The following is a 57671-nucleotide window of genomic DNA, read 5'->3' as shown; positions in this document are numbered from 1 at the left end:
CCCCGCGAAGCCCGACCGGCGCACCCGCGACACCAGCTTCGCCGCGTACGCCAGCGCGGGCAGCCCGGCCGGCACGCCGTCCAGCACCGACTCGCGGTCCGCCTTCTCCGCGGCCTTCAGCTGCTCCCAGTTCGCCTCCACCTCGGCGGCGCCCCCGGCCTCGACGTCCCCGAACACGTGCGGGTGCCGGTACATCAGCTTCTCGACGATGTCCCCCGCCACGTCGTCGATCGAGAAGGCCCCGGTCGGGTGCTCCTCGGCGATCCGGGAGTGGAAGAACACCTGGAGCAGGACGTCCCCCAGCTCCTCGCGCAGCGTGTCGCGGTCCCCCTCCTCGATCGCCTCGACCAGCTCGTACGCCTCCTCGACCAGGTACTTCACCAGGCTCTCGTGCGTCTGCTCGGCATCCCACGGGCAACCGCCCGGCGAGCGGAGCCGGTCCATCACCGTCACCAGGTCCAGCAGCCGCGCCCCCGGCAGGTCGTACGAACCCGGCAGCACCTCGATCTCCGGCACCTCACCGGCCCGCTCCACCGCGAGCCGCGCGAGCGCGTCCGTCAGCCCCGGATCCCCGTCCGGACTGCCCAGCCACACCGTCGCCCCGGCCCCGGCGGGCTGCTCGGTCAACAGCCGCGCCAACGCGGGCGCCGAACCGGGCGCCACCACCTCCACCACGACCCCGGCCTGCCGGACCGCCGCCACCTGCGGATGCCCCTCGTCCGCCACCAACACCCGCCCCGCCGCCCGCAACGCCTCCCACGCCGGCCACGCCAGCAACCCGGGGGCCACCCGGTGGGTCGTGGTCAGCAGAATCAACTTGGCACCGGGAACATTCGTCGTCACACCCCGAACCTACCCGCCCACCGCGGCCACCTGCGGCCCTCGCCCCACCCACCCCACCCCACCCGGTGGCCCGGGTGGGCGCGGGACGACACACCCCGCCCACCGGACGTCGACCAGCCCGGCGGTCGAACGGCGGAGCCGGCCTCATCCCCCACGCAGCCCTCGGCGGTCCAGAACCGCGGGACGGTCGAAGCTGCCCGCAGCGAGACCCTGCCCCAGAAGTCGGACCCGCCGACTTCCCACTCCGGCCAGTCGGCGACGGGGAGCGGGATTGGCGGAGGCAGCGCACGAGCGGAACAACGAAGTCCCTGCGCCGCATCAGAGATCGGCCCAGCCCACTTCCCACTCCCCGCCCGCGGAGGGCCATCGGGTGAGGTGGGGGGTGGAGCGGTGAGCGGTCCGCGAGGCCGCGAGGCCGCGAGGCCGCGAGGGCCAAGACTCCGAGCCCCATAGGGGCGCCACAGGAAGTCGGTCCCACCGACTTCCCACTCCCCGCCCCGGTCGCAGGCCAAGGGGTGAGGGTTGAGGGCGGAGAAGGAATTGCCCCGGCTGCGGTCGGGGCCACGGAGTGAGGTGAGGGGGTGAGGGTGGAGGGGGAACCGTCCCGCTGGCGTCCTATGACCGGCCTGTGGGTGGGGGCCAGGGGGTGGGGTGGGGGTTGAGGGTGGAGAGGGACTGGCGGAGGCGGCGGACGGCGGGGTGGTGGGGGCCGTCGCGGCGTTCGCGGTCGAGGAGGAGGGGGAGCAGCCACTGCCAGGCGTTCTGCGGGTCGCCGGTGGCCGCGAGGTGGAGGCCGATGCGTTCGCGCAGGTCGTAGGTCCGCTCGGGGTCGGTGTCGAGGCCGGATTCGAGGCGGGCGGTGTGGGCGGTGAGGAGGGCCTGGTACTCGGCGAGGGCTTCGGCGCCGTGGCCGAGGTGTTCGAGGCAGATCGCTGCGCGGTAGCGGTGGTCGAGGCCCTGGGGGCCGTGCGGGCCGCCGTCGGCGGTGGCGGCCAGGCGGCGGTACTCGGGGAGGGCCTGCCGGGAGTGGCCCTCGTGGAGGAGGGTGCGGGCGTAGATGGTGCGGATGGTGCGGACCAGGGGTGCGGCGTCACCGAGTTCGGCCTCGGCCCGGGGCAGCAGGCCGACGGCGAGGTCGAGGACCTCGGTGTGACGGCCGGCGTCGACGAGGTCGGAGAGACGGGCGCACTGGGCACCCAGGTCGGGGAGCGACGGCGGCGGAGTGGCGGGAGCGGGCGGAACCACCGGAGCCGCCGGTGCGGACGGTCCGGACAGGACGGACGGACGGGACGGGACGGGCGTGCGCAGGAACGGGCTCGGTTCCGGGCGGACCGGCGGGGCCGGGGCGACGACGGCGGGTTGCGGTTGGTGCGGGAACCGGTACGGCCGTACGGGGTCGGGCAGCGGCGTGTAGCGGGGCTGCGGGGTGCCCGTGGCCGGGGGCAGCAGCGGGAGCAGCCGCCCGTACACCGTCTGGGCGTCGGCGGGGCGGTCGGCGGGCTGTTTGGCGAGGAGGTCGAGGACCAGCCGCTCCAGTCCGTGCGGCACCTCGGGGCGCAACTCCCGCAGCGGGACGGGCGGTTCGTCGACGTGTCGGCGCAGGACGCCGAGCGCGGTGGGCGCCCGGAACGGCTCCTCGCCGGCGAGCATCTCGTGCAGCAGGCAGCCCAGCGCGTAGAGGTCGCTGCGCGGGTCGGTGGTGGCGGCGAGGGCCTGTTCGGGGGCCATGTAGGAGGGGCTGCCGACCGGCACGCCGGTGAGGGTGAGGCGGGTGGCCTCGGTGTCGAGGGCGGTGGCGATGCCGAGGTCGAGCAGGACGGTGCGGCCGTCCTCGCGGACCATGACGTTGCTGGGCTTGAGGTCCCGGTGGACCACCGGGATGGCGTGGACGGCAGCCAGCGCGGTGCAGACCTGGGCGGCAACGGCCACGGCGCGCTCGATGGGGAAGGGTGCGTCCTCGGCGATGATGTCGGCCAGGCTGACGCCCGGGATGCGCTGCATGACGAGGTAGAGCTCGCCCTCGTCCTCGCCCGCGTCGAAGACGGTGACCAGTCCGGGGTGGTCGAGCGCCGCCGTGACCCGGCACTCGCGCAGGAACCGGCGGCGCAACTCGTCCCCGTGGCTGCCGCGTTCGCCTCCGGTACGGCCGGTGCCGCCGGGGAGCAGGTGCTCGGGGCGGAGCAGCTTGACCGCGACCGCGCGGTGCAGGCGTTCGTCCCGACCGGCCCAGACCTGGCCCATGCCGCCGTGGCCGATCTTCTCGGTGAGCCGGTAGCGATCGGCGATCAGCCGGGTGGTGGTCACGGCTGGTCCTTGCGGGCCTGCCGGCGCAGCAACTCGCCGAGTTCGCGCAGGTCGTGGGCGGTCCCGGGGGCCGGGGCGGCGGGCGCGGAGGGAGCCCCCGGCGCGGTGGGAGCGGCAGGTGCGGGACCGGCGGCCGGCGCGGGTGCGCCGTACCCGGGCACGGTCGCCGCGTACGGCGTGGCGGGCGGCGAGCCGTACGCGGGGTAGGGCGCAGCGGCCGGTGCCGCGTAGGGTGCCGCGTACGGTGCTGCCGCCTGCGGTGCGGGCCGGCCGGACTCCCACACCGCGCGGCGGTCCATCAGCAGGAAGTGCGCCGTGGGCACCAGCCACAGCACGACCAGGGTGATCTGGCCGGTGGTGTCGGCGGTCGGGTCCTGGAGGCTGCCGGCGATTCCGGCGGAGACCATCAGGGTCAGCAGCAGCGCGCAGAACACCACCGCGCCGACGATGTCGTACGCCCGTCTGCGCCGGACCGCCAGCACCAGCGAGGGGACGACGCCGAGCAGGCCGACCGTCAGCAGCGGGGCCAGCGCGCACGCGACCCGCACGGGCGTCCCGAATCGGCCGGGCACCGGAGCCCGGCCGGTACCCGGCGCCGCGCCCGCCGGCGGAACCGCGCCCGTCGCCGGAGCCGCGCCCGGCCCGTACGGCGTGCCGCCGGGCGGCGGTCCGAACTGCCCCGGGTACTGCCCTGACATGCGCGCTCCTGAGCTGGTGAGGACCGGTGGCGGTGCGAACGGTTCAGCACACCGTACCGTCCGGCCCGGTCGGCCCGGAGGCCTTCCGTCCGCTCGGTGCCGCATCGGTATCGCGCCGGTACCGCCCCGCTACTGGGCCGCCACCCGGCCGACGGCGGACCGCCACTGAGCCTGCGTCACCTCATTCGGTCGGCGGCGCCAGGGTGCCCGTCGCCAGTGCGTCCGTCGCGCCCTGGACCAGGGTGCGTCCGAGGGCGGCGGCCTGGCCGAGCGCGGTGTCGAAGGCGGCGAGGCCGGCGAAGGCGGCGCCGAGCCGCCGCTGGGCGGGGAGCGGGAGGCGGGGCAGCTCGACCCGGCGGATGTCGAGGCGGGCGGTGGTGGTGGCGTGGCTGGCGGCGCGCCGGGTGCCGGCGGTGGAACGGAAGTGGCCGGCCAGGAACTCGGGGTCGAGGGCGCCCGGGTCGGGCCGCAGCAGGTGGAGTTGGCGTCCGAGGGCGGCGCCGACCAGCGGGCCCTCGGCGGGGACGACGCGGGCGGTGCCGCCGCCGAGGGCGGGGACGAGGACGTCGCCGGGCCGGGTGCGGACGTCCCCGGCGGGGCCGGTTCCGGTGGCGAGGACGGTGCTGGGCGCGGCGCCGGTGGCGAGGTCCTGGTCGGTGACGACGAGGGTGCCGCCCGCTGCCTCACCGGCCGCTCCCGTACGGCCCGCTCCCGCCCCCGCCGAGCCGGTGCCGGTGCCGGTGCCGGTGCCGGAGGAGTACACCTCCAGCGCACCGCTGCGGACCAGTTCGCCGACGGTGACCACGCCGACGGACCCGGCACCGGACTCGGCCCCCGCCGCAAAGGCCGGTGCGACGCCCGCCGCGACGCCCGCTTGCCCACCCGGCTGCGGCAGCAGCGCGACCGGGTCGGCCAGGCCGGCCAGGAGCTCGGCCAACCGGCCGGCGACGTGGGAGAGTTCGGCCGCGCCGCCGAGCGGGGCGGCGGGCGGGACGTGCCGCGCCGGGGAGAGGTCGGTCTCGTCGTCGAGCAGGTCGATGGCGGCCACGGCCCGGTGGACGCCGGGGCGGTCGGCCGGGACCGGCAGGCCCTCACGGGCTGCCAGGTCGAAGCCGCGCCAGGCGCCCAGGACGGTGCGGCGCAGCTCTGGCCAGTCGACCTTGTCCCGCCCGCCCTCGGCGGCGGGCGCCGCCGCGGCCCCGCTGGCCAGCGCCGCCCGGGTGGAGTGCGCCGCCCCGGCGTCGAGCAGCAGCACCTGGCGGAAGTCGTCGCCCGGCCGGGGCGCGCGCAGCACCCACAGGTGCAGCGGGACGCCGTACGGCGGGGCGGCTCCGGCGGGCAGCGCGATGACGGCGCGCAGCGCGCCGGAGCGGAGCAGTTCGGCGCGGACGCGGCGGCCGGAGCGGCGGGTGGCGACGGTCGGCGGGAGCAGGAGCGCGGCCAGACCGCCGGGGCGGGTGTGGGCGAGGCAGTGCAGCACCCAGGCGAGTTCGGACTCGCCGCGCGGCGGCACGAGCCCGCCGGGCCAGCGGGCGTCGAACTGCAACTCGTCGTGGCCCCAGTCGCGTTCGTTGTACGGCGGCTGGCAGAGCACGGCCTCGAAGGTGTCGCCGGGGTAGCCGTCGGCCCGCAGGGCGTCGCCGGTGCGCAGTTCCAGCGGGAGCGGGCCGGGCTCGTCGCCGGGGGTGTGCAGGGCGAGCCGGAGTCGGGTGAGGGCCGCGGCGACCGGGTCGGCGTCCTGGCCGTAGCGGGCGGTGGTCGGCGGGTGTGCGAGGAGGACGGCACCGAGGCCGACGGCCGGGTCGAGCACCGTGGCGGGAACGCCGGCGACGGCGGCGAGCAGTTCGGCGGCCTCCGGCGGGGTGGGGCTGAGCTGCCGGGTGTTGGCCTCGGCGTGGCGGGTGAGCAGCTGCTCGTACGCGCCGGCCGGGCCGGCGTCGGCGGCGAGCGCGGCGAGCCGTCGGGCGAGGTCCAGTTGGGTGCTGCCGAGCAGGCCGGGGAGGCCCAGGAGGCGGGCGCCCGCCGGGCCGAAGGTGTGAACGGAGGTGTCGGCCACGGCCCGGGGCAGCGCGAGGGCGAGCCGGGTGTCGGGCTGGTCGGCGAGCTCCGCCCAGCGCGTGGGCGCCCGGTGCAGCAGCAGGAGCAGTGCGCCCGCCTCGACCAGCGGGGCGGCGGGGTGGCCGGCCGGGTCGCGGAGGGTGTCGACGAGCTGCCACACCTGCTCCAGCAGGGGGAGTTCGGCGATCTTGCCCTGGGCGCGCAGCCAGGAGTCCACGTCGGCGAGCGCGAAGGTCGGGCTGGCGTCGGTGCCGCCGACCGGGCGGGGGAAGTCGGGGTGGCGCCTCCGCCAGTTGCTGACCGCGGCCCGGCCGACGCCGGCCAGCCGGGCGATCTCGACGGCGGTGACTTCGGGGCGGTCCGGCACGGGGGCCTCCTTCGATGGGGGCTGTGGCCACACAGCGGGGCACTGTGACCACACAGCATAGCGATGCTCCTCACGATCAGAGTTCACATGTGAACAGAGCTCTTTCTCGAATCATCGTTGACAGGGTTCACAGCCGGGTGATGTGATTTCTCCGTCGCCACCGACCGGGGGCGACACGGGGAAGACCACCGATCACCGGGAGACACCCATGTCCACGACCGCCCGCCGCACCGCCGTCCGCCGCTCCACCACCCGCCGCGCCGCCGCTCTGCTGCTGGGCGCCGCACTGGTGACGCTCTCCGCGACGGCATGCAACTCCACCGGCGGCTCCTCCGTCTCGACCGAGGCGAAGCAGACCGCAGCCGCCCCCGCCGCCGGCACCGACGCCGCGAAGCCGGCCGAGAGCAAGCCGGCCGAGAGCAAGCCGGCCGACACCGCCAAGGCCCCCGCCAAGGTCGGCGACACCATCGCGCTCAAGGGCAACGACCCGGCCGACACCGCCGACGTGACGCTGGTGAAGGTGGTCGACAACGCCGAGGGGGCGGACGAGTTCACCCACCCGGCCGACGGCAAGCGCTTCGTGGCGATCCAGTTCCGGATCAAGGCGAGCGGCAAGAAGGCCTACAGCGACGCGCCGGGCAACAGCGCCAAGGTGGTGGACGCCCAGGGCCAGGCCTTCGGCACGACGATCGCGGACACCAAGGCCGGCCCGAGCTTCCAGGTCCCCGCGAACATCGCTCCCGGCGAGAGCGCCCTCGGCTTCGTCACCTTCGAGGTGCCGAAGGACGCCAAGCTCGACAAGGCCCAGTTCGGCCTGGACAGCGGCTTCGCCCCGCAGACCGGCCAGTGGAAGCTCGGCTGACGGCCCCGTTCACAGCCGTCGGGGCCGCAGAACGCGCAACGGCGGCCCCGGGCCGAAGCCCGAGACCGCCGTCGTGGACACCCCTGAGGGCGGTGCTACTTCTTCGCCCCCGCCAGGTCGTCGAACATGGCCGACAGGAACTCCCGGCACCAGCCCAGCAGTTCCCGGCCGACCAGCGGCTTGCCGCCGATCCGCCCGGTGCTCGGCCGGGGCACCAGGAGCTGCTGGGCCGCCGCCTTGACCTGGCTGCGCGGGTAGAGCCGGTTCAGCCGCAGCTGCTGGGACTCCCGCAGCTCCACCGGCCCGAAGCGGACGTTGGAGCCCTGCAGGGTGATGTCCGAGATGCCGCACCGCCGGGCGTACAGCCGCAGCGCCGCGACCAGCAGCAGGTTCTCCACCGGCTCGGGCAGCTTGCCGTAGCGGTCCACGAGTTCGTCCCGGACCTGCTTGATGTCGTCCTCGGAGTTGACCGCCGCGATCGAGCGGTACGCCTGCAGCCGCAGCCGCTCGCCGGGCGCGTAGTCGTGCGGCACGTGCGCGTCGACCGGCAGCTCGATCTTCACCTCCAGCGGCTCCTCCTCCGGCTCGCCGCCGCTCGCCAGCGACTCGCGGAACTCGGCCACCGCCTCGCCGACCATCCGCATGTAGAGGTCGAAGCCGACGCCCGCGATGTGCCCGGACTGCTCGCCGCCGAGCAGGTTCCCGGCGCCGCGGATCTCCAGGTCCTTCATCGCGACGTACATGCCGGCGCCCATCTCGGTGTGCTGGGCGATGGTGGCCAGGCGCTCGTGCGCGGTCTCGGTGAGCGGCTTCTCCGGCGGGTACAGCATGTACGCGTAGCCGCGCTCGCGACCGCGCCCCACCCGGCCGCGCAGCTGGTGCAGCTGGGAGAGACCGAAGGTGTCGCCGCGCTCGACGATCAGGGTGTTGGCGTTGGAGATGTCGATGCCGGACTCCACGATCGTGGTCGACACCAGGACGTCGAACTCCTTCTCCCAGAAGTCGACGACGACCTTCTCCAGCGCGGTCTCCCCCATCTGTCCGTGCGCGGTGGCGATCCGCGCCTCGGGCACCAGGTCCTTCAGCCGGGCGGCCGCCTTGTCGATCGACTCCACCCGGTTGTGGATGTAGAACACCTGGCCCTCGCGCAGGAGTTCACGCCGGATCGCGGCCGAGATCTGCTTCTCGTCGTACGGTCCGACGAAGGTCAGCACCGGGTGCCGTTCCTCCGGCGGGGTGGTGATGGTGGACATCTCGCGGATGCCGGTGACCGCCATCTCCAGGGTGCGCGGGATCGGGGTCGCCGACATGGTGAGCACGTCCACGTTGGCCCGCAGCTTCTTCAGCTGCTCCTTGTGCTCGACGCCGAAGCGCTGCTCCTCGTCGACGATGACCAGGCCGAGGTCCTTGAACCTGGTCTCGGAGGAGAACAGCCGGTGGGTGCCGATGACGACGTCCACCGAGCCCTCGAACAGCCCCTCCAGCACGGCCTTGGCCTCGCTGTCGGTCTGGAAGCGGGACAGCGCCTTCACCGTCACCGGGAAGTTGGCGTACCGCTCGGCGAAGGTCGAGAAGTGCTGCTGCACCAGCAGCGTGGTCGGCACCAGCACCGCCACCTGCTTGCCGTCCTGGACCGCCTTGAACGCTGCCCGCACGGCGATCTCGGTCTTGCCGTAGCCGACGTCGCCGCAGATCAGCCGGTCCATCGGGACGGACTTCTCCATGTCGGACTTGACCTCGGCGATGGTGGTCAGCTGGTCCGGGGTCTCCGCGTACGGGAACGCGTCCTCCAGCTCCCGCTGCCACGGGGTGTCCGGGCCAAAGGTGTGGCCGGGGGCGGCCATCCGCGCCGAGTACAGCTTGATCAGGTCGGCGGCGATCTCCTTGACCGCCTTCTTGGCCCGCTGCTTGGTCTTCGCCCAGTCCGCGCCGCCGAGCCGGTGCAGCGTCGGGGCCTCGCCGCCGACGTACTTGGTGACCTGGTCGAGCTGGTCGGTCGGCACGAACAGCCGGTCGCCGGGGTGGCCGCGCTTGGCCGGGGCGTACTCCAGCACCAGGTACTCGCGGGTGGCGCCCTGGACGGTGCGCTGCACCATCTCGACGTACTTGCCGACGCCGTGCGCCTCGTGGACGACGTAGTCGCCGGCGGCGAGCGCCAGCGGGTCGATCGCGTTGCGGCGGCGCGAGGGCATCCGGCGCATGTCCTTGGTGGAGGACTTCTGGCCGGACAGGTCGGTCTCGGTGATGACGGTGAGCTTCAGCTCCTCGTCCACGAAGCCGTGTTCGATCGAGCCGCAGGACACGTGGACGACGTCCCGGGTGGGCGCCTCGGCGAGGTCGGCGACCAGCCGGGCCGGGATGCCCTCGTTGCCCAGCACCTCGGCGAGGCGGGAGGCGGGCCCGTGCCCCTCGGTCACCATGACGACCCGCCAGTCGGCGGCCAGCCGCTCCTTGGCGTCGGCGATCGCCCGCGCGGTGTCGCCCCGGTAGGCCTCGACGGCGTGCATGCCGAGGGTCAGCGTGTTGGCGTCGAACTCCAGGATGCCGTCGACGGCCGACTCGCTGGTCGCGAACGGGCTGACGGACCACCAGGGCAGCCCGATCTCGGCGGCGTGCTCGCGCACCTCGGAGAGCGAGCGCAGCGAGGCGGCGGAGACGTCGATCGCCTCCAGGTCGATCGGCCGGTCGCCGCCCGCCGCGGCCGCGACCCAGGAGGCGTGCAGGAACTCCTGGCTGGTCGCCACCAGGTCGGCGGCCCGGGTGCGGACCCGCTCGGGGTCGCAGACCACCGCGACCGAGCCGAGCGGCAACACGTCGACCAGCAGCTCCATGTCGTCCACCAGCACCGGCGCCAGCGACTCCATGCCCTCGACCGCGATGCCCTCGGCGATCTTGTCCAGGATCTCGGCAAGTCCGGGGTGCTCGGCGGACAGCTCGGCGGCCCGCGCGCGCACCTCGTCGGTGAGCAGCAGCTCACGGCAGGGCGGCGCCCACAGGCCGTGCTCGGCGATCTCCAGCGAGCGCTGGTCGGCGACCTTGAAGTACCGGATCTCCTCGACCTCGTCGCCCCAGAACTCCACCCGCAGGGGGTGTTCCTCGGTCGGCGGGAAGACGTCCAGGATGCCGCCGCGGACGGCGAACTCACCGCGCTTCTCGACCAGTTCGACGCGGGCGTAGGCGGCTGCGGCGAGGCGGCGGGCCACCTCCTCCAGGTCGTGCGACTCCCCCCGCCGGACGGCCACCGGCTCCAGCTCGGCCAGGCCCTTGACCTGCGGCTGCAGGACCGAGCGGACCGGGGCGACGATCACCTGCACCGGCCCGGCCGCCGGGTCGTCCGCCCGCGGGTGGACGATGCGGCGCAGCACGGCCAGCCGGCGGCCCACGGTGTCCGAGCGGGGCGACAGCCGCTCGTGCGGCAGCGTCTCCCAGGCGGGGAACTCGGCGACCGCGTCGGCGGGCAGCAGCGAACGCAACGAGGCGGCCAGGTCCTCGGCCTCCCGGCCGGTGGCGGTGACGGCCAGCACCGGACGGCCCCGGTCCCCGGCGGCCTGCCCGGCGAGCGCCCGGGCCAGTGCGGCGATGGCGAACGGCCGGGCGGCGGGCGGTCCGACCAGGTCCAGGTGGCGGCGTCCGCCGGCCGCGGCTCCGGTGGCGGTGGCCGCCTCGATCGCCTCGGCGAGCGCCGCGTCCCGCGCGACGACATCGAGCAGTCCGGTCAGGCTCATCTGGGGTCTCTTCTTCGTCCCGTGGCTGGAGCTGCCCCCGGGCGACGAGGGCCCGCCAGGGCAACACGAACGGCCCGGCACGCCGAGCGGCCGGGGGTCTCCAGACTACGCCGCGGCAGGGACACGCACGCGGCGTACCGCCCCGGCGGGGCCGGGCGGGGACGAACCGCCGCCCGGTCCCCTTCCTCCGGCCCGGGCGCCGCCCTCCCCCGACCGGCCGCGGCCCACCCCCGGCGGGGGCGCGTCCGGGGACGAACCACTGGACGGCGCACCGGCAGGAACGCCGACCGGAACGCCGGACCGGCGGGTGGACGAACCAGCCGGACACCGCGCCCCACCCGCCACGGCCATCCGCCACGAACTGGACATACTCCGGTCACTGGCCGTCCATGGAGATCGCGCACCATGGTGAACGTGCCCGCCGCACCCAACCGTGGGGGATGGCTGTGGCGGCACTGTCGCACCCCCGATGGGGGTCGGAGGTGCGAGGCCGGGCGACCCTGGGTGGGGGCGCCCGCCCAAGCGCCGGGAACCGTGGCGCCCTTTCCTGGAGGGCGCCACGGGTCTCGGCCTACTTCGTTTCCCCGGCCGGCGCGCGGTTCGCCGCACCGGCCGGCCACCGATGCGGGCCACCGATGCGGGCCACCGATGCCAGCCACCGTTGCGGGCCACCACTGCCGATCACCGATGCGGGCCGACTGCACAGCGAGGCCCCGACCGCCCGACAGGAGGCGGTCGGGGCCCGGGACGGGACACTCACCCGGCCGCTCGCGGGCGGGGCGGCCGGGCGGCGCCGTGGCGCGCAGCCGCCGGAGGACCCGGCGCGCCGTCAACGGCGACGGTAGCTCACGGTGTTGGGGGTCGCGTAGCCGCTGCCGTCGTCGACGATGATGATCTTCGGGACGATCCGGGTCTCCTCCTCCGACTGCCACGGGGCACCGGCTCCGGCCTTCCCTTCCGTACCGCCGTCCCCGTCGACCGCCGCGTCAGCCGTCGCTTCGGAGGGCGAGGCGGACGGCGACGCGGCCTGCGGGGACGGCGGCGACGCGGGCTTCGGCGGGACGGCGGCCGGAGTGACCGGACCGGTCACCACGGCCTCGACGGACGCCTTGGCGGCGCCCCCGCCGACGACCGGCGAGCGCAGCGCCGTCGTCGCCTTCTCCGCCGCCGTGCCCGTGCCCGTGCCCGCACCCGCGGCCCGCAGGGCGGTCGGCGCCTGCCCGGAGGTCGAGGCCTTCCGCAGGTTCGTCACCGGGATCTCCCCGGTGTCCGCCTCCGAGTCCACCGGCCCGGCATCGGCGACCGCGTCCGTCGGAGCCGGAGCGGAGTCCGGTGCCGACGCCGGCGCCGGGGCCACAGCCGGGACAGGCGCCGCGGGAGCCGCGGGAGCCGCGGGAGCAGCCGCCGCGTCGGCCACCGCCTCGGGCTCGATCTGGCCGACCGCCGCCCCGGTGAGCGAGGCCAGCGTGGCCTTGATGTGGTCCAGGTGCTGCTGCACCGTGTCCAGCCGGGTGTCGAACTCGCGCTGCTCGCGCTCGCTCGCCGCGTTGATCTTCTCGGCCTCCCGGCGGGCCTGCTCGATCAGCTGGTCGGCCTTGGCCTGGGCGTCCGTCTCCTGCTGCTTGATCCGGTTCAGCACGGTCTCCCGGTGCTGCTCCGCCTCCTTGACCCGGCGCTCGGCGGTCGAGGAGACCTCCGCCTCCTCGGCGTCGGCCTCGGCCTGGGCGGCGGCGAAGGTCTCGTCGGCCTTGCGGCGCCGGGCGGCCAGCTCGGCCTCGGCCTGCTCGCTGGCCTCGGCGGCGGCGACCCGCACCTTGGCGGCGTAGGCGGTGGCGGAGTCCCGGGCGGCGCGGCTCTCACGGTCGGACTCCGAGCGGATGCCCTCGGCCTCGGCGCGGGTGCGCTCGTCGGTGCGGCGGGCGGCCGCGTCGGCCTCGGTGCGGGTGGTGGTGGCGTACTCCTTGGCCTCCCGGTCGAGCGTCTGCCCGGCCTCGTAGACCTCGTCGCGCAGGTCCTCCGCGAAGCGCTCCGCCTTCTCCCGGACGGCGCGCGCCTCGTTCCCGGCCATCACGGCCAGTCCGGCGGCCTGCTCGCTGAGCACCTGGTAGTCGGGCTCCGGAGCCTCCTCGGCGGTCCGGCGGATGTCCTCCAGCCGGGCCTCCATCTGCCGGATCCCGGCACCCAGGACGCTGAGCCGTTCCCACGCCTCGTCGCGCTGCGCGGTGAGCGCGACGAGCGCTCGCTCGACCTGCTCGGGCGCGTAGCCGCGCCGTGCCTGGGTGAAGCCGTACTGGGGGACGGCGTCGCTCATGGGCTCTTCCCCTCGTTCGCGGGCTGCGGAGCCCATGATCGGACGGAACGGCCGGATCCGGAACCGGTTCGGTGCCCGGGGCCGGATTCGGTCGTCGTGCGGACCGGAATACGTCGAGGACCGGACGAATAGACCCATCCTCTTGACCTATTTTGCGCAGATCTGGGCGAAACCCCAACGAGGCACAGCCACGGCGGCACGCCGGAGGGGCCGTCCCGGACACCGGAACGACCCCTCCCCACCTGCGAGGATCCGCGACGGTCCGCTACAGCAGACCGTCCCAGAACTGCTCCAGCAGCACGGCCCACCACGTGTCCGCGTTCTGCAGGGCCGCCGGGTCGATCGCGGCGAGCTGGGCCTGGAAGTCGGTCGTCCAGCGACCGGCCTGGTCCGGCGTCAGCCCGTACCGCAGCCGCCACATCCGGCCCAGCAGGGCCAGCGCGCGGACGAACTCCGGTACACCGCTGTTGACGAACCGGGGCGGCTGGCCGGTTCCATCGACGTCCACCGCGACCACGTTCGCGGTGCCGTACTGGACACAGAGCTGGCGGCCGTAGTCGTTGCCGAGCACCAGGTAGCCGCCGAAGTCCGGGCCCCCGGCCAGGCCGCGCTCGGCGGCCAGCTCGGCGAGCGTCGGGATCGGACGGCCCTCCTGCGCCTGCGCCCAGAAGAACGGCCCGAAGTCGCGCGGCAGCCCGGCCCACATCAGGGTCTGGGACACCGGCTCGGGCACGCCCTGGCGGGAGACGGCCCGCTGCTCGTAGCGGAACACGTTCTGCCCGAAGGCGGCGCCGACCTCCTGGGCCAGCTGCTGCGGCGGGAGCGGCGGCAGCGCCTGGACCGTCCCGGGCGCGGGCGGCGGCACCCGGAACGGGCGGACCCGCTGGGCGCCGGAGGCCAGTTGGTGCAGCTCGTCCAGGTGGTCGAGCAGCTCGGCCATCCCCGCCTGCCGGGACGCGTGGTCGCGGCCGTACGGGGCGGTGTGGGTGAGCCGGACGTTCGGCCAGGACGCGGCGATCATGCGGTTGCAGTACCCGCCGGGCAGGTCGCACGACTCCAGCTCGGTGTAGAGCTCCAGCACCTGCTCCGGCGGCACGTTGAGCCGGCGCAGGTCCTGCAGGATCTTCCACTCCGGGTGCGGGGTGCCGGGCTCGCTGCGGTGCAGCAGCTTCTGCTCCGAACCGTCCGGGCCCCGGTAGCTGAGCGCGGCGAAGTAGCCCGGGCCGACCGCGGGCACCCCGGGGGGCACCGGCGCGGCCTGCGGCGAGCCGGTCACCGCCGCCGGGGGGACGACCCCGGCGGCGCCGCCCGCGTTCGGGTAGCCGTAGCCGGCCGCGGGCGTGGCCGGGGCCGCCGGACCGCCGGGCGGCGGCGGGACGGCGGGGCCGCCGGACGGCGGGGTGCCCGGGTCCGCCGGGCCGGCGCCCAGCAGGGCCGGGTCGATCGCGCTCGCCAGCTGGGTCGCCTCGTACGCCACCCCGGCCGAGGGCGTGCCACCGGCCGGAGTGCCCTGGGGCGCCGGGGCGCCGCCGCGCAGCCCCGCCGGGGGCGGGGGCGGCGGGGCGGAACCGGCCCCGCGACCGCCGGGGGCGCCGGCGGGCGTGCCGGAGCCCGCGGTGTGCTTCAGCTCGGCGGGCGGGGGCGGCGGCGGGGCGGAGGCGGCCCCGCGACCGCCGGGGGCGGCGCCCGCACCGGGCGAACCGGCGGGGCCGCCGCGCAGCGCGGCCGGCGGGGGCGGCGGCGGGGCCGAGCCCGGGGCGCGGCCGAGCCCGCCCTGCGGCGCGCCGGCGGCGGGCGTTCCGGTGGGCGGGGTGCCCGGGGCGCCGGGCAGGCCGGCGAGGCCGGGGGCTCCCCCGGGCGGGGCCAGCATCGTCGGCGCGTGCTCCACCGGCGCACCCGGCGGGGTCGCCGGCGCGCCGGGCAGGCCCATCAGCCCGGGCATGGCGTCCGGCGGCGCGAGCAGCGTCGGCGCCGGTTCGGCAGCCGGGGCCGGGGCGGGTGCCTGGGTCGGCGGTGCGGCCGGGGGCTGGGCCGCTGGCGGCTGGGCGCCGGACGGCGGGACCGGGGGCATGCCGTAGCCGCCGCTCGCCGGCGGCATCAGCACGGTCGCGGCCTCGGCACCCGGCGCGGGCGCGTCGGGCAGGTCCGAGCCGGTGGTCCGCAGTCCGTCGGGCATCAGGACGGTCGCCGCCTCGGCACCGGCCGGAGGCGCGGGCGGTCCGGCGGGCGGTCCGGCGGGCGGTCCGGCCGGAGCGGCGGTCGGCGGGACGGGCATGGCGGCCTGCGGCTGCGGCGCGGCGCCCGGCCCGTCGAAGCCCGGCGGCGGGGCGAGCATGGTCGGCGCGTCCCCGGCGGGCCGGTCGGAGACCGGCGGCTCGGTCAGGACGGCGGGCGCGGGCGGCACCGGCGGGGCGAACGGCTCCTCGACCGGCACCGGAGCGGGCGCAGGCGTCGGCGTCGGCGTCGGCGCAGCAGCGGGCGCAGGCGCAGGCGCGCCGGCCTGCGGGGCGGCCGGACCGCCCGCCAGCCGCTCCGCCTCCGCCGCGATCGCCGCGGCCCCCGCCTCCTGCAGCCACTGCGGCGGGCTGAGCAGGAAGGACGTCGCCTCCACCGGCCCCGGCGCGGGCTTCGCCGCCCCCGCCGGGTTGGCCGCGACCGGCCGCCCGTAGATCTCCTCGTACTGCCGGACCACCTCGTTGACCGGCAGCGCCGGCCAGAGCGTGCTGGCGCCCGTGTCCCGGGCGATCACCAGCCGCGCCTCGCCCGAGCCACCGCCCGGAGCGACCGAGCCGTCCGGCCCCACGGCCCCGGCCGCGTTCCCGGTGCCGTCCCCGGGCGGCATCGCCCAGCAGACGAAGCCCAGGTCGAACTCCCGGACCCGCACCTCACGCTGTTGCGAGCGCGGCACCCCGCCGTTGATCCACTCCTCGGCGAGCTCCTGCGCCTGCGCGTACGTCACCACGCCCGGTTCACCCCTGTCCGCATCCTCGTCGTCCCCCGTTCCACCAGCACCACCACGTCCACCGCGATCCCGCGCATCAGCCCACCGGGACGGCCCGGGCGAACCCGCCGTCCACCATCAGCTCGGCAACCGTCTCCAGCTCCGGCGGGCTGCCCGCCAACCGCAGCAGGAAGGCGTCGAAATCCTCGCCGCAGGGCAGCAGCAGTCGGGCGCAGCGGTCCTCCGGGGTCTCCGGGCCACCGGTGTCGCGGGCGTCGTCGTACAGGTGGAACCAGACCGAGCCGGTCCGCTCGCCACGCACCTTGAGCGCGACGAGGCCGCCCTGCGCGTAGGCGACCGCCAGGTAGTCCTTGGTGAGGTGGTCGCGCAGGCACTTGTTGGCGTACACGACGTCATCGGTGCCGTACTCCTCGGTCAGCGTCAGGAACGGCTGGTCGAGCAGCAGGCCGAGGTCGGTGTCCAGCGCCACGCCGACGGGGGCGCGGCCGCCGCCCAGCTTGAGGAAGGTGCGGTAGGCGCCGGGCAGCCGGTAGCCGAGGCGCTCCTCGGCGCGCTGCACCAGGTCCTCGGGGACGCCGATCGGGTCGCCGCCGTCCTTGGCCAGCGAGAAGTGGACCGGACGGCGCTCCTGCAGCGGGCGGGTGCCGCGCCGGGTGTGGTCGGCGGCGGAGGTGGCCAGGCCGCCGTGGTGCCGCAGCAGTGCCTTGACCTCGACCGGGACGAGCTCCATCCGCCGCCAGCCGGGGGCGGCGCGGCCGACCGCGTGGTGCCAGGTCCAGCCGGGCGGGGTGGCCACGGCGGTCTCCAGGTCGGCCCAGAGCGGGTGGCCCTGGGTGTAGAGCGCGGCATTGGCCGAGACGTAGTCGGTCAGCCGCAGTTCGTCCACGCCGAAGCCCTCCGGCGGGTCGGCGACCTCGGCCGCGGCGGCGGCGTACGGGCCGAAGTCCGGGTAGCCGTACTCGTCCACGCTGACCCCGGCGGGGTGCCGCTCGGCACGGACCGGATCCGGGAACTGCACCACCTGACCTGCGTACGCCGCGTTCGGTGCGGCGGCGACGCCGGGCCGACCTGTCGTCATCTGGGAGCCCCCACTGGCTGCTGCAAATACTCGGTGCTTGCTGGCACCAGCCTAGGGGGTCCCCTCAAGGCCCGGACCCCCGCCTTTGGACAACCCGCGCCCCCGGGGACCGCCCCGCCGACCGCTCGCGTCGGCCGCCCCGGCCGCGCCCGGCGGGGTGCGGCCGGGGCACGCCGAGCAGTTCGGGGACGTCCCGTCCGACCGGCCGGGAACGGCCCGGCACGGTGACCGGGATGACGGAACGCGGGCTGTCGGCACACCGGCCCGGGGCGGAGCGTCACGGACGCGCCGCCGATACCGCCGACGCCGGTTCCCTGCGCCCGGCCCCGACACCCGACCCCGACGCCCGGCCCCGCGACCCGGCCTCAACACCTGCTGCGGGCAACGGACTCGGCCCCGTCGGAAGCCTCCCTGATCGCCGGCCGCACCCGCCCGGCTCGCCGCCGGAACGGTACCGGCCGCCGCCCCGGCCGGTGACCTTTTCGGTGAATCGGCGGACAAGTCATGACGAGGGGGTGCGCATTCGGCCAGCATCGGGGAACGGCCCGCCCGGTCCACCCGGTATCCGCCACGCCCGCACCCCGGTTGTAAGGATGTCGGTGTCGTTTGACAGGCTTGCCCAGGACCGGCCGGGCCACCCCGGCCGACGGCCGGGTAACGAGGAGGAGGACGACGGATGACCACCGGTGAGCCGGCGGACCCGCCCGTGCTGCGCCACCACCGCGACAGCCTGCTGCCCGCCGTCGCCGCCGCGCTGTCGCTCAAGGGCGGCGAGGTGCACACCCTGGCGGGCGGCAAGGACGACCGCCGCCCGGTCCTGCACCACCTGGTCACCGGCTTCCTGGACACGCTGCCGCTGGAGGCCCGCGAGCGGTTCACCGGCCGCTGCCCCGAGGCCGTCCTGCTCTCCCAGTACCTGACCGCGGTCGACGGCCGGCGCTCCAAGCGCGCCGCCCGCAAGCCGATGAGCCTGAACGAGGCCCGCAAGGCGCTCAGGGGCTCCCGGATGACGACCCTGCGGATCCGCGAGGAGGGCGATCCGGCGCACGGCACCCACGCCCCGCCGTGCCGCTCCTGCACACCGATGCTGGAGCACTTCACCGTGCAGAGCGTCGCCGTCGGACCGACCGTGCGCTGACCGGTCGAACGCCGGTCCGTCCGTCCCCCCGTCCCCGAGCCCTGGAGGCCACCCTGAATCCGCCCAGCCCGCCCCCGCCGCCGCCGGCGACCCTCTCCGCCCCCGGCGGTGGAGCCCCCGGCGACTCCGCCACCGGCACCGTCGGGCGGACCCGCCCGCGTTTCCCCGCCGACGTCGCCGCCGAGCTGAAGGCGGCCGGCTGGCACCCCGGCCGCTGGGAGATGGGGCAGGCCGAGGAGTGGGCCGACACCCTCGTCGGGTACGGCGCGCCCAACGGCGTGGCGCACACGGTCTTCCCGGCGGCGGTGGAGGCCTGGGCCGAGTTCGGCGGCCTCGCCTTCGACCTGTCCGGCCCGGGCCGCCAGCTGGCCCGCACCCCGTTCCTGGTCGACCCGCTGTGCGGCCTGCACCAGCCGCGCACCTTGCTGGACCTCGGCCGGGCGCTGGGCACCCAGGTCGCGCCGCTCGGCGAGGAGGCGTACGGGCAGGCGCTGCTCGCCGTCGACGAGGAGGGCCGGGTCTACAGCCTGGACCACACCGGCGAGTGGTTCCTCGGCCACGGCATCGACCAGGCGATCACCGCGCTGGTGCTGGGCACCTCCCCGGAACGGCTGCGCACCGCCGACGACCGCTGAGCAGGGCGGGAGCGGCGGCGGTTCACCGCAGCCGCTCGGCCCGCACCGCCAGCCGGGAGGGCAGCACCGCCTCGACGCGGAACCCGCCGTCCGCCTCCGGCCCGGACGAGAAGGTGCCGCCGAGCGCGATCACCCGTTCCCGCATCCCGACCAGCCCGTTGCCTCCGCTGGGCAGCTTGGCCGCCCCCCGCTCCCCGCCCGGGCAGGCGTTCACCACGCTCACCCGCACCCCGTTGGGCGCGTACGCCAGCAGGACGGACACCTGGGCACCGCCCGCGTGCTTGTGCGCATTGGTCAGCCCCTCCTGGACGACCCGGTAGGCGGTCTGCTCGGCCTCGCCGGTGAACTCCTGGCGGCTGCCGCTGACCGTCAGCGTCACCGCCATCCCGGCCGCCCGGGACTGGTCCACCAGCCGCGGCAGCCCGGCCAGCGAGTCCGGCTCCGGCTGCCGCTCGTCGTCCATCCGCAGCACACCGAGGATCTCGCGCAGCTCGTTCAGCGCCTGCCGGCCCACCTCGCCCATCAGCTTGGCGCTCTGCGCGGCCTTCTCCGGGTCCTTGACGACGATCCGCTCCAGCGCCCCGGCGTGCACCACCATCAGCGAGACCCGGTGCGCCACCACGTCGTGCATCTCCCGGGCGATCCGGGTGCGCTCCTCCAGCCGGGCCCGGCGGGCGCGCTCCTGCGCCTGCTCGGCCAGCAGGTCCAGCTCGGCCTCCAGGCCGTGCGCGCGGTCCTTGAGCGACTCGATCAGCCGCCGCCGCGCGCCCACGTACAGGCCCGTCACCACCGGGGGGACGGTCAGCCCGACCGCCACCAGCACCGCTATCAGGACCTGGCCCCACAGCGGCGGCGGCTCCGCGGCCGAGTCGCCGGGGGTCAGCATCGACACCATCATCACGGCGACCGCCTCGGCGAAGGCCAGCGCGGACAGCGCCACCACCCGCCATCGCCGCGAGGGCCACTCCCAGGTCTCCGCCAGCGTGTACAGCGCCACGACCAGCAGCAGGACGCCGAGCATCCCCGGCATCGCGAGCAGGGTGACCAGCACCGGAACGGCCGGCCAGCGCCGGCGCAGCACCAGCGAGCCGCCGGCCAGCGAGCCCAGCACCGCGACGCCGATCACGCCGGCGGTCGACAGGTCGACCCGGGCGGAGAGGAAGGCGATCGTGCTGACCGAGCACTCCAGGGCGGCGAGCACGGCCAGCCCGATGTCCAGGAAGGCGCTGCGCGGCCGCTTCCACCACCAGAACGACCGGTCCTGCGCGCGCTCCCCCGGCGACAAGCTCATGCCCGACAGACTATGCGGCAATCCCCACCCCTCCCCACCGGGATTGTCCGGCACACCTTCCGAGTCCGCCAAGTGGTCCAGACCACCGCTGCTCTTCGGCAGCTCTGTCCGCCATCCGGCCACCTCGCGGACAGCGAACGCCCCGACACCTATGCTGGTCGCGTCGGACAGCGCGGTCCGCACGCGTCACAACCGCCACACGCGTGTGGACCTGTGACGATGAGCCGTTGCCGAACCCCACCACCACAGGGAGCCAGCCGTGACCGCTCCGGTCCCCGCCCCGGCGGACAGCCCCACTCCCGGCGTCGCAGCCGGCGCAGTCGCCGATAACTCAGCCCTGCGTGCGGACATCCGCCGCCTCGGCGACCTGCTCGGCGAGACGCTGGTCCGCCAGGAGGGCCCCCAGCTGCTGGGCCTGGTCGAACAGGTCCGCCTGCTCAGCCGCACCGACGGCGAGGCCACCGCCGAACTCCTCTCCGACATCGACCTGGACACCGCCGCCAAGCTGGTCCGGGCGTTCTCCACCTACTTCCACCTCGCCAACGTCACCGAGCAGGTGCACCGCGGCCGGGAGTTCGCCACCCGCCGGGCCCGGGAGGGCTCGCTGCTCGCGCAGACCGCCGACCAGCTCGCCGAGGCCGACCCCAAGCACCTCGCGGACACCCTGGCCCACCTCGCGGTCCGCCCGGTCTTCACCGCGCACCCCACCGAGGCCGCCCGCCGCAGCGTCCTCAACAAGCTGCGCCGGATCGGCGAACTCCTCGACCGCATCCACCGCGAGGAGCTCGCCTCCGGCCTCGTCGCCGCCGACCCGGCCCGCACCAGCAGCGCCAAGCGCTCCGCCGACCGCCGCCTCGCCGAGGTCATCGACCTGCTCTGGCAGACCGACGAGCTGCGCATCGCTCGCCCCGAGCCCACCGACGAGGCCCGCAACGCCGTCTACTACCTGGACGAGCTCTACCGCGAGGCCGTCCCCGAGGTCCTGGAGGAGCTGCAGGAGGAGCTCGCCCGGGTCGGCCTCAACCTGCCCGACGGCGTCCGCCCGCTCACCTTCGGCACCTGGATCGGCGGCGACCGCGACGGCAACCCCAACGTCACCCCGCAGGTCACCTGGGACGTCCTCAACCTCCAGCACGAGTACGGCATCAAGGACGCCCTCGACGCCATCGACGACCTGCGCAACACCCTCTCCACCTCCGAGCGGCTGGCCGGGGCCTCGGTCGAACTGCTCGCCTCGCTCAACAACGACCTGCACCTGCTCCCCGAACTGAGCCCGCGCTACAAGCGGATGAACGCCGAGGAGCCCTACCGCCTCAAGGCCACCTGCATCCGGCTCAAGCTGGAGAACACCCGCGAGCGCCTGGCCGGCGGCACCCCGCACATCGACGGCCGCGACTACCGCGGTACCCGCGAACTCGTCGCCGACCTGCGGCTGATCCAGGACTCGCTGCGCGCCCACCGCGGCGAACTCATCGCCGACGGCCGCCTCGCCCGCGCCATCCGCACCATCGAGGCCTTCGGCCTCCAGCTCGCCACCATGGACGTGCGCGAGCACGCCGAGGCCCACCACCACGCCCTCGGCCAGCTCTTCGACCGCCTCGGCGAGGAGGCCTGGCGCTACGCCGACATGCCCCGCGAGTACCGGCAGAAGCTCCTCGCCAAGGAACTCCGCTCCCGCCGCCCGCTCGCCCCCACCCCGGCCCCGCTGGACGAGGCCGGGACCAAGACCCTCGGCGTCTTCAACACCATCCGCGAGGGCTTCGAGCGCTTCGGCGACGAGATCGTCGAGAGCTACATCATCTCGATGTGCCAGGGCGCCGACGACGTCTTCGCCGCCACCGTGCTGGCCCGCGAGGCGGGCCTGATCGACCTGCACGCCGGCGTCGCCAAGATCGGCATCGTGCCGCTGCTGGAGACCACCGACGAGCTCCAGCAGGCCGACCGCATCCTCGACGAGATGCTCTCCGACCCCTCCTACCGCCTGCTCGTCTCCCTGCGCGGCGACGTCCAGGAAGTCATGCTCGGCTACTCGGACTCCTCCAAGTTCGGCGGCATCACCACCTCCCAGTGGGAGATCCACCGCGCCCAGCGCCGGCTGCGCGACGTCGCCCACCGCTACGGCATCCGGCTGCGCCTCTTCCACGGCCGCGGCGGCACCGTCGGCCGCGGTGGCGGCCCCTCGCACGAGGCCATCCTGGCCCAGCCCTGGGGCACCCTGGAGGGCGAGATCAAGGTCACCGAGCAGGGCGAGGTCATCTCCGACAAGTACCTGCTCCCCTCCCTCGCCCGGGAGAACCTGGAGCTGACCCTCTCCGCGACCCTGGCCGCCTCCGCGCTGCACACCGCCCCGCGCCAGGCCCCCGAGGAGCTGGCCCGCTGGGACGCCGCGATGGACCGCGTCTCCGAGGCCGCCCACACCGCCTACCGCGGCCTGGTCGAGCAGGAGGACCTGCCGAAGTACTTCTTCGCCTCCACCCCGGTCGACCAGCTCGCCTCGCTGCACCTGGGCTCCCGCCCGTCCCGCCGCCCCGACTCCGGCGCGGGCCTGGACGGCCTGCGGGCCATCCCGTGGGTCTTCGGCTGGACCCAGTCCCGCCAGATCGTCCCCGGCTGGTACGGCGTCGGCTCCGGCCTCGCCGCCGCCCGCGCGGCCGGCCTGGGCGACGTGCTGGACGAGATGTACGGCGAGTGGCACTTCTTCCGCAACTTCCTGTCCAACGTCGCGATGACGCTGGCCAAGACCGACCTGCGGATCGCCCGCCACTACGTCGAGCAGCTGGTGCCCGGCGAGCTGCGCCACGTCTTCGACCAGATCAAGGACGAGCACGCCCTCACCCTGCGCGAGGTGCTCCGGCTCACCGGCGAGCGCGAACTGCTGGAGCACAACCCGGTGCTGAAGCAGACCTTCGCCGTCCGCGACGCCTACCTCGACCCGATCTCCTACCTCCAGGTCGCGCTGCTGCGCCGCCAGCGCGAGGAGGTCTCGGCCGGCCGCCACGACGACCCGCTGCGCGCCCGCGCGCTGCTGCTCACCGTCAACGGCATCGCCGCCGGCCTGCGCAACACCGGCTGACCCCGGGAACGCGAAGGGGCCGACGGCGCGCGCCGTCGGCCCCTTCGCGTTCCGGTCAGCGCGGCCGCACCTCGATCACCTCCGACCCGTAGCGGGCCAGGACGTCGGCCCTGACGGCCGCGAACTGCGGGGTCTGCACGAGCACCCCGGTGCCGTCCTCGGAGATCGTCACCCCGGAGATGGTCACCCCCCGCGCCGCCCAGTAGCCACCGTCGTCGACCGTGATCCGCCGCGCCAGCGCCAGGTAGTGCCGACGCGACCCCGGCACGTCCACGAAGTTGATCGTGACCCCGCGGTGGCTCACGGCGGCCGGCACGACGGCGTCGAGGTCGGAACCCGGCACGCGCATGACGTACACCTGGCGGTCCAGGGTCTCGCAGACGCCGAACCAGTGGTCCGGGTACTTGTCGGCCCCCACCCTCCTGATGTCGGCGGCCACCCGGACCGGGTCGAGGTCGAGGGCATCCGGCCCCCCGCTCGTGCTCGCCCCCGCGGACGGCACGTACGGGGGCGTCGTCGACGACGACACGGGCGGCGGCCCCGAAGGCGGCCGCGAGGACGTCGTCCCCGAAGCCGTCACCTGGTCCCACGTCGGCAGCCGCAACGAGGCCGGCCCGCCCTGGCAGAGCAGCAGCGGCCCCCCGGTGTCCGCCGCCGACGACGACGGCGCCCCCGGTGACGCCTGCGGGACGGGCGGCCGGCTCCCCGTCCCCGGGGACGGGGACGGGGACGGGGAACCCCCGCCCACGACCTGGGCCGACCCCCGTACGGCCCCGGTCGTGCTCCCGCCCCACTGCGCCAGCGCGCCCACTCCCAGGGCGAACACGGCCGCCCCCGCCACCGACCGCACCACCAGACGCGACCGCGCCCGGCGCCGACCGGCCTCCCGCAGTCGGGGCAGCGGCGGACTGCCGGCCACCGACCCCGCCCGCGCGCCGAGCCGGACGACCAGTTCCTCCTCGAACCCGTCCGGGTGTTCAGCCGCCATGCCCCACCATCTCCCTCGCCGGTGCCAGCTCCTGCCGGAGCGTCTTCATCGCCCGCGCCAGATGCGTCTTCGCCGTGGTCTCCGAGCAACCGAGCTCCTGCGCGACCCGGGCCACCGGCAGGTCGACGTAGTAGCGCAGCACCACCGCCGCCCGCTGCCGGGGCGGCAGGGCCCGCATCGCCGCCGCCAGCTGCTCGTCGTGCTCGGCCACCGTCGCCTCCGGGGAGTCCGGCAGCACGGGCGTGAGCACCTCCCGCCGGGTGCGCCGCCAGCGCGAGACGTGCGTGCGGACCATCGTCGTCCGGACGTACCCCTCGGCGGCCGCCACGTCCCGGATCGCCGTCCGCTTCGGGTACACCCGGGCCAACGCGTCGTGCAGCAGGTCCCGGGCGTCGTGGACGTCCCCGGTGATCAGGTACGCCCCCCGCAGGAGGGCCTGGTAGCGAGCCGCGACGAACTCGTCGAACGGATCGGCCCCCGAGCCCCCCGGGCGCAATGATTCGCGCTTCATACCCCCATGACGCCCGGCGCGGCGAAAACGGATGACACCCCCGGGAAGGTACGACGAAGGGCCGGTGCCCACCGTCGTGGACACCGGCCCCTGAGGACTCGTGACTACTCCGCGGGCTCGCCCGCGCGCCGGCGCTTCAACCACAGCGCCGCTCCGCCGCCCGCCACCAGCAGGCCGCCGCCGACCGCCAACAGCCCCGCGTCGGGGCCCATCGACTCGCCGAGCACCGGCTGGGCGGCCGGCTCCGGGGCGATCAGCGGATCCGGCTCCGCCACCGGGTCGGCGTGCGCCAGCGCACCGCTCGACAGCAGCACTCCGGCCGCCCCCAGCGCGCCGGCCGTACCGATCCGCCGTCCGAACTGCTTCAGCCGGACCACCCGGATCCGCCGCAGCGGGCGGACCGGACCCAATCCCCGCATCGAGAACTCCCCAGGACTCGTTCGCGTACCCGGGCCGACGCTATCCGATCCCGCACAGGCTTCTCACGCGGATTCAGGTTTGACCGGTCAAGCGTTGTACGACTGTTGCGTACCCGCCACGCCTGTTGACGGTCGATCAGGAGTTGTACGTGCCCTGGGCCCGCTCCAGACCCTCGGACAGCAGCGCCTCCACCGCGTCCGCCGAGCGGTCCACGAACCACTCCAGCTCCTTGCGCTCGGTCGAGGAGAAGTCCTTCAGCACGAAGTCCGCGACCTCCATCCGGCCCGGCGGGCGGCCGATCCCGCAGCGCACCCGGTGGTACTCCGGGCCCAGCGACTTGGTGATCGACTTCAGCCCGTTGTGGCCGTTGTCCCCGCCGCCCAGCTTCAGCCGCAGCGCCGCGTAGTCGATGTCCAGCTCGTCGTGGACCGCGATCAGCGCGGCGGCCGGCACCTTGTAGAAGTCGCGCAGCGCCGTCACCGGCCCGCCGGAGAGGTTCATGAAGGACATCGGCTTGGCCAGCACGACCCGCTTGCCCGCCAGCCGACCTTCGGCCACCTGCGCCCGGCTCTTGTGCGCCTTGAACCTGGCACCCATCCGCTGCGCCAGCAGGTCCACCACCATGAACCCGATATTGTGCCGGTTCCGGGCGTACTGCTCGCCCGGGTTGCCCAGCCCCACCACCAGCCAGGGGCCCTCGTACTCGTCCGCCATCGCGCCCTCACTCCTCGCCTTCACGCTCGACGCCATCATCCCCGGAGACACCGCGTCCCGGACACACCGCTGCCCCGGCCGCTCCAGCGGGAGCGACCGGGGCAGCGGTCAAAGCTTTCGGGGCGAGGCTCAGGCCTCGGCGCCCTCGGTCTCCTCGGTCTCCGCCTCGGCCGGGGCGGCCTGGGCGGCGATGACCTGCAGGACGACGGCGTCGGCCTCGACGGCCAGGGCGACACCGGCCGGCAGGACGATGTCCTTGGCGTGGATCGAGGCGCCGGCCTCCAGGCCCTCGACCGAGACGGTGACGGCCTCGGGCAGGTGGGTGGCCTCGGCCTCGATCGGCAGGGCCTGCAGGACGTGCTCCAGCAGGTTGCCGCCCGGGGCCAGCTCGCCCTCGGTGTGGACCGGAACCTCGACGTTGACCTTCTCGCCACGCTTGACCAGCAGCAGGTCGACGTGCTCGATGGTGCGCTTGATGGCCTCGCGCTGGACGGCCTTCGGCAGGACGTACTCGTCCTTGCCCTCGATCGGGACGACCAGCAGGGCGTTCGGGGTCTTCAGGGCCATCATCAGGTCGTGGCCGGGCAGGTTCAGGTGAACCGGGGCGTGGCCGTGGCCGTAGACGACACCGGGGACGAAGCCGGCACGGCGGGCGCGACGGGCGGCACCCTTGCCGAACTCGGTACGGGTCTCAGCGGCAATACGGATCTCGGACACGACTGCACTCCTCGTGGAAAATGGCGCGGGGGTGCAGGCAACGCGAAAAACCGCCGGGACCACACCCTCAGTACGTTCGGGGGTCACTCGGCGGCAACGGCCTGCCGGCGGACGGGAATCCGGCACCGGCAGCGCGTCGATCACGGAGCGGGCGCCCGTCGAGCAGGCACACGGCATCCCTCGCCGAGCAGTTTCACGAGTCTAACCGCACCTACCGCCTCCCGCGAAATCGGCGGCGGCCCCGGCCCGCTGGGGACCGGGGCCGCCTGCGCGGGCTTCGTCAGTGCACGCCCTCGAAGAGGCTCGTGACCGAGCCCTCCTCGAACACCTCGCGGATCGCGGCGGCGATCGACGGGGCGATGGACAGCGTGGTGATCTTGTCCAGCTGGAGCTGCGCCGGGGTGGGCAGCGTGTTGGTGAACACGAACTCGCTGACCCGCGAGTTCTTCAGCCGGTCCGCGGCCGGGCCGGAGAGCACACCGTGGGTGGCCGCCACCAGGACGTCCGCGGCGCCGTTCTCGAACAGCGCGTCGGCCGCGGCACAGATGGTGCCGGCGGTGTCGATCATGTCGTCGACCAGGACGCAGACCCGGTCCTTCACGTCACCGACGACGTCGGCCGACAGGATGGTGTTGGCCTGGGTGATGTCGCGGCGCTTGTGGATGATCGCCAGCGGGGCGTCCAGCCGGTCGCACCACTGGTCGGCCACCTTCACGCGGCCGGCGTCCGGGGAGACGACGGTCAGCTTGGAGCGGTCGACCTTCTCGCCGATGTAGTCGGCCAGCAGCGGCAGCGCGAACAGGTGGTCCACCGGGCCGTCGAAGAAGCCCTGGATCTGCGCGGTGTGCAGGTCGACGGCCATCAGGCGGTCGGCGCCGGCCTGGCGCAGCAGGTCGGCGACCAGCCGGGCCGAGATGGGCTCGCGGCCGAGGTGCTTCTTGTCCTGGCGGGCGTACCCGTAGAACGGCAGGATCGCGGTGATGCTCCGGGCGGAGGCCCGCTTCAGAGCATCGATCATGATCAACTGCTCCATGATCCACTGGTTGATGGGAGCCGTGTGGCTCTGCATCACGAAGCAGTCCGCGCCGCGGGCGGACTCCAGGAAACGGACGTAGATCTCGCCGTTGGCGAAGTCCAGGGCCTTGGTGGGGACCAACTCGGTCCCGAGCGCCGCGGCCACCTCCTTCGCCAGCTCCGGGTGGGCACGGCCGGAGAAGAGCTTCAGCTTCTTCTCACCCGACGTCGTGATCCCGCTCACTGCACCGTCTCCTCGCGTTTGCGGACGCTGAACCCGCGACCCGGTGCCGGGCAGGCGAGGCCCACGCGCGGTACGGGGTCGGGGAATTGTCGGTACGCCTGGACACGGGCGGTAAGCCCAGTGGCGCACGTATGTCCCCAAGGTTACGCGCCCGCGCAGAAACCGTCCGCCCCGGGACCGCCCCGCGGTCCCCCGCCCGCCGCGTCAGGCCTCCGCGGCGGCGTCCGTCGCGGCCTTCGCGGCCTGCGCCGACACGGTGCCGGGGCGCTTGCGCTCGACCCAGCCCTCGATGTTGCGCTGGTACGCGCGGTTCACGCCGAGCGCGCCCGGCGGGACGTCGCTGGTGATCACCGAACCGGCGCCGGTGTAGGCGCCGTCACCGATGGTCACCGGGGCGATGAACATGTTGTCCGAGCCGGTGCGGCAGTGCGCGCCGATGACGGTGCGGTGCTTGTTCACGCCGTCGTAGTTCACGGTGACCGAGGCCGCGCCGACGTTGGTGCCCTCACCGATCGTGGCGTCGCCGATGTACGAGAGGTGCGGGACCTTCGCGCCCTCGCCCAGCTCGGAGTTCTTGATCTCGACGTAGGTGCCGACCTTCGCCTTGCGGGCCAGCTTCGCACCCGGCCGCAGGTAGGCGTACGGGCCCGCGACGGCCAGCTCGCCCACCTCGGCGCGGTCGGCCGTGGTGTTGCTCACACGGGCGCCGGCGCCGATCAGGGTGTCCTTCAGGGTGGAGTTCGGGCCGACCTCGCAGCCCTCGGCCAGGTGGGTGGCGCCCTGCAGCTGGGTGTTGGGCAGCACCACGGCGTCCGGCTCGTAGGTCACCTGGACGTCGAACCAGGTGGTCGCCGGGTCCACCACGGTGACGCCCGCGCGCATCGCCCGCTCCAGCAGGCGGTCGTTCAGCAGCCGGCGGGCCTGCGCCAGCTGGACCCGGTCGTTGATGCCCAGGATGTCCCGGTGGTCCTCGGCGACCACGGCGCCGACCCGGTGGCCCGCCTTGCGCAGGATCTCCAGGGTGTCGGTCAGGTACTCCTCGCCCTGCGAGTTGTCCGTGGTGAGCGCGGCCAGCGCCTCGACCAGCAGCTTGGCGTCGAAGGCGAAGACGCCCGAGTTGATCTCGGCGATGGTGCGCTGTGTGTCGGTGGCGTCCCGCTCCTCGACGATCGAGGCGACCGTGCCGTCCTCGTCGCGCAGGATCCGGCCGTAGCCGAAGGGCTCGGGGACGACGGCGGTCAGCACGGTGACGCCGTTCTGCTGGGCGGTGTGCGCGTCCGCCAGCCGGCGCAGGGTCGCCCCGGTCAGCAGCGGCGAGTCGCCGGCGGTGACGATCACCGTGCCGTCCAGGACCACGTCGTCCGCGGCCAGCGCCTCCAGCGCCGTCCGCACCGCGTGCCCGGTGCCGTTCTGCTCCTCCTGCACCGCGGTCCGCACGGCCGGGTAGTGCTCCACCAGGTGCCCCTGGACCTGCTCGCGCTGGTGGCCGACGACCACCACGAGCTGCTCCGGCGCCAGTTCCCCGGCCGCCGCCACCGCGTGCCCCACCAACGACCGTCCGCACACCTCGTGCAGCACCTTGGGCAGCTTGTTCGACTTCATCCGGGTCCCGCCTCCGGCGGCGAGCACGACAACGGCGGCAAGCGAATTGGCACCCATGCGGGGAGGCTCCTCGGTAGGTTCACAGAGAGGGCAGAGCGGACCCGGCCGGGACCCAGGCCGGTCGCCATATGCACAGTCCGCCGAGCAGCACCGACAATACCGGCGTGATGGGAGGCGCCCGAACCGGAGGCGTGCAGAGGCTCCGCCGCTAGGATTCGAACCCAGACAAAGGCCTCCAAAGGGCCCTGTGCTGCCATTACACCACGGCGGACAGACGTGTCAGACCCTACCCGAGCGGACCCCACCGTGGGTATCGACTTGCACCAATCCGAGGCCCGGATTCGAGCCTCCCGACCGAACTCCGCGGGCCACGGGTTCATCCATCCAGTCGGGTGAATTCACTCAAGCGCCGCGCGGTGGAGTGTTCCCCTGGACACGGAGTGCAACCTACGATGCCGTAAGTTACGCCGACGTAGGCTCCGCTTCTCTCCCGTTCCGGGACGCCGCAAAGGGACGCCCATGACCATCCAGGCAGGCGAGGCGCGCGCGGGGACCGCAGCGTCCCGCACTCCGACTCCCGAACCCGATCCCGACACCGCAGCCACGCAGCTGTCCGCCACCCGTGGCGGGGAGAAGCAGGGCGTGGCCGAGCGGCTCGCGCTCGGCCTGTTCATCCTCGTGCCGTTCACCGCGCTGGCGGCCGCCGTACCGGTGGCCTGGGGCTGGGGGCTGGGGTGGACGGACGTCGCGATCACCGTCTCCATGTACTTCCTCACCTGCCACGGCATCACCGTCGGCTACCACCGCTACTTCACCCACAGCGCGTTCAAGGCCGGCCGGCCGATGCGCCTGGCCCTGGCCATCGCCGGGAGCCTCGCCGTCGAGGGCCCGCTGGTGCGCTGGGTCGCCGACCACCGCAAGCACCACCGGTACAGCGACAAGGACGGGGACCCGCACTCGCCCTGGCGCTACGGGGAGAGCGTCCCGGCCCTGCTGAAGGGCCTGTGGTGGGCGCACATGGGCTGGATGTTCGACGAGGAGCAGACCCCGCAGCTCAAGTACGCCCCGGACCTCGTCCGCGACCCGGCCATAAGGCGGATCTCCCGACTGTTCTGGCTCTGGACCACGATCTCGCTGCTGGTGCCCCCGCTGGTCGGCGGCCTGGTGACGCTGACCTGGACGGGCGCGCTGTCCGCCTTCTTCTGGGGTTCGCTGGTCCGGGTGGCGCTGCTGCACCACGTCACCTGGTCGATCAACTCGATCTGCCACGCCGTCGGCCGGCGCCCGTTCCGCTCCCGGGACCGCTCCGGCAACGTCTGGTGGCTCGCGGTGCTCTCCTGCGGCGAGTCCTGGCACAACCTGCACCACGCCGATCCGACCGCGGCCCGGCACGGGGTGCTCCGCGGGCAGATCGACTCCTCGGCCCGGCTGATCCGCTGGTTCGAGCTGGCCGGCTGGGTCCGGGACGTCCGCTGGCCGGACGCACAGCGGATCGCCGCCCGCCGCACCGCATGAGGCGGCGCTTCCAGCATGATGTAGGGGTGAACGGGAGCAGCGCAGACACCACAGGCGGTCACCACGGCACGCGGACGGACGCGGCGCCCGCCCGTTCGCGGGCCGCTGCACCGGCGGGCGGGCCGGCCGACGGGGCCGACGCCCCGGCCGCCCCGCGCCGCCGGGGCGGCCGGGTCCGGATGACCGGCAAGCAACGGCGCGAGCAGCTGCTGGAGATCGGCCGGACGGTCTTCGCCGAGCGCGGCTACGACGGCACCTCGGTGGAGGAGATCGCCGAGCGCGCCGGGGTGTCGAAGCCCGTCGTGTACGAGCACTTCGGCGGCAAGGAGGGCCTGTACGCGGTGGTGGTGGACCGCGAGATGCAGCTGCTGCTCGACATGGTGACCGGGGCGCTGACCGGCGGGCACTCGCGCGAGCTGCTGGAACAGGCCGCCTTCGCGCTGATGGATTACATCGACACCTCGACGGACGGCTTCCGGATCCTGGTCCGGGACTCGCCGGTGGCCCAGTCGACCGGCACCTTCGCCTCGCTGATCAGCGACATCGCGACCCAGGTGGAGGACATCCTGGGCCTGGAGTTCAAGTCGCGCGGCTTCGACGCGCGGCTGGCCCCGATGTACTCGCAGATGCTGGTCGGCATGGTCGCGCTGACCGGCCAGTGGTGGCTGGAGGTCCGCAAGCCGGACAAGGCGACGGTGGCGGCGCACCTGGTGAACCTCGCCTGGCACGGCCTGGAGGGCCTGGAGCGGCACCCGAAGCTGGTCGGCGACCGCAAGGGCTGAGCCCCGGCTACCGCTTGACCCCCACCGCGAAGATCCGCCGGAACGGGAAGACCGTCCCGGACGGCCCGGCCGGGTAGGCCTCGCGCAGCAGCCGCCCGTACTCGGCGAGGAAGGCGGCCCGGTCGGCCGGATCGGTGAGCCGGGTCAGGACGGGGCGCAGCGCGGTGCCCTTGACCCACTCCAGGACCGGGTCCGGCCCCGGCAGGGCGGTGAGGTAGGTGGTCTCCCAGACGTCCGGGTCGCAGCCGGCGGCGGCGAGGGCTTCGAGGTAGCGCGCGGGCGGGTGGACCCCGGCCCGGACGGCGTCCTCGCCGAGCAGGGCGCGCCAGCGGGTGCTGCGGCGCAGGTCGGCGAGCAGGGTGTGGCTGGGGGCGTCGAAGTTGCCGGGGACCTGGAACGCGACGACGCCGCCCGGGCGCAGGGCGGCGGCCCAGCGCGGGACGATGTCGAGGTGGCCGTCCACCGGTCCCTCCTCGCCCGACTTCGGCGAGGAGGGTCCCTGTCGGGGCCGGCGATCGCTCCGGTTCATCCACTGGAGGGCTGCGTTGGAGACGACGAGGTCGGGCCGGGCCGGGGCCGGGTCGTAGTCGCGGGCGTCGGCGAGCAGGTAGTCGGCGTCGGGTTCGCCCTCGGCACGGGCGGTGGCGAGCATCGGTGCGGAGTTGTCGACGCCGGTGATGCGGGCGTGCGGCCAGCGTTCGCGCAGGACGGCGGTGGAGTTGCCGGGGCCGCAGCCGATGTCGAGGACGGTCTCCTCGCCGGGGTGCGGAAGGGTGGGGACGCGGGCGAGCAGGTCGCGCAGCGGGCGGGTGCGTTCGTCGGCGAAGCGCAGGTACTGCGCAGGGTCCCAGGCGGTGGTGCTCATGGTTCACCTCACAGGTATCTCGACATCAAGATATCTCGGTGAAGCCTCGTCGGCACATTTCTCGATGTCAAGAGACTTCACATCGACACATCCACCGATACACTGATCGCCATGGAGGACGAGGTCGACAGGCTGGTCGCAGCATGGCGCCGGGAGCGCCCCGACCTCGACGTGGAGCCGCTGGAGGTGCTCAGCCGGGTCAGCCGGCTCGCCCGGCACCTGGACCGCGCCCGCCGCACCGCCTTCGCCGAGCACGGCCTGGAGCCCTGGGAGTTCGACGTCCTGACCGCCCTGCGGCGGGCCGGCACCCCGTACCAGCTCTCCCCCGGTCAGCTGCTCACCCAGACGCTCGTCACCTCCGGCACCATGACCAACCGGATCGACCGGCTCACCGGCAAGGGCCTGGTCAAGCGGCTGCCCGACCCGGACGACCGGCGCGGCGTCCTGGTGCGGCTCACCGACGACGGCCGCGACCGCGCCGACCAGGCACTCGCCGGGCTGCTCGCGCACGAGCGCGAACTCCTCGCCCAGCTCACCTCCGGCCAGCAGACCGAACTCGCCGCACTGCTGCGGCTGCTGATCGCCCCGTTCGACAACATCCCGGGCTGAGCCGCGACCGGCCTACGCCCGCTCGACGGTCGCCGCCACGGACGGCGGCGGTACGGCCGGTGGCGGCACGGCCGGCTCGGCGGGGCTGACCCCGGCCCGGCGGGCGACCGCGACGGCGGCCAGTGTGGAGTGCACCCCGAGCTTGCCGAGCACGTTCTGCATGTGCGTCCGGACGGTGTGCGGCGACAGGTAGAGCCGTTCCGCGACGGCCTGCCGCCCCAGGCCGGCGACCATGCAGCGCAGGATCTGCTTCTCCCGCGGGGTGAGGGTGTCCACCAGGCGCTCGCTCTCGGTGCGGTCCCGCCGCGCGGTGGTGAGTTCGCGGATCACCCCGGTGAGCAGCGCGGGCGGCAGGTGCGTCTCGTCCCGCAGCACGCCCCGGACCACCGCGAGCAGCCGGGCCAGTGAACTCTCCTTGGCCACCCAGCCGGTGGCGCCCGCGTGCAGGGCACGGGCAGCGCGGTGCGGGTCGTCCGCGGTGGCCAGCACGACGGCGCGCAGGCCGGGGTGGGCGCGGCGGAGGCGGGCGAGCAGGATGATGCCGTCGGGCGGCGGGGCGCCGGGTCTGAGCTGGTCCGCCCGGAGCGGGTCGGCCGCCGACCTGGCCCCGCCGGGCGGCGCGCCCGGCACCGGGGCGGGCGACAGCGGGGAGGGCGCCCCGGGCGGTACGGCCGGCCGCCGCGGCGGCGGTACGGGCGGGGCCGCCCGGCGCCGGGCCTCCTCGGCGGGGTCCGTACCGGGCCGTCTGCGGGCCGTCGGCGGAGCCGCCCCGGGCGGCCCGACCGCTCCGGCCACACCGACCGCTCCGGCCCCCGCGCCCCCGCCGGCCCCGAGATCGGCGTCGATCAGCGCCACGTCGTAGGCCCGGCCCTCGGCGGCGGCGCGCTCCAGCGCCCGCTCGGCGGCGGCCGCACTGCCGGCCGCGCCCACCTCCACGTCGGGCTCGGCGGCGAGCGCCGCGGCCAGTGCTTCGGCGAAGATCCGGTGGTCGTCGACCACCAGGACGCGAATCCGCCCCATCGTCCCTCCCCCTGCTCAGACCGCCCGAGCCCGGGAGCGGGGACCGGCCCGGCGTCCGCGTTCCGGACCCGCCGTTCCGCCCGCCCACCGGTGGCCGGTGAGATCGAAAGGGCGCCGGCCCCCACCGGTACCGCACTCAGCGTACGGGGTCGGGAAACGCCCTCGTGGCGATTTGGTGAAGTTTCGTCAGAAGGTGCGTGAGCGTCCGGACTTGATTCCCGGGCCGTGCCGCGCCACCGTCGCGGCCGCCGTTCCCGGACGTTCCGGGTGCGGCGGCCGCGGCGGACGGCGGCCGTGCCTGGCCCGCCTGCAAGGCCGAGAGGGCCTACAAGGCCTACAGGGCCTACAGGCCGTTCTTCTCCAGGGTGAACTTCCAGGCGTCGGCGACGATGTCGTCCAGGTTCGGGCGGCGCGGGGCCCAGCCCAGCGCCTCGTGGGCGCGGGCGGCCGAGGCCACCAGCACCGCCGGGTCGCCGGCCCGGCGGCCCTCGACCTGCACCGGGATCTCCCGGCCGGTGACGCGCTTGACCGACTCGATCACCTCGCGCACCGAGAAGCCGCTGCCGTTGCCCAGGTTGCAGATCAGGTGCTCGCCCGACGTGGCCGCGTCCAGGGCCAGCAGGTGGGCGTCGGCCAGGTCCGCGACGTGGATGTAGTCGCGGATGCAGGTGCCGTCCGGGGTCGGGTAGTCGTCGCCGTACACCGCGATGTGCGGGCGCTGCCCGAGCGCGGCCTGGAAGACCAGCGGGATCAGGTGCGACTCGGGGTCGTGGCGCTCGCCGTACGCACCGTACGCGCCGGCCACGTTGAAGTAGCGCAGCGAGACGGCGGCCAGGCCGTGGGCGACGGCCTCGCTGGTGATCAGGTGGTCCACGGCGAGCTTGGTGGCGCCATAGGTGTTGGTCGGCGCGGTGCGGGCGGTCTCGGCGATCGGCACGGCCTCCGGCTCGCCGTAGGTGGCGGCGGTGGAGGAGAACACGAGCTTGCGCACGCCCGCCGCGCGCATCGCGCTGATCAGCTCCAGCGAGCCGGCCACGTTGTTGCGCCAGTACTTCTCCGGGTCCACGACGGACTCGCCGACCTGCGAGGAGGCGGCGAAGTGCAGTACGCCCTCGAAGGAGCCGTCCAGGACCTCGCCGGCCTCCTGGATCCGGCCCTCGACGAACTCGGCACCGGCCGGAACGCCCTCGCGGAAGCCCGTCGAGAGGTCGTCCAGGACGGTCACCTGGTGCCCCGCCTCCAGCAGGTGGGCGGCCACCACGCTGCCGACGTAGCCGGCGCCACCCGTGACCAGGTACTTACTCATGTTGCGACCTCCAGCGGGCGATGGTCCGCGCGGTGGGCGTGGCCATCGACGGAATCCGTACGACTGGGGCCATTCTCCCAACCCGTCGGGGTGCTCCGGACCACCCGGGCAGCTGCTCGCAGGCTCTTCACCAAGTCATCAGCCCCCGGACATCCGCTCCAGCAGCCCGGTGCGCGCCGCCACCGCGGCCGCCTCCAGGCGGGTCCGCGCGCCGAGCTTCATCAGCACCCGCTGGACGTGCGTCCGGGCGGTGCTGGCGGCGATCCGCATCCCGGCGGCGATCGCGGCGGTGTCCTCGCCGTCCGCGATCCGGGCCAGCACCTGCACCTCACGCCGGGTCAGCAGCCGCAGCAGCCGGACGGCCTCGTCGTCCGGCTCGGCCGCCGGGCGCAGCAGCTGGTCGAACGCGCCGCGCAGGACGTCCACCGCGACCGCGGCCTCACCCGCCCGGGCCCGCCCGATGGCCCGCTCGACGACCTCGATCCGCTCGTCGCTGGGCACGTACCCGGCCGCGCCGGCCGCGAACGCCCCGGCCACACCGCGTAGTTCGCCCACCGGCCCGAGCACGATCACCGCCACTTCGGGGCGCTCCCGGCGGATCCGGCGCAGCCCGTCGAAGGCGCCCGGCTCCCCCGGCGCGGCCACCCCCAGCAGGCACACCTCGGGCCGCCGGCCGGCCACCAGGTCAGCGGCGACACCGGCCGGGGAGCCCACCGCGAGCACCCGGTGTCCGCGCAGCTGGAGCGCGGTGGCCAGCGCCTCGGCCAACAGCCGGTGGTCGTCCACCACCACGAGTCGAACGCCCATGACGCCCTCCCGGTCAGGGTTCGGCTCGCGCCCGCGCCCTTCGGGCGGGCGGCCGATGACGCACCATCACAGCGCATTCCGTACCCGACCCGCCAGCCGTCGCGCGTCGACTGCGGCCGGAAACGCGAAAGACCCCCGCCAGAGGCGGGGGTCTTCCAGTTGAGCCCCCATGCGGAATCGAACCGCAGACCTTCTCCTTACCATGGAGACGCTCTACCGACTGAGCTATAGGGGCTTGCCGGGTTTTTGTTTTCCCGGGCCGGTCGAACAAGGAAGACATTACACGGCCGTCGGCCCGGAAGGGAAATCGGCTCCGCTCCGGGCATCCGGGCTTCCCGATCGCTCCGCGGCCTCGATCACCGGCGGGCGCCGTGGACCGCGCGCGTGCTCCGCGGCGTCAGCCCTCGGTGTGCGCGGCGTCAGCCCTCGGCGTGCGCGGCGTCGAACTCCTCGCGGGCCGCCATCATCTGCCCGGCGCGGTGCTCGGTCCACTGCCCGACCGGCGTGACCAGCTCGGCCAGCTCGCGCCCGAGCGGCAGGAGGTCGTAGACCACGCGCGGCGGCGTCTCCGGGAACACCGTGCGGAGCACCAGGCCGCTGCGCTCCAGGTTGCGCAGGGACTGGGTGAGCATCTTGCGGCTGACCCCGCCGACCCCGCGCTGGAGCTCGGAGAAGCGCTGCGGCCCGCAGGCGGCGAGGCTCATCAGGATCAGCAGCGACCACTTGTCGGCCAGCTCGGCGAACACCTCGCGGCTGGGGCAGAGCCGGGCGAAGAGGTCGAACCCCTGCTCCGCCGCGCCTTCCGACCCTTCCGGCACCTGCTGCTCCTCGCTCTGCCCCGCCCGGGCCCGGGTCGCTTCCTCCGTCGTCATGCCCTCCAGGGTAGCCCTCCGGTCTCCAATCCGCCCCTGGTAACTAATAGAGACCTGGTCTATATTGGAGACCGCCAACGGATCGGGGCCGGGCCGGGCCGCGTCAGTGCGTCCTGCCCCGGCGCCGTGCCCCGTCCTCTGCCGTCTGCTTTCCGCTTTCTGCTGCCGCCTCTGCCATCGCACCGGCTTCCGCCGGTCCACGCCGTCCCCCTGGAGCGCCCACATGACCGCCATCCGCCCGACCGTCGTCCTCGCCTACCACTCCGGCTACGGCCACACCGCCGTGATCGCCGAGGCCGTCGCCCGCGGCGCCGCCGCCGCAGGTGCCGAGGTCGTCCAGATCGCCGTCGACAGCATCACCGAGGAGCAGTGGGCCCAGCTGGACGCCGCCGACGCGATCGTCTTCGGCTCCCCCACCTACATGGGCACCGCCTCCGGCGCCTTCCACGTCTTCGCCGAGGCCTCCAGCAAGCGCTGGTTCACCGACGCCTGGAAGGACAAGGTCGCGGCCGGCTTCACCAACTCCGCCTCCAAGAGCGGCGACAAGGCCGGCACCCTCGGCTTCTTCCAGACCCTCGCCGCCCAGCACGGCATGAACTGGGTCAACCTCGGCCTCAAGCCGGGCTGGAACGCCACCACCGCGTCCGAGAACGACCTCAACCGCCTCGGCTTCTTCAGCGGCGCCGCCGCCTCCTCCCCCTCCGACGCCGGCCCGGAGGCCGTCCACAAGGCCGACATCGCGACCGCCGAGCACCTCGGCGCCCGCGTCGCCCAGCACACCGCCGTGGTGCTGGCCGGCCGCGCCGCCCTGGCCGGCTGACCGCTCCGCCCGACCCGGTCCGACCGACCCGCTCGGCCCGACCCGCCCGCCCCTCGCGCGCGCCTACGCCGCCGGATCCGCCCCCAGCAGGGGCGCCCGGCGGCGTCCGCCGTCCACCGCCCCGAGCTCGGCGCCGGTGGTCTCCGGCAGCAGCCGCAGGCAGCCCAGGGCCAGCACGCCCAACCCCGCCAGGTACCAACCCACCGGCTGCGCCGTCCCGTACGCCTCGGTCAACCGCGTCGCCACCAGCGGGGTCGTCGCCCCGCCGATCACGCCGCCCAGGTTGTACGTCAGCGCGGCACCCGTGTAGCGCACCCGCGTCGGGAACAGCTCCGGCAGGAACGCCGCCACCGGCCCGAACACGCACCCCAGCACCACCATCGCGCCCGCCAGCGCGACGAACATCAGCGACCGGCTCGCCGTCTCCAGCAGCGGGAACAGCACCAGCGACCAACCCGCGGCGAGCACCGTCGCCCACCACAGCGTCCGCCGCCGCCCCCACCGGTCGCTGCGCGCGGCACTCAGCCACACCGTCGCGGCCATCCCCACCGCGCCGATCAACAGCATCGTCAGGACCAGCGTGCTCGCCACCCCGAGCCCCGAGGTCGCGTACGCCAGCGCGTACGTCGTGGTCAGGTAGAACAGCGCGTACCCCACCGTGATCGCCCCGCCGCCCGCCAACACCGGGCGCCAGTGCTCACGCAGCACCTCCAGCGACGGCGCCCGCTCCCCGCGCCCGGCCGAGCGGAACAGCGGCGACTCCTCGATCCGCAGCCGTACGAACAACCCCACCGCGACCAGCGCGAACGAGGCCAGGAACGGCACCCGCCAACCCCACGCGCGGAACGCCCCCTCGTCCAGCCCGAGTTGGAGCGCCAGGAACACCCCGTTCGCCAACACGAACCCGCAGGTCGGCCCCAGCTGCAGGAACCCGCCGTACCGCCCCCGCCGTTCGGCCGGCGCGTTCTCCGCGATCAGCAGCGCCGCCCCGCCCCACTCCCCGCCCAGCCCGACGCCCTGGCACACCCGCAGCGCCACCAGTACGGCGGGCGCCCACCACCCCCACGCCGCGAACCCCGGCAACACCCCCACCGCCGCCGTCGCCAACCCCATCAGCAGCAGCGACACCACCAAGGTCGCCTTCCGCCCCACCCGGTCCCCGAAGTGCCCGAACACCACCGCCCCCAACGGCCGGGCCAGGAACGCCACCGCGTACACCGAGAACGCCGCCAACAGCGCCCCCACCGTGCCCAGTCCGGGGAAGAACACCGGCCCGAACACCAATGCGGCCGCCGTCCCGTAGATGAAGAAGTCGTAGAACTCGATCGCCGTCCCGATCAGCGCCGCGGCCGCGGCCCGACGCAACTGGCCCGCCTGCCCCGGCTGTTCCGCCCGCTTCGACCGCTCCGCCTGCCCCGACTGCTCCAACTGCACTGCCTGCCAGGCATCCTCCGCATCCATACCACCACCCTCACCACCCCGCCCCACCCCCACCAGCCCCCACCCGGGTGACCACGGCGCACCCCCGCGGACCCGCGCCCGGCCCGCACCCCACGCGCTCCCCGCAGCCCGCCGAACCCGGCGCCACCGCACGTATGCTGACCGTCCGTAGACCATCTCGACATACGGGGGAAACCGTGCCGGGCCCCTATTCGCGCGCCGCTCTCGCCGTCAATCCGGCCGTACTGGAAAACTGCGGGCAGACCGCCCAGCACCTCGGCAGCCGGATCCCGTCCGAGACGACGAAGATCACCGCCCCCGGCGACCAGGCCGCGGCCGCCCTCCGGGGCTGGCTCACCGGGCCCGCCATCCACGACTGCGCCGCCGGCTGGAAGACCCTGCTGGACAAGCTCGCCGCCGACATGGCCGGCAGCGGCACCAAGCTCTCGACCGCCGCAGCCGACTACCGCCGGAACGAACAGAGCCTGTCCACGGCCCTGACCGGCAGCGCGGCAACCACCCCGTGCGACCACCGGCCCCCGGCCGCCGACCCGTTCGGAACCGTCCTCACCAAGGACCTGTCCCCGACCGCCGAAGCCGCCCGGACCAACGGCGCCGGCAAGGCCCGGTGAGGCCGATGGACATCGCCACCCTCCGGAACGCCGACATCAACGGCATCACCACGGCCGGAGCCGCCTACGACGCCCTCGTCACCGCGCTGGGACGGCACGCCGAGTCCTGGCAGCACGAGGTCGCCGACCGGCTCGGCGCGGCACAGTGGACCGGGACCGCCGCCGAGAACGCCAGCGCCGAGATCCAGGCGATCGGCACCGAACTCCGACTCGCCGCGCAGGAACTCTCCTTCGTCAGCCGGGCCCTCGCCGAGGCCGCCGAAGGCTTCGCCGCCGCCCAGGCGCACCTGATCAACGCCCTGGACGACGCCGAGAAGCAGAAGTTCACCGTCGCCCCCGACGGGCGCATCACCTGGGATGACGAACCCACCTCCGCGAACCACCCCGGCGACCGGGCCGAAGAGACCGCCAAGGAACTCGGCCGCCGCATCACCGCCGCCCTCAACGAGGCCGCCCACGCCGACTCGGAGATCGCACAGCGGCTCAACCACCTCGCCCGCAACGCGAGCAGCGGCACCGGCCTGGACGCCGCCACCGTGCGGAAGGACCGGGAAGCGTTCGCCGCCCGCGAGGCCGTACCCCCCGCCGGAACCGACCCGGAGGCCGTGAAGCGCTGGTGGGACAGCCTCACCGAAGCCCAGCAGCAGCGCTTCGTCCTCAACCACCCCGACCGGATCGGCAACCTCGACGGCGTCCCCGCCGTCGCCCGCGACCAGGCCAACCGGATCAACCTCGCGCGGAGCAAGCAGGACCTGCAGGCCCGGCTCGACCGGCTCGGCCCCGAGCCGGAGCAGTTCCTCGGCTGGGCCAAGGGCGAGCCCATCCCGAACCCCGACTACGTCGCATGGCACCGCCGGCAGCAGGACCTGCGGGAGAAGCTGACGGCGATCGCGGCCATCGAGGGCCGCCTGACCGGCGACGGTGCGGAGTCCCACGACGGCACCCCGGCCTACCTGCTCGGCTACGACACCGGGGGCAACGGACGCGCGATCGTCTCCGTCAACAACCCCGACACGGCGGACAACGTGGTCACCCTGGTCCCCGGCACCACCTCCCGGCTCGCCACCGCCATCGGAGACGTCGACAAGGCCGACGAGATGGTCAGGGCCGCCGACCGGACCGACCCCGGCAGCCCCAGGACGACCGCCGCCATCGCCTGGGTCGGCTACGACGCCCCGCAGAACATCTTCCCGGAGGCGTCCACCGACGCGTACGCCGAGAACGCCGAGGAGGACCTGGCCCGCTTCCAGCACGCCCTGCGCACGACCCACGAGGGCACCCCCTCGCACAACACCCTCATGGGGCACAGCTACGGCAGCGTCGTCGTCGGCTTCACCATGCGCGACCACACCCCGCCGGTGGACGACGTCGTCCTCGTCGGCAGCCCCGGCGTCGGCGTCGACCACGCCGAGGACCTGAACATCGACCCCTCCCGCGTCCACGTCGCCCGGGGAAGCCAGGACACGATGATCAAGACCGCCGCCGGCACCGGCCTCCTGTTCGGACGCGACCCCATGGACACCGACTTCGGCGCCCGACACCTCCAGGCCGGCACCACCGACCACTCCCACTACTGGCTGCCCGGCACCGAATCCGTCAGGTCCTTCGGCGCCGTGATCACCGGCAACGGGGACCACCGGTGAGGCCGCACCGTGCGATCGCGGCAACGGTGACCGCCGGACTGCTGTGGACGGTCCCGGCGTGCACCGGGGACTCCGACGCCCCCACGATGACGCGGGCCCAGGCGAAGCAGCAGACCGCGGACTACGCGGGGCAGGCCATCGCCGACCTGCCCCAACCGGCCACCACAGCGAGCGGGCGGGAGAACGGCACCAACTGCTTCAAGAACGACGCCCCCTCGGAGTACGACGGCCGAGTCGTGGAGGTCACCGAAAAACGCCTCTCCGGCATCCCGGCGGACCGCCAGGCCGAATACGTCGAACGGCTCCGGGCCCGGATCGAATCCATGGGCTTCCACCGCGACGACTCCGAAGCCCTGCGCACCTCCATCCACTTCACGAACGCCGCCAACCGGTTCACCGGCTCCATCGACGGCGTCGGCAGCACGCACGGGACGCTCGTGATCGGCTTCACCTCCCCCTGCGTGTGGCCCGACGGCACCGCACCACCCCGCTGACCACCGACCCGGGCCACCGCCACCACCCCGGCCACCACCCCACCACGACCGGCACCAGAGTCGCCGGGCGCAGATCCAGCGACTCACCGCCTACCCCCAACGGCTTGAACTACGTCCTGTACGGGTTGTCCTCCGGCGCCACCGGCGGCTGGTGCGACGGCGGCGGCACCGCCCCCATCGGCTGCTGCTGCGGCATCGGCGGCATCTGGACCTCAGGCTGCACAACCGACTTCCGCCGCCGCACCACCACGACCACCACCCCGGCCACCAACACCAACCCGGCCACCACCCCACCCACGATCGGCACCACGCTGCCCGACCCCGACGACGCACCAACCTTCGGCTGCGCCGACGGCGCGCCTGCCGCCACACCCGTCGGGCTCGGCGCCGACGACGCGGGAGCCGACGCACCCGCCGAAGCAGAAGCCGACGGAACCGCCGACGGCGAAACCGCGTCAGCCGGAAGCGGCGACACATCCGCCGGCCCGGGATCGCCCGGATCCGTCAACGCAATACGCGGACGAACCGCACCCCACCCGGCACCATCCGTACGCTTGTCCTCGCCATTGGCCCGGCCAGCGGTGTTGATGAGCACCCGCAGAACCTGATTCGCCGTCCACTCCTTGTGAACCGCCCAGATCAGCGCCGCCGAAGCAGAAGCCAAAGCAGTCGCATCGGACGTGCCATGGCCGTTGCAATAGCCGGACGGAGCGGTGCAAGCCGCAATCGTGTCCTTGCCTGGAGCCGTGAGAGCAACCTGCGGCCCATACTCGGACTCGTCCGTCACGGTCCCGTTCCGATCGACCGCCCCGACACCCACGACATTGGGAAGCGCGCCCGGATATTCGATCGGATTTCCTGACTGAGCCTCATTTCCCACAGCAGCAAGGACCAGCACCCCCCTTGCTCGCGCTGCAGCAAGAATCTTGTTCAGCTTTGCCACATCTGCTGGGACGGCAGTCACCGAGTTGATTCCCTGCGAAATGCTGACGACCTTGGCTCCTTGGTCGACTGCGTACTGGACAGCCTGCCCGGTCTGGTCCAGGAAGTCGGTCGAGACGAGAGGACCGACAGAGCCATTGTCGATCTTCAAAGGGAGGATCTTGACCCCGGGCGCCAATCCATAGGCCCCCTTGCCTCCGTTGGCCTTCCCCGTTCCGGCGATGAGCCCGACCATCTGGGTGCCATGCCCGTCAGCATAGGAGCCAACCCCACCAGGGCTGCCACTGAAGTCCTTGCCTGGGAGGAACTGCCCCACGAGATCCGGATGGTCGAGCTTGAACCCATCGTCGATGACGGCGACCGTGATGCCCTGCCCCTGGGACACCTTCCACATCTCTGCGGCGTGCATGGCATCCAGATGCCACTGATCAGCGCGAATCGAGTCGGCTGCGTCCGCCGATAGTACGGCTGGGCCCGTCAGAATTCCCGCAGCCAGGAGCACCGCCGCAAGCCCCCGCCCACGTACTCGCGACTTCGTCCGCCCCATCACAGCTCCTCATCAGTGTCCCACCAGTGAGACCGGTGCCCCGAACAAGCCTGCCCGGCCACTGGGGAAGCCCAATGGCCGGGCAGTCGTTGCCGTCCTACTCAATCACGTCCGGGTTGCTGTGCGGCGTACCACTGGTCCAGGTTTCCTCGTCCTCGTGCAGGTAGTCCGCGCGGTTGCGGCGGTCGCGTTCCTTCCGGTTGCCGTGACCCGCCATACCCGGGGCCATCATGCCGTTCTGCCCGGACCGGGCACCGCCCTCGGCGACGCCCGCTGCGGCCGCGCGGTTGCGCAGGCCCGAACCGCCCGGCGTGAACTCCCCGCCGGCGGTCGGGCCCTTGCGGCCGCCGACCGTGCCACCCGTGGTCGAGGACAGGCCTCGGCCACGCGAGCTGCCGCTCCCCCCGACGACACCGTGGCCGCCACCCATGCCGGGGTGCATGCCCATGCCGTTCATGCCGTTCTGCCCACCGACGCGGCCGCCGCCGGGCCCCGCTTCACGAGAGCCGAAGACCGTACCGGAAGGGATGCCCGGGGTGCCGTTCTTCCCGGCGGTCTGGCCGCCGAACGGCGTTCGGGGGTTGACACTGCCGCCCTTGCCGGGAACGTAGTCGGTGCCACCGCCCTTGGTCTGGACGGAACCGCCACCGGGCCCGACAGGGAACCCGGGAATCGGGCCCCCGCCGGGTCCGCTGGGCCCACCGCCCGGTCCGGTGGGGACGGTCGGGTAGGTCGGAGTGCTGGTCGGTCCGCCCGTCGACACGGGGCCACCGCCGGGACCGGTCTGGGTCGGCGGAGCGGTCGGCAGACCGTCCAGCCCGGTACCCGGACGGTTCACCGGGTCCGACGGGTGGGACGGCGGGATCGAGGTTCCCGGGTCCTGCGGGTTCGAGGGCAACTGGCCACCGTTGTACGGAGGAGTCGGGGTGGTGTGGCCACCGCCGGACGGTCCGGTGGAACCCGTTCCCGGGCTGTACGGCGTCACCGAACCGCCGCCGTAGCTGCCTCCGCCGGACGGGCTGTAGCTGCCTCCGCCGCTTCCGACGTACGAGCGCGGGCTGCGCATGGAGCCGCCAGACCCGCCGCCATAGCCACCGCCCCCTGAGTACTCTGGGATGCCGCCCTTGCTTGCGCTATCCCCAGGCGTCCCCGGCAACTTCACGTCCTCGGGAATCCCGTTGAGCGTCGTCGTTGCCGCACTGTACGCCTGCGCCAGGTTGACCACCTGCCGGCTGGCCTCCTGGTGCTCCGCCACGACCTTCGCCTTGGCCTCGTTGTACGCGGCCTCGGTCACCCAGGCGTCACCCGCCGGCGTGTTGCTGCTCTTCATGTACTGGTCGATCGTCTGACCGACCGCGAGTTTGGCTGCCACACCGGCGGGAGCCTGCTGTCGCTCGTACTTGGCGACCAGGTCGATCGCATCCTGGGGAACCGGAGGCATCGCGACCTTGGCCGTGCTCAGTGCTTCACCGGCCTGGGTCATCGCACCGCCGGCGGTCGCCGAGTGCTGGCCGATGATCGCCGCGGACTTGTACAGGTTCCCGACCCAGGTCTTGAAGTTCTCAGCCGCCGGCCCCTCCCACTGGACCTGGCCGAGGTGCCCCTGGAGAGCCGTACTGAGCTCCGTCAGAACGCGACCGGCGTCCTGGAGCTTGGCGGCCCGCTTCAACACCATGTCCGGCTGCGTCGAGTCGACGAACCCCTTGAGTTCGACGTGCTCCATCGCGTGGTACTTCGATTCTCCTGCCATGACCTGCTCCCCGTCTCCCCGTTTCCCCGTGAGCCTCTCTCCCGCAGCGCCGTCAGAGGCTCGTGTTCCCGTTCTTCGCGGGCGAGTTGACACCCGCGTTCTTCGCGACCGCGTTCTGGGCGGCCGTGGTGTGTTCCTCGTTGGTCGAGTAGCTGCCGCCGGTCTTCGTGACCGCGTTCTGCATCGCCTCGATCTGGGACCTGATTTCCTTGTGGAACCGCACGAGCTGCGCGTGGACCTTGCCGTACGCGGTAGTCAGGGCCACCGCCTCGGTGAACGATCCCGGGCTGCCCCCGCTGACGAAGCTCGCCTGGGTCAGCTTCTGCTCTTCGAGCTTGTACGGCGCGGCCGCCGAGCCCTCCATCGCGGCGAGCAGTGCCTCGACCTTCGCGGCGAAGTTGGAGAGCGTCTGCAGCTCCACCTTGACGTCCTGCTTGCCGAACGCCGACACCAGGTCGTTGGCACTGAAGTTCGTCTGCACGGTGCTGACGACGCGGTTGATGCCGAAGCCGAAGGGGCCGAACGGGTCGCTCAGCATGAATGGCGTGTCGTCCGGGCCCGCCGGGGTGTTCGGGTCGGTACCCGGGGTGCTCGGGTCGGGAGTCGGCGCAGGACTGGGCGAAGGGTTCGGCGACGGACTCGCCGAGGAGGTCGGAGTCGGGCTCGGAGCCGGGCTCGGCGAGGGACTCGGCGTGGAACTCGGCGCAGGGGTCCCCGACGGGCTCGGGGACGGACTCGCCGAAGGGCTCGCCGACGGAGTCGGCGTCCCCGAACTTGATGCACCATTGCCTGCCACAGCAGTTCACCTCTCCCCCGTACGGCCGGTCGCTCCCCGGCACCCGGGGGGCTTCCGTGCCGCAACGCAACACACCGTCAACTTCTGGTTCGTGCAGTCGCCGTACCGTCGTGGTCGGCGAACCGCCCGCCCTGTGGGCGGTTTTCGCCTCCGTCATCGTAGCCATCACCTCTGTCGCATCGGCAGGGCCCTTGGCCCGCGCGTACGCGATCGGTACGAACTTGACACGTACAACCCGCCTTCCGGGCTGCCGGGTAGACTTATCCGGTACGCCCCATCTGCCGCGCAATGTCGCACAGCAGCGACTCCAGGCCGCAGAACGGACGTGTCCGCATGAGCTCCCCGAACGCCGTTTCCTGGTGGGCCCGCGCCGCGCGGCCCGCGCGGCCGCCGTTGCCGCTGGCGCTGATGGTTCGGGCGGCGGTGGGCATGGCGGTGCCGTTGGCGGTGGGTCTGCTGGTGCACCGGCTCGATCTGGGGGTGTTCGCCGGGCTCGGGGCGATGCACGCGACGATGAACGACCGTGCCGAGCCGTCGCGGTTGCGGGCGGCCCGGATCGGGACGGCCGTCCTCGCCTCCGCGCTGGGCATGCTGCTCGGCACCGCCCTCCAGCGCGCCGACGCCGACGGTCTCACCCTGGGCGTCGCACTGACGTTGACGGCTTTCGCTTCCGGCGCCCTGAGCGCGACGGGTCCGCGGGGGTCGGCGGCCGGGATGCTGCTGTTGGTGTCCGCCGCGCTGGGGAGCGGGATGCCGTTGCCGGGGCCGTGGTGGGCGGCGGCGCCGATGATGCTGGCCGGGGCCGGGTTCGTGGTGCTGCTCGGGTTGCCGGCGGGGGCGCCGGGGCGGCCCGCCGCGGATCCGCGCAACCGGGCGCTCGCGGCCGCGTACGACGCGCTCGGCCGGACACTGGCCGACCTGGGAACGTCCCGGGCGGCGGCCTCGCGCCGGGTGCTGACGGCCCGCCTGAACCAGTTCCAGGATCTCCTGCCCGGAAAGCCCGGAAAGCCTGCGAAGACCGTCGACCCGACGAGCCGCATGTACGAGGCCGCCCTCGCCGCCACCGAGGCGGCGACGGGCCTGTTGTGGGCCCGGCGCCCGGTGCCGCCGGAGGTGGCGGAGGTGCCGAACCGTCTCGCGGCGGCGGTGCGGCGCGGCGGCGGCGAGGTCGCGGTCCCCGGGTGGCGGCCGGACACGCCGGCCCGGCAGGCCCTGGACGTGGCCCTGCGGGCCGCCGCCGACACCGTGGCGGGCCGCGACGCGCAGCTCGGTACGGCGCCCGCGCCTGCGCCCGATCCCTGGCGGCTGCGGGTGCGCCTGCTGTCCGGGCCATCGGTGCGGTACGGGCTGCGGGTGGCGCTGTGCATCGCGGTCGGGTCGGCGGTCACCGCCAACTACCCGCTCGGCAAGAGCTACTGGGTGCCGATGACGATCGCCTTCGTGCTGAAGCCTGACCTGGGGTCGGTGTTCCTGCGGGCGGTGAGCCGGTCGGTCGGCACGGTGCTCGGGGTGGCCGTCACCGCCGCGCTGCTCGTGCTGACCACCGAGGAGTGGGCGCTGGCGGTGGTCGCCGCGCTCTGCGTGGCCCTGTTGCCGTACGCCACCGCGGCGCACTACGGGCTGAACACCGTGGTGATGACGCCGATGGCGCTGGTCCTGATCCAACTCGGCGGCCAGAGCGGCGCGGCGGAGTTCCGGCCGCGGGTCCTGGACTCGGTCCTGGCCAGTGCGGTCGTCCTGCTCTTCGGGTACCTGTTGTGGCCCGAGCGGCCGCGCCACCGGATCGAGCCCCGGTTGGTGACGGCGACGACGGCGCTGCGGGCCTACCTCGACGCGGTCACCGCCGGACGCGCCGAGCGGGCGGAGGTGTGGCTGCGGCGTACGGCCTACCGGTCGCTGGCGGATGCCCGCCAGGAGGTGCAGCAGGGGCTGGTCGAACCGCCGCCGACCGGCCGGCTGGCGGAGCGGTGGCTGCCGGCGACGGCGGCACTGGAGCGGCTGGGCGGCGCGGTGGCGGCGTTCGCGGCGCAGGTCCGGTACGGCGGCCGGGTGCCGGACCCGGCCGAGGTCGACCGGGTGCGCCTGGCGCTGGACGAGCTGGCCGCCGCCGCCCGCGCGCATCGTCCGCCGACCACGCCGACCGACGGTACGGCCACGTCGCCCGTGCCGACCACGCCGCACGACCCCACGCTCAGCGCGCTGGGCCGTGCGGCGGACGAGCTCGAAACGCTGCTGGCCGCGAGCTGAAGCGACCGCCGGCTCACACGACTCGGACGACTCAGACCTGCTCGGCCAGCTCCAGCCAGCTCATCTCCAGCTCCTCCTTCTCGTCCCGGACGGCGCGCAGCTGCGCGTCCAGCTCCGCGACCTTGGAGAAGTCGGCGGCGTGCTCGGCGAGTTGGGCGTGCAGCTTGGACTCCTTCTCGTCCAGCTTGGCGATCTGCCGCTCCAGCTTCTGCATCTCCTTCTTGGCCGCCCGCAGGTCCCCGCCGGACAGCCCGGGAGCAGCGGCCTCGGCCACCGGGGCAGCGGCGGCGGGGGCGGGGGCGGCCTGGGCGGCCATCCGGGCCCGCCGCTCCAGGTACTCGTCCACGCCGTTCGGCAGCATCCGCATCTTCTTGTCACCGAGCAGGGCGTGGACGACGTCCGTCGTCCGCTCGATGAAGAAGCGGTCGTGGCTGATGACGACCATCGAGCCGGGCCAGCCGTCGAGGAGGTCCTCCAGCTGGTTGAGCGTCTCGATGTCCAGGTCGTTGGTCGGCTCGTCGAGGAACAGCACGTTGGGCTCGTCCATCAGCAGCCGCAGCAGCTGGAGGCGGCGGCGCTCGCCACCGGACAGGTCGCCGACGGGCGTCCACTGCTTGTCCTTGCCGAAGCCGAACTGCTCGCACAGCTGGCCGGCGCTCATCTCCCGGCCCTTGCCGAGGTCGACCCGCGAGCGGACCTGCTCGACGGCCTGCAGCACCCGGATCGCCGGGTCCAGCTCGGCGACCTCCTGCGACAGGTAGGCCAGCCGCACGGTCTTGCCGACCTTGATGACGCCGGACGCGGGCTGCACGTCCCCCTCGCTCGCGTACGCGTCGCGCAGGGCGCGCAGCAGCGAGGTCTTGCCGGCGCCGTTGACGCCGAGCAGGCCGATCCGGTCGCCGGGGCCGAGCTGCCAGGTGAGGTTCTCCAGGAGCAGCTTCGGGCCGGCCTTGACGGTCACGCCCTCCAGGTCGAAGACGGTCTTGCCGAGCCGCGCGTTGGCGAACTTCATCAGCTCGGACTTGTCGCGCGGGTCCGGCACGTCGGCGATCAGCGCGTTGGCCGCCTCGATGCGGTAACGCGGCTTGGAGGTACGGGCGGGGGCGCCGCGGCGCAGCCAGGCGAGCTCCTTGCGGGCCAGGTTCTGGCGCTTCTGCTCTTCGACGGCCTCGATCCGGGAGCGCTCGGCGCGGGCGAAGACGTAGTCGGAGTAGCCGCCCTCGTACTCGTGGACCTCGCCGTGCTGGACGTCCCACATCCGGGTGCAGACCTGGTCGAGGAACCAGCGGTCGTGGGTGACGCAGACCAGCGCGGAGCGGCGCTTCTGCAGGTGCTCGGCGAGCCAGTTGATGCCCTCGACGTCGAGGTGGTTGGTGGGCTCGTCGAGGACGATCAGGTCGGGCGAGCCGAGCAGCAGCTTGGCGAGGGCGATCCGGCGGCGCTCGCCACCGGAGAGCGGGCCGATGACGGTGTCCAGGCCGTCGGCGAAGCCGGGCAGGTCGAGGCCGCCGAAGAGGCCTTCGATGATGTCGCGGATCCGGGCGTCGCCGAGCCACTCGTGGTCGGCCCGGTCGGCGATCACCTCGTGGCGGATGGTGGCCTCGGGGTCGAGCGAGTCGTGCTGGGTGAGGACGGCCATCTGCAGCCCGCCGGAGTGGGTGATCCGACCGCTGTCGGGCTCCTCCAGCTTGGCGAGCATCCGGATCAGGGTGGTCTTGCCGTCGCCGTTGCGGCCGACGACGCCGATCCGGTCGCCGTCGCTGACGCCCAGGCTGACCGCGTCCAGCAGGGTGCGGGTGCCGTAGACCTTCGTGACGGACTCGATGGTGGCGAGGTTGACGGCCACGTGTGCTGCGCTCCTGGGTTCGGCGGTCGCGGGGCGGCCCGCCGCCCCTGAATCGGGGACACCCCGATCTCCCCAGCCTAATGGGCCCGCAGCGACGGCCTCACCGCGCTGCTCCCGCGGCACCGCGCCACGGGAGCGATGCCCCCACCGCGCCACTCCGAAAGCAGGCGGCCCCCCACCGCGCCACTCCGAGAGCAGGCGGCCCGCCGCCCGTTACTCCGGGAGCAGCGCGGCCCCCGGCACCGGCCCGTAGGTCGCGTGCGCCGTCCGGCAGGTGCCGGAGGCCCGCAGCGCCGCGGCGACGGCGGCGGCCGCGTCGGCGTCCTTCGCGAGGAAGGCGCAGGTCGGCCCGGAGCCGGAGACCAGCGCGCCGAGGGCGCCCGCTTCGGTGCCGGCCCGCAGGGTGTCCGCGAGCGAGGGGCGCAGCGAGAGCGCGGCGGGCTGGAGGTCGTTGACGAGCACGCCGGCCAGGGCGACGGCGTCGCCTCCGGCGAGTGCGGCGAGCAGGGCCGGGTCGGCGGCGGGGGTGGGGACGTCGGTGTCGCTGGAGCCGGTGCCGGCCTCCTCGCGGAGCCGGTCGCACTCGCGGAAGACGGCGGGGGTGGACAGGCCGCCGTCGGCGACGGCGAAGACCCAGTGGTAGGTGCCCTCGACGGCGAGCGGCTCCAGGATCTCGCCCCGGCCGCGGCCCAGCGCGACCCCTCCGAGCAGGGCGAACGGCACGTCCGACCCCAGCTCCGCGGCCAGTTCCAGCAGCGTCCCGAACGGGGTGTCCAGCTGCCACAGCGCGTCGCAGGCGACCAGCGCGGCCGCACCGTCGGCGCTGCCGCCGGCCATGCCGCCGGCCACCGGGATGGCCTTGGCGATGTGCAGGTGCACGCCCGGGTCGGCGATGCCGTGGTGGGCGGCGAGCAGCCGGGCGGCGCGGGCGGCGAGGTTGCTGTCGTCGAGCGGGACGACGGCGGCGTCCGGCCCGGAGCAGGTCAGGGTGACGCCCTCACCCGGGGTGGCGGTGACCTCGTCGCCGAGGGCGACGGCGAAGAAGACGTTGGTCAGGTCGTGGAAGCCGTCGGCGCGCAGGCCGCCGACCCCCAGCTGGACGTTGACCTTGGCCGGCACCCGTACGGTGATCACTCGCTGTCCTTGTCCTTCTGGGGCTTGTGCTCGGCGATGGCGGCGAACTGCTCCACGGTCAGCATCTCGCCGCGCAGCTTGTGGTCGATCCCGGCGGCGGCGAGCGCCTGCTCCGCCCCGGCGGCGGAGCCGGCCCAGCCGGCCAGGGCGGCGCGCAGGGTCTTGCGGCGCTGGGCGAACGCGGCGTCGACCACGGCGAAGACCTCCGCGCGGCTGGCGCTGGTCTTCGGCGGATCGCGGCGGATCAGCGAGACCAGCCCGGAGTCGACGTTGGGGGCGGGCCAGAAGACGTTCCGCCCGATGGCGCCGGCCCGCTTCACGTCGGCGTACCAGTTGGCCTTGACCGACGGAACGCCGTACACCTTGTTGCCCGGCTTGGCGGCGAGCCGGTCGGCGACCTCGCTCTGCACCATCACCAGGGTCCGCTCGATGCTCGGGAAGGTGGCGAGCATGTGAAGCAGGACGGGCACGGCCACGTTGTACGGGAGGTTGGCGACGAGCGCGGTGGGCGCGGGCCCGGGCAGCTCGGTGACCTCCATGGCGTCGCTGAACACCAGGTCGAAGGCGTCCGCCTTGGCGGGCATCCGGGCCGTGACGGTGTCCGGCAGGTGCTGCGCCAGCACGGGATCGATCTCGACCGCGGTCACGTGCCGCGCCACGTCGAGCAGCGCGAGCGTCAGCGAGCCGAGCCCCGGCCCGACCTCCACCACCGCGTCCTGCTCGGTCACTTCGGCGGCCCGGACGATGCGCCGCACGGTGTTGCCGTCGATGACGAAGTTCTGCCCGCGCTGCTTGGTCGGCTTCACGCCGAACGCGGCCGCCAGCTCCCGGATGTCGGCGGCGCCCAGCAGGTGGCTGTCAGGGGTGGGGTCGGTGGTGCTCACGCGCCAAGGATACGGGCGCGGGCGGGGCCCGGGTTCCGGGCACCCGGGGCCCCGCGCCGCGTGTCAGTACCCGAAGGCCCGCGCCGTGTTCTCCGCGATGGCCGCCGACAGCTCGTCCTCGTGCAGCCCCAGGGTGGCGGCCATCGAGCGCACCGTGACCGGTATCAGGTACGGGGCGTTGGGCCGCCCGCGGTAGGGGTGCGGGGTGAGGAAGGGGGCGTCGGTCTCGACCAGGATCCGGTCGAGCGGGGTGGCGAGCAGTGCGTCCCGCAGCGGCTGGTTGGCCTTGAAGGTGACCGGCCCCGCGAAGGACAGGTACCAGCCGTGCTCGGCGCAGGTCTTGGCCATCTCGGCGTCGCCGGAGTAGCAGTGGAAGACGGTCCGCTCCGGGGCGCCTTCGGCCAGCAGGACGTCGATGACGTCCTCGTGGGCGTCCCGGTCGTGGATGACCAGGGCCTTGCCGTGCCGCTTGGCCATCTCGATGTGGCGGCGGAACGACTCCTTCTGGATCTCCACGCCCTCCGGCCCGGTGCGGAAGTAGTCGAGCCCGGTCTCGCCGACCGCCAGCACCTGCGGCAGGGCGGCGAGCCGGTCGATCTCGGCGAGCGCCTCGTCCAGGGCGGCGGCGCCGCCGGCCTTGCGCTGCTGGCCGGACCAGCCGTCCGCGTCGCCGAGGAAGATCCGCGGCGCCTCGTTCGGGTGCAGGGCGACGGCCGCGTGCACCTGCTCGTACTGGGCCGCCAGCTCGGCGGCCCAGCGCGAACCGGGCACGTCGCAGCCCACCTGGACCACCGTGGTGACCCCGACGGAGGCGGCGCGGGCCAGGCCTTCGGCCGGGGTGCCGGACTGCATATCGAGGTGGGTGTGCGAGTCGGCCACCGCCACTGCCAGGGGTTCCGGCAGCGGCGGCGGGGTCGACCGGTCGTCGTCCTTGGCGGCCATGTCAGGCGGCCGGCTTCTCTTCGAGGCGCGGGAAGAGGATCTCGCCCTTGGTGACGGTGGCACCGGCGGGCAGCCGGCCCCAGTCGGCCACGGTGGCGATGGTCTGCGCGGACAGCGCGCCCAGACCGGCGGCGTCGGCGCCCAGCGAGGCCCACAGCTTCTCGGCGGTGGACGGCATCACCGGGTTGAGCAGGACGGCGGTGGCGCGCAGCGACTCGGCGGCGGTGTAGAGGATGGTCGCGAGGCGCGCCCGGCCCTCCTCCGAGTCGTCCTTGGCGACCTTCCAGGGCTCCTGCTCGGTGATGTAGCCGTTGACCTGCTTGACGAACTCGAAGATCGCCGCCAGGCCGCCGGCGAAGTCCAGCTCCTCGCCGATCTTCCGGTCGGCCGTCTCGACGGCCTTGGCCAGCCCGTCCTCGACGGCCTGCTCGGCGTCACCGGGCGCGGTGGCGGCGGGCAGCGCCCCGTCGAAGTACTTGCCGACCATCGCGGCGACCCGGGAGGCCAGGTTGCCGAAGTCGTTGGCGAGCTCGGAGGTGTAGCGGGCGGTGAAGTCCTCCCAGGAGAAGGAGCCGTCCGTGCCGAACGGGATCGCCCGCAGGAAGTAGTAGCGGTACGCGTCCACGCCGAAGTGCGAGGTCAGGTCGGTGGGCGCGATGCCGGTCAGGTTGGACTTCGACATCTTCTCGCCGCCGACCATCAGCCAGCCGTTGGCCACGACGCGCTTGGGCAGCGGCAGGCCGGCCGCCATCAGCATGGCGGGCCAGATGACGGCGTGGAAGCGGAGGATGTCCTTGCCGACCAGGTGGACGGAGGCCGGCCAGAGCTCGGCGAAGCGCTCCGGGTCGCTGCCGTAGCCGGCCGCGGTGATGTAGTTCTGCAGCGCGTCGACCCACACGTAGAGGACGTGCTTCTCGTCCCAGGGCAGCGGCACGCCCCAGTTGAAGGTGGAGCGGGAGATCGAGAGGTCCTGCAGGCCCTGCTCGACGAACCGCAGCACCTCGTTGCGGGCGGACTCGGGGGCGATGAAGCCGGGGTTCGCGGCGTAGAACTCCAGCAGCTTCTCGCCGTAGGCCGACAGCCGGAAGAAGTAGTTCTCCTCCTCCAGCCACTCCACCGGCTTCTTGTGGATCGGGCAGAGCTTCTCGTCCGCGGTGGCGCCGTCGAGCAGCTCGTTGGGGAGCTTGTACTCCTCGCAGCCGACGCAGTACGGGCCGGAGTAGCCGCCCTTGTAGATCTCGCCCTTGTCGTACAGGTCCTGGACGAACTCCTGCACGCGGTCGGTGTGGCGCTGCTGGGTGGTGCGGATGAAGTCGTCGTTGGCGATCTCCAGGTGCTCCCAGAGCGGCTTCCAGGCCTCCTCGACCAGCTTGTCGCACCACTCCTGCGGGCTGACGCCGTTCGCCTCGGCGGTCCGCATGATCTTCTGACCGTGCTCGTCGGTGCCGGTCAGGTACCACACCTTCTCGCCGCGCTGGCGGTGCCAGCGGGTGAGGACGTCGCCCGCCACGGTGGTGTACGCGTGGCCCAGGTGCGGGCGATCGTTGACGTAGTAGATCGGGGTGGAAACGTAGTACGCCGGGGCGCTCGTCCCGGTGGTGCTGTGGTCTGCAGTGGCCGCCATGGTCGGAAAGCTTAGTCGGGCGGGCGGACCGCCCTCGACCGAGTTCCGTCCGGTCGGGGGCGGTCCGCCCGTGCCCTGCGGCGTCAGCCCAGCAGCCGCGCCCAGAACCGGGCCCAGCGTCCGCGCGGCTTGTCGGGCGCGGCCGCCGGGGGCGGCCCGGCCGGCTCGGCGTGCGCCGAGAAGCCGGGGGCGTGGTGCCAGGACTGGTCGGCGGAGGTCACCCGGCCCTCGCGCATGATCCGGACGGTGTGGCCACCGCACCCGGGGCAGGTCGGCTTGAGCAGCGGGGACGGCACCCGGACACCGTTGGCGTGGTACTCGAACACGACGTGCCCCTCCTTGGACGCGTGGTGCTCGATGTCGTACGCCTGCTCCCAGCCGTACCCGCAGCGCAGGCACGCGAAGGAGTAGGCCTCCCGTACGGTCTCGACGGGAGTGTGCCCGCGGCCGGCCAGGCCCGCGGTGCTCAGGGGGCTACCGATCGTCTCGCTCATGCGCCCACCTCGCTTCGCTCAGCGGCCGCTCCGCGAAACGCGCACCTCTTGTCGGGTCGCTCGCTACGCTCGCTCATTGCCGTCTCCCAGCGCCCGCCGGACGCTCGCCCGGCTGGGTCTTTCCCTTTCAGGGAATGCCCGGACCACCTCGGCCGACGCCCCACTTGTGAAGACTTGGATGCGGGTTGGGGAGCCCTATACGAAGGGCCTCCCCGGGACCGAAAACCGCGACCGAAACTTCAGCTCCACGGGCGTTTACCGGGGCCTTCCCTCCAAGGTACGACTACCCGTGCGCAACGCAACCCCCGGATTTCACCCCTTTTTCAGGCCCGGGTCCTGGCCCTCCTTCTTGGCCGCCACGACGGCGTCGAACACCTCGCGCTTGGGCAGCGAGAGCTCGACCGCGACCGCCGCGATGGCCTCCTTGCGCCGCTCCCCCGCCTCCTCGCGCACGGCCACCAGCCGGGCCAGCTCGGCCGGGGTCAGCTCCTGCGGCGCGGCCGGCGGGGCGCCGGCGACGACGACGGTGATCTCGCCCTTGACGCCGTCGGCCGCCCAGGCCGCCAGCTCGCCGATCGGCCCGCGCTTGACCTCCTCGTAGGTCTTGGTGAGCTCGCGGCAGACGGCGGCCGGGCGTTCCGTCCCGAACGCCTCGGCCATCGCGGCCAGCGCCTCGGCGATGCGGTGCGGCGCCTCGAAGAAGACCATGGTGCGGGGCTCGGCGGCGATCGAGGCGAGCTGCCTGGCCCGGTCGCCGGTCTTGCGCGGGAGGAAGCCCTCGAAGGTGAAGCGGTCGACCGGGAGGCCGGACAGCGCGAGCGCGGTGAGCACCGCGGACGGTCCGGGCACCGCGGTGACCTTGACGTCCGCCTCGACGGCCGCGGCGACCAGCCGGTAGCCGGGGTCGGAGACCGAGGGCATGCCGGCGTCGGTGACCAGCAGCACCCGGGCACCGCCCGTCAGCGCCTCGACGAGTTCGGGGGTGCGACCGACCTCGTTGCCCTCGAAGTAGGAGACGACCCGGCCGGCCGGGGTCACCCCGAGCGCCTGGGTGAGCCGGCGCAGCCGGCGGGTGTCCTCGGCCGCGATGACGTCCGCCGTGGCCAGTTCGTGGACCAGTCGGGGCGGGGCGTCCGAGACGTCGCCGATGGGGGTGCCTGCGAGAACCAAAACTCCTGTCACGTCCCCCATCCTTCCAGCTGCCGCCGCGCGGGGCTTTTGGTGATGATTCGGGCAGCTTCCGAGGGAGCGGACGCCCGTGCGAAGAGCGCGCCTACGATGTGGCGGATGAACGGCGACACGGCGGCCCAGACGTCCACCGGTACGGACCACTCCGCGTGGGGCGGCGTCGGCCTGCCGTCCCCGCGCCCGGCGGAGTCCGTCGCCGCCCCCGCGGCGCCGACCTGGCGCGAGCGGCTGGCCGGCCACGGCTACCGCACCCGCCCGGCGGTGCCACTGGCCGAGCGCCTGGTGCCGCCGATGCCGAACGGCCCCGGTGTGACCCCGCGCGACGTGCCGCAGTCGCCGCTGCTGCTGCGGCTCGGCATCTCGCTGCCGCAGGGCCTCTGGTACTTCCTGTGCCGCTGGTCCGGCTGGCTGGGCCCGATCGCGGTGGCGGCGTTCGCCGGGCTCCTGCGGTTCACCGACCTGGGCCGGCCGAACGCGATCATCTTCGACGAGACGTACTACGCCAAGGACGCGTACGCGCTCTGGCAGGGCGGCTACGAGATCAGCTGGCCCGAGGACGCCAACACGACGATCATGACGCCGGGCGCGGCCGTCCCGTACCGGGAGACGGCCTCGTACGTGGTGCACCCGCCGGTGGGCAAGTGGATCATCGGCTTCGGCGAGCAGCTGTTCGGCATGAACCCCTTCGGCTGGCGCTTCGCGGTGGCCCTGCTCGGCACCCTGTCGGTGCTGATGCTGGCCCGGATCGCCCGCCGGATGTTCCGCTCGACCCTGCTGGGCTGCGTGGCCGGCCTGCTGCTCTCGGTGGACGGCCTGCACCTGGTCCTCAGCCGGGCCGCCCTGCTCGACCTGGTGGTGATGTTCTGGATCGTCGCCGCCTTCGGCTTCCTGCTGCTGGACCGCGACCGGACCAGGGG

General features: G+C 73.9%; 45 protein-coding genes and 2 tRNA genes (2 of these 47 cut by a window edge). 13 read left to right on the top strand and 34 right to left on the bottom strand.

The features are described from left to right. From ACZ7KX_RS32050 to ACZ7KX_RS32035, 4 genes are all read right to left on the bottom strand, one after another. Nucleotides 1–843, bottom strand: the 5' portion of a protein-coding gene (locus tag ACZ7KX_RS32050) for a nucleoside triphosphate pyrophosphohydrolase (protein WP_470329511.1). The gene continues 210 nt to the left of window position 1, outside the view; 843 of the gene's 1053 nt are visible here — the first part of the coding sequence; its start codon is at nt 841–843; its stop codon lies beyond the left edge, outside the window. A gap of 615 nt (nt 844–1458) precedes the next feature. Continuing rightward, a complete protein-coding gene (locus ACZ7KX_RS32045; protein WP_470329510.1) occupies nt 1459–3147 on the bottom strand; it encodes a protein kinase domain-containing protein in 1689 nt (562 codons plus the stop codon). Next, nucleotides 3144–3845, bottom strand: coding sequence for a hypothetical protein (locus tag ACZ7KX_RS32040; RefSeq protein WP_470329509.1), 702 nt, complete (start codon nt 3843–3845; stop codon nt 3144–3146). The genes ACZ7KX_RS32045 and ACZ7KX_RS32040 overlap by 4 nt, the downstream gene beginning before the upstream one ends. Before the next feature lie 181 nt (nt 3846–4026). Then, nucleotides 4027–6270 (bottom strand): N-6 DNA methylase, encoded by a 2244-nt coding sequence (locus tag ACZ7KX_RS32035; RefSeq protein ID WP_470329508.1) that lies wholly within the window; start codon nt 6268–6270, stop codon nt 4027–4029. Nucleotides 6271–6478: 208 nt separating this feature from the next. Between ACZ7KX_RS32035 and ACZ7KX_RS32030 the strand changes: the two genes are divergently transcribed. After that, nucleotides 6479–7132: a DUF4352 domain-containing protein gene (locus ACZ7KX_RS32030; protein WP_470329507.1), complete on the top strand. Its 654-nt coding sequence runs from the start codon at nt 6479–6481 to the stop codon at nt 7130–7132. 95 nt (nt 7133–7227) lie between these two features. Here the strand turns inward: ACZ7KX_RS32030 and mfd are convergent, their stop codons facing one another. From mfd to ACZ7KX_RS32010, 4 genes are all read right to left on the bottom strand, one after another. After that, complete coding sequence (mfd, locus tag ACZ7KX_RS32025; protein ID WP_470329506.1) at nt 7228–10857, bottom strand: transcription-repair coupling factor; 3630 nt, start codon at nt 10855–10857, stop codon at nt 7228–7230. An 829-nt stretch (nt 10858–11686) separates the two neighbouring features. After that, nucleotides 11687–13168: a hypothetical protein gene (locus ACZ7KX_RS32020; protein WP_470329505.1), complete on the bottom strand. Its 1482-nt coding sequence runs from the start codon at nt 13166–13168 to the stop codon at nt 11687–11689. A gap of 265 nt (nt 13169–13433) precedes the next feature. Beyond that, the gene (locus tag ACZ7KX_RS32015; protein ID WP_470329504.1) at nt 13434–16130 is read right to left on the bottom strand and encodes an SUKH-4 family immunity protein; all 2697 of its coding nucleotides are present in this window, start codon (nt 16128–16130) and stop codon (nt 13434–13436) included. A gap of 76 nt (nt 16131–16206) precedes the next feature. Beyond that, complete coding sequence (locus tag ACZ7KX_RS32010; RefSeq protein WP_470329503.1) at nt 16207–17208, bottom strand: HNH endonuclease; 1002 nt, start codon at nt 17206–17208, stop codon at nt 16207–16209. Between the two features lie 676 nt (nt 17209–17884). Between ACZ7KX_RS32010 and ACZ7KX_RS32005 the strand changes: the two genes are divergently transcribed. Together ACZ7KX_RS32005 and ACZ7KX_RS32000 are read left to right on the top strand one after the other, a co-directional pair. Next, complete coding sequence (locus ACZ7KX_RS32005; protein ID WP_470329502.1) at nt 17885–18346, top strand: YwqJ-related putative deaminase; 462 nt, start codon at nt 17885–17887, stop codon at nt 18344–18346. Between the two features lie 221 nt (nt 18347–18567). Then, complete coding sequence (locus tag ACZ7KX_RS32000; RefSeq protein WP_470329501.1) at nt 18568–18981, top strand: SUKH-3 domain-containing protein; 414 nt, start codon at nt 18568–18570, stop codon at nt 18979–18981. Between the two features lie 22 nt (nt 18982–19003). Here ACZ7KX_RS32000 and ACZ7KX_RS31995 read toward each other — a convergent pair whose 3' ends face one another. Next, entirely contained in the window at nt 19004–20272 is a 1269-nt protein-coding gene (locus ACZ7KX_RS31995) for a sensor histidine kinase (RefSeq protein ID WP_350526144.1), read from the bottom strand. 259 nt (nt 20273–20531) lie between these two features. On the opposite strand from ACZ7KX_RS31995, the gene ppc reads away from it, so the two are divergent. Beyond that, nucleotides 20532–23345: a phosphoenolpyruvate carboxylase gene (ppc, locus tag ACZ7KX_RS31990; RefSeq protein WP_470329500.1), complete on the top strand. Its 2814-nt coding sequence runs from the start codon at nt 20532–20534 to the stop codon at nt 23343–23345. A gap of 55 nt (nt 23346–23400) precedes the next feature. Here ppc and ACZ7KX_RS31985 read toward each other — a convergent pair whose 3' ends face one another. The 8 genes from ACZ7KX_RS31985 to ACZ7KX_RS31950 all read right to left on the bottom strand — a co-directional run bounded on the left by ACZ7KX_RS31985 (nt 23401) and on the right by ACZ7KX_RS31950 (nt 29826). Then, a complete protein-coding gene (locus tag ACZ7KX_RS31985; protein ID WP_470329499.1) occupies nt 23401–24333 on the bottom strand; it encodes a hypothetical protein in 933 nt (310 codons plus the stop codon). After that, nucleotides 24323–24844: a SigE family RNA polymerase sigma factor gene (locus tag ACZ7KX_RS31980; RefSeq protein ID WP_470329498.1), complete on the bottom strand. Its 522-nt coding sequence runs from the start codon at nt 24842–24844 to the stop codon at nt 24323–24325. Before ACZ7KX_RS31980 ends, ACZ7KX_RS31985 begins: the two co-directional genes overlap by 11 nt. Nucleotides 24845–24948: 104 nt before the next feature. Further along, nucleotides 24949–25263 (bottom strand): hypothetical protein, encoded by a 315-nt coding sequence (locus ACZ7KX_RS31975; protein ID WP_350526140.1) that lies wholly within the window; start codon nt 25261–25263, stop codon nt 24949–24951. 136 nt (nt 25264–25399) lie between these two features. Beyond that, the gene (gene pth / locus ACZ7KX_RS31970; protein ID WP_350526163.1) at nt 25400–25978 is read right to left on the bottom strand and encodes an aminoacyl-tRNA hydrolase; all 579 of its coding nucleotides are present in this window, start codon (nt 25976–25978) and stop codon (nt 25400–25402) included. Between the two features lie 129 nt (nt 25979–26107). Continuing rightward, nucleotides 26108–26695 carry a 50S ribosomal protein L25/general stress protein Ctc gene (locus tag ACZ7KX_RS31965; RefSeq protein ID WP_470329497.1) on the bottom strand — a complete coding sequence of 196 codons (588 nt, stop codon included), beginning with the start codon at nt 26693–26695 and terminating at the stop codon, nt 26108–26110. A gap of 280 nt (nt 26696–26975) precedes the next feature. Beyond that, complete coding sequence (locus tag ACZ7KX_RS31960; RefSeq protein ID WP_396552888.1) at nt 26976–27953, bottom strand: ribose-phosphate diphosphokinase; 978 nt, start codon at nt 27951–27953, stop codon at nt 26976–26978. Nucleotides 27954–28157: 204 nt separating this feature from the next. After that, a complete protein-coding gene (gene glmU, locus ACZ7KX_RS31955) occupies nt 28158–29612 on the bottom strand; it encodes a bifunctional UDP-N-acetylglucosamine diphosphorylase/glucosamine-1-phosphate N-acetyltransferase GlmU (RefSeq protein ID WP_470329496.1) in 1455 nt (484 codons plus the stop codon). Between the two features lie 143 nt (nt 29613–29755). Beyond that, nucleotides 29756–29826 (bottom strand) — tRNA-Gln (locus tag ACZ7KX_RS31950). Nucleotides 29827–30074: 248 nt separating this feature from the next. On the opposite strand from ACZ7KX_RS31950, the gene ACZ7KX_RS31945 reads away from it, so the two are divergent. Further along, nucleotides 30075–31070 carry an acyl-CoA desaturase gene (locus ACZ7KX_RS31945; protein WP_470329495.1) on the top strand — a complete coding sequence of 332 codons (996 nt, stop codon included), beginning with the start codon at nt 30075–30077 and terminating at the stop codon, nt 31068–31070. Between the two features lie 179 nt (nt 31071–31249). Next, nucleotides 31250–31852 carry a TetR/AcrR family transcriptional regulator gene (locus tag ACZ7KX_RS31940; protein WP_350526162.1) on the top strand — a complete coding sequence of 201 codons (603 nt, stop codon included), beginning with the start codon at nt 31250–31252 and terminating at the stop codon, nt 31850–31852. A 7-nt stretch (nt 31853–31859) separates the two neighbouring features. On the opposite strand, the gene ACZ7KX_RS31935 is transcribed toward ACZ7KX_RS31940, so the two are convergent. Further along, on the bottom strand, nt 31860–32717 hold the full coding sequence (locus ACZ7KX_RS31935; RefSeq protein ID WP_470329494.1) for a methyltransferase domain-containing protein: 858 nt from the start codon (nt 32715–32717) through the stop codon (nt 31860–31862). 111 nt (nt 32718–32828) lie between these two features. On the opposite strand from ACZ7KX_RS31935, the gene ACZ7KX_RS31930 reads away from it, so the two are divergent. Then, a complete protein-coding gene (locus tag ACZ7KX_RS31930) occupies nt 32829–33326 on the top strand; it encodes a MarR family winged helix-turn-helix transcriptional regulator (protein ID WP_350526134.1) in 498 nt (165 codons plus the stop codon). A gap of 12 nt (nt 33327–33338) precedes the next feature. On the opposite strand, the gene ACZ7KX_RS31925 is transcribed toward ACZ7KX_RS31930, so the two are convergent. From ACZ7KX_RS31925 to ACZ7KX_RS31905, 5 genes are all read right to left on the bottom strand, one after another. Continuing rightward, nucleotides 33339–34346 (bottom strand): LuxR C-terminal-related transcriptional regulator, encoded by a 1008-nt coding sequence (locus ACZ7KX_RS31925; protein ID WP_470329493.1) that lies wholly within the window; start codon nt 34344–34346, stop codon nt 33339–33341. Nucleotides 34347–34689: 343 nt separating this feature from the next. Beyond that, nucleotides 34690–35652 carry a UDP-glucose 4-epimerase GalE gene (galE, locus tag ACZ7KX_RS31920; protein WP_470329492.1) on the bottom strand — a complete coding sequence of 321 codons (963 nt, stop codon included), beginning with the start codon at nt 35650–35652 and terminating at the stop codon, nt 34690–34692. A gap of 138 nt (nt 35653–35790) precedes the next feature. Further along, on the bottom strand, nt 35791–36459 hold the full coding sequence (locus ACZ7KX_RS31915; protein WP_470329491.1) for a helix-turn-helix domain-containing protein: 669 nt from the start codon (nt 36457–36459) through the stop codon (nt 35791–35793). 162 nt (nt 36460–36621) lie between these two features. Continuing rightward, nucleotides 36622–36694: transfer RNA gene (locus ACZ7KX_RS31910), tRNA-Thr, on the bottom strand. Between the two features lie 184 nt (nt 36695–36878). Continuing rightward, entirely contained in the window at nt 36879–37331 is a 453-nt protein-coding gene (locus ACZ7KX_RS31905) for a winged helix-turn-helix transcriptional regulator (protein WP_470329490.1), read from the bottom strand. 223 nt (nt 37332–37554) lie between these two features. On the opposite strand from ACZ7KX_RS31905, the gene ACZ7KX_RS31900 reads away from it, so the two are divergent. Continuing rightward, nucleotides 37555–38151, top strand: a complete 597-nt coding sequence (locus ACZ7KX_RS31900; protein WP_470329489.1) for a flavodoxin family protein — start codon at nt 37555–37557, stop codon at nt 38149–38151. 63 nt (nt 38152–38214) lie between these two features. On the opposite strand, the gene ACZ7KX_RS31895 is transcribed toward ACZ7KX_RS31900, so the two are convergent. Further along, nucleotides 38215–39612, bottom strand: a complete 1398-nt coding sequence (locus tag ACZ7KX_RS31895; protein ID WP_470329488.1) for an MFS transporter — start codon at nt 39610–39612, stop codon at nt 38215–38217. Between the two features lie 176 nt (nt 39613–39788). On the opposite strand from ACZ7KX_RS31895, the gene ACZ7KX_RS31890 reads away from it, so the two are divergent. Genes ACZ7KX_RS31890 through ACZ7KX_RS31880 form a run of 3 tightly spaced genes read left to right on the top strand, consistent with a single transcriptional unit; the run spans nt 39789 to nt 42360 of the window. Beyond that, nucleotides 39789–40223 carry a hypothetical protein gene (locus ACZ7KX_RS31890; RefSeq protein ID WP_470329487.1) on the top strand — a complete coding sequence of 145 codons (435 nt, stop codon included), beginning with the start codon at nt 39789–39791 and terminating at the stop codon, nt 40221–40223. A 5-nt stretch (nt 40224–40228) separates the two neighbouring features. Beyond that, nucleotides 40229–41866: an alpha/beta hydrolase gene (locus ACZ7KX_RS31885; RefSeq protein ID WP_470329486.1), complete on the top strand. Its 1638-nt coding sequence runs from the start codon at nt 40229–40231 to the stop codon at nt 41864–41866. Further along, the gene (locus ACZ7KX_RS31880; RefSeq protein ID WP_470329485.1) at nt 41863–42360 is read left to right on the top strand and encodes a hypothetical protein; all 498 of its coding nucleotides are present in this window, start codon (nt 41863–41865) and stop codon (nt 42358–42360) included. Before ACZ7KX_RS31885 ends, ACZ7KX_RS31880 begins: the two co-directional genes overlap by 4 nt. A 109-nt stretch (nt 42361–42469) precedes the next feature. Here ACZ7KX_RS31880 and ACZ7KX_RS31875 read toward each other — a convergent pair whose 3' ends face one another. The 3 genes from ACZ7KX_RS31875 to ACZ7KX_RS31865 all read right to left on the bottom strand — a co-directional run bounded on the left by ACZ7KX_RS31875 (nt 42470) and on the right by ACZ7KX_RS31865 (nt 46137). Further along, complete coding sequence (locus ACZ7KX_RS31875; RefSeq protein WP_470329484.1) at nt 42470–43711, bottom strand: S8 family serine peptidase; 1242 nt, start codon at nt 43709–43711, stop codon at nt 42470–42472. Nucleotides 43712–43946: 235 nt separating this feature from the next. Beyond that, complete coding sequence (locus tag ACZ7KX_RS31870) at nt 43947–45692, bottom strand: WXG100 family type VII secretion target (RefSeq protein WP_470329483.1); 1746 nt, start codon at nt 45690–45692, stop codon at nt 43947–43949. Next, nucleotides 45652–46137: a hypothetical protein gene (locus ACZ7KX_RS31865; RefSeq protein WP_470329482.1), complete on the bottom strand. Its 486-nt coding sequence runs from the start codon at nt 46135–46137 to the stop codon at nt 45652–45654. The genes ACZ7KX_RS31870 and ACZ7KX_RS31865 overlap by 41 nt, the downstream gene beginning before the upstream one ends. Nucleotides 46138–46728: 591 nt before the next feature. Between ACZ7KX_RS31865 and ACZ7KX_RS31860 the strand changes: the two genes are divergently transcribed. After that, nucleotides 46729–48642: an FUSC family protein gene (locus ACZ7KX_RS31860; RefSeq protein ID WP_470329481.1), complete on the top strand. Its 1914-nt coding sequence runs from the start codon at nt 46729–46731 to the stop codon at nt 48640–48642. A gap of 31 nt (nt 48643–48673) precedes the next feature. Here ACZ7KX_RS31860 and ACZ7KX_RS31855 read toward each other — a convergent pair whose 3' ends face one another. From ACZ7KX_RS31855 to rsmI, 7 genes are all read right to left on the bottom strand, one after another. Next, nucleotides 48674–50488: an ABC-F family ATP-binding cassette domain-containing protein gene (locus ACZ7KX_RS31855; protein ID WP_470329480.1), complete on the bottom strand. Its 1815-nt coding sequence runs from the start codon at nt 50486–50488 to the stop codon at nt 48674–48676. Nucleotides 50489–50701: 213 nt separating this feature from the next. Then, nucleotides 50702–51622, bottom strand: a complete 921-nt coding sequence (locus ACZ7KX_RS31850) for a 4-(cytidine 5'-diphospho)-2-C-methyl-D-erythritol kinase (RefSeq protein WP_470329479.1) — start codon at nt 51620–51622, stop codon at nt 50702–50704. Then, complete coding sequence (gene rsmA, locus ACZ7KX_RS31845; protein WP_470329478.1) at nt 51619–52506, bottom strand: 16S rRNA (adenine(1518)-N(6)/adenine(1519)-N(6))-dimethyltransferase RsmA; 888 nt, start codon at nt 52504–52506, stop codon at nt 51619–51621. The genes ACZ7KX_RS31850 and rsmA overlap by 4 nt, the downstream gene beginning before the upstream one ends. 63 nt (nt 52507–52569) lie before the next feature. Continuing rightward, the gene (locus tag ACZ7KX_RS31840) at nt 52570–53448 is read right to left on the bottom strand and encodes a TatD family hydrolase (RefSeq protein ID WP_470329477.1); all 879 of its coding nucleotides are present in this window, start codon (nt 53446–53448) and stop codon (nt 52570–52572) included. A gap of 1 nt (nt 53449) precedes the next feature. Beyond that, a complete protein-coding gene (gene metG, locus ACZ7KX_RS31835) occupies nt 53450–55072 on the bottom strand; it encodes a methionine--tRNA ligase (protein ID WP_470329476.1) in 1623 nt (540 codons plus the stop codon). 83 nt (nt 55073–55155) lie between these two features. Further along, on the bottom strand, nt 55156–55566 hold the full coding sequence (locus tag ACZ7KX_RS31830) for a hypothetical protein (protein WP_470329475.1): 411 nt from the start codon (nt 55564–55566) through the stop codon (nt 55156–55158). A 312-nt stretch (nt 55567–55878) separates the two neighbouring features. Beyond that, on the bottom strand, nt 55879–56748 hold the full coding sequence (rsmI, locus tag ACZ7KX_RS31825) for a 16S rRNA (cytidine(1402)-2'-O)-methyltransferase (RefSeq protein ID WP_470329474.1): 870 nt from the start codon (nt 56746–56748) through the stop codon (nt 55879–55881). Nucleotides 56749–56844: 96 nt separating this feature from the next. Between rsmI and ACZ7KX_RS31820 the strand changes: the two genes are divergently transcribed. Further along, on the top strand, nt 56845–57671 hold the 5' portion of the coding sequence (locus ACZ7KX_RS31820) for a dolichyl-phosphate-mannose--protein mannosyltransferase (protein WP_470329473.1). It continues 976 nt past the right edge of the window; 827 of the gene's 1803 nt are visible here — the first part of the coding sequence; the start codon lies at nt 56845–56847; the stop codon falls past the right edge of the window.

It is taken from the genome of Kitasatospora sp. NPDC038210 (assembly GCF_055600605.1).
This window is presented reverse-complemented; position numbering and strand designations above follow the sequence as displayed.

Coding starts and splice junctions, on each gene's coding strand:
- ACZ7KX_RS32040 (WP_470329509.1), bottom strand. CDS start 3,845: ATGTCAGGGCAGTACCCGGGGCAGTTCGGACCGCCGCCCGGCGGCACG.
- ACZ7KX_RS32030 (WP_470329507.1), top strand. CDS start 6,479: ATGTCCACGACCGCCCGCCGCACCGCCGTCCGCCGCTCCACCACCCGC.
- mfd (WP_470329506.1), bottom strand. CDS start 10,857: ATGAGCCTGACCGGACTGCTCGATGTCGTCGCGCGGGACGCGGCGCTC.
- ACZ7KX_RS32020 (WP_470329505.1), bottom strand. CDS start 13,168: ATGAGCGACGCCGTCCCCCAGTACGGCTTCACCCAGGCACGGCGCGGC.
- ACZ7KX_RS32010 (WP_470329503.1), bottom strand. CDS start 17,208: ATGACGACAGGTCGGCCCGGCGTCGCCGCCGCACCGAACGCGGCGTAC.
- ACZ7KX_RS32005 (WP_470329502.1), top strand. CDS start 17,885: ATGACCACCGGTGAGCCGGCGGACCCGCCCGTGCTGCGCCACCACCGC.
- ACZ7KX_RS32000 (WP_470329501.1), top strand. CDS start 18,568: ATGGGGCAGGCCGAGGAGTGGGCCGACACCCTCGTCGGGTACGGCGCG.
- ACZ7KX_RS31995 (WP_350526144.1), bottom strand. CDS start 20,272: ATGAGCTTGTCGCCGGGGGAGCGCGCGCAGGACCGGTCGTTCTGGTGG.
- ACZ7KX_RS31985 (WP_470329499.1), bottom strand. CDS start 24,333: ATGGCGGCTGAACACCCGGACGGGTTCGAGGAGGAACTGGTCGTCCGG.
- ACZ7KX_RS31980 (WP_470329498.1), bottom strand. CDS start 24,844: ATGAAGCGCGAATCATTGCGCCCGGGGGGCTCGGGGGCCGATCCGTTC.
- ACZ7KX_RS31975 (WP_350526140.1), bottom strand. CDS start 25,263: ATGCGGGGATTGGGTCCGGTCCGCCCGCTGCGGCGGATCCGGGTGGTC.
- pth (WP_350526163.1), bottom strand. CDS start 25,978: ATGGCGGACGAGTACGAGGGCCCCTGGCTGGTGGTGGGGCTGGGCAAC.
- glmU (WP_470329496.1), bottom strand. CDS start 29,612: ATGGGTGCCAATTCGCTTGCCGCCGTTGTCGTGCTCGCCGCCGGAGGC.
- ACZ7KX_RS31945 (WP_470329495.1), top strand. CDS start 30,075: ATGACCATCCAGGCAGGCGAGGCGCGCGCGGGGACCGCAGCGTCCCGC.
- ACZ7KX_RS31940 (WP_350526162.1), top strand. CDS start 31,250: ATGACCGGCAAGCAACGGCGCGAGCAGCTGCTGGAGATCGGCCGGACG.
- ACZ7KX_RS31935 (WP_470329494.1), bottom strand. CDS start 32,717: ATGAGCACCACCGCCTGGGACCCTGCGCAGTACCTGCGCTTCGCCGAC.
- ACZ7KX_RS31930 (WP_350526134.1), top strand. CDS start 32,829: ATGGAGGACGAGGTCGACAGGCTGGTCGCAGCATGGCGCCGGGAGCGC.
- ACZ7KX_RS31925 (WP_470329493.1), bottom strand. CDS start 34,346: ATGGGGCGGATTCGCGTCCTGGTGGTCGACGACCACCGGATCTTCGCC.
- galE (WP_470329492.1), bottom strand. CDS start 35,652: ATGAGTAAGTACCTGGTCACGGGTGGCGCCGGCTACGTCGGCAGCGTG.
- ACZ7KX_RS31915 (WP_470329491.1), bottom strand. CDS start 36,459: ATGGGCGTTCGACTCGTGGTGGTGGACGACCACCGGCTGTTGGCCGAG.
- ACZ7KX_RS31905 (WP_470329490.1), bottom strand. CDS start 37,331: ATGACGACGGAGGAAGCGACCCGGGCCCGGGCGGGGCAGAGCGAGGAG.
- ACZ7KX_RS31900 (WP_470329489.1), top strand. CDS start 37,555: ATGACCGCCATCCGCCCGACCGTCGTCCTCGCCTACCACTCCGGCTAC.
- ACZ7KX_RS31895 (WP_470329488.1), bottom strand. CDS start 39,612: ATGGATGCGGAGGATGCCTGGCAGGCAGTGCAGTTGGAGCAGTCGGGG.
- ACZ7KX_RS31885 (WP_470329486.1), top strand. CDS start 40,229: ATGGACATCGCCACCCTCCGGAACGCCGACATCAACGGCATCACCACG.
- ACZ7KX_RS31875 (WP_470329484.1), bottom strand. CDS start 43,711: ATGCACGCCGCAGAGATGTGGAAGGTGTCCCAGGGGCAGGGCATCACG.
- ACZ7KX_RS31865 (WP_470329482.1), bottom strand. CDS start 46,137: ATGCTGAGCGACCCGTTCGGCCCCTTCGGCTTCGGCATCAACCGCGTC.
- ACZ7KX_RS31860 (WP_470329481.1), top strand. CDS start 46,729: ATGAGCTCCCCGAACGCCGTTTCCTGGTGGGCCCGCGCCGCGCGGCCC.
- ACZ7KX_RS31840 (WP_470329477.1), bottom strand. CDS start 53,448: ATGGCCGCCAAGGACGACGACCGGTCGACCCCGCCGCCGCTGCCGGAA.
- metG (WP_470329476.1), bottom strand. CDS start 55,072: ATGGCGGCCACTGCAGACCACAGCACCACCGGGACGAGCGCCCCGGCG.
- ACZ7KX_RS31830 (WP_470329475.1), bottom strand. CDS start 55,566: ATGAGCGAGACGATCGGTAGCCCCCTGAGCACCGCGGGCCTGGCCGGC.